This window comes from Aquicella siphonis, from assembly GCF_902459485.1.
GTDB classification, from domain to species: domain Bacteria; phylum Pseudomonadota; class Gammaproteobacteria; order DSM-16500; family DSM-16500; genus Aquicella; species Aquicella siphonis.
In genome coordinates this window covers 804,569-862,239 of the sequence record NZ_LR699119.1, presented here as the reverse complement: position 1 = coordinate 862,239, position 57,671 = coordinate 804,569, and the positions used below count along the sequence as shown (strand labels likewise).

At 47.3% G+C, this 57,671-nt stretch carries 47 protein-coding genes (1 of these 47 cut by a window edge); 29 read left to right on the top strand and 18 right to left on the bottom strand.

The genetic code is table 11. The features are described from left to right. A protein-coding gene (locus AQULUS_RS04050) for a hypothetical protein (RefSeq protein WP_148338824.1) crosses the window boundary here: on the top strand, positions 1-775 show its 3' end. It extends 1,097 nt beyond the left edge of the window; only the last 775 of its 1,872 coding nucleotides appear in the window; its start codon lies off the left edge, out of view; it ends in the stop codon at positions 773-775. Between the two features lie 319 nt (positions 776-1,094). Next, entirely contained in the window at positions 1,095-2,063 is a 969-nt protein-coding gene (locus AQULUS_RS04045) for a hypothetical protein (protein ID WP_148338823.1), read from the top strand. 155 nt (positions 2,064-2,218) lie between these two features. Here the strand turns inward: AQULUS_RS04045 and AQULUS_RS04040 are convergent, their stop codons facing one another. Further along, entirely contained in the window at positions 2,219-3,703 is a 1,485-nt protein-coding gene (locus AQULUS_RS04040) for a serine/threonine-protein kinase (RefSeq protein ID WP_148338822.1), read from the bottom strand. Between the two features lie 200 nt (positions 3,704-3,903). After that, positions 3,904-5,685 (bottom strand): ABC transporter ATP-binding protein, encoded by a 1,782-nt coding sequence (locus AQULUS_RS04035; RefSeq protein ID WP_148338821.1) that lies wholly within the window; start codon positions 5,683-5,685, stop codon positions 3,904-3,906. Between the two features lie 241 nt (positions 5,686-5,926). Here AQULUS_RS04035 and AQULUS_RS04030 point away from each other — a divergent pair, with 241 nt between their 5' ends. Both AQULUS_RS04030 and AQULUS_RS04025 read left to right on the top strand, forming a co-directional pair. After that, positions 5,927-7,081, top strand: a complete 1,155-nt coding sequence (locus AQULUS_RS04030; protein ID WP_148338820.1) for a hypothetical protein — start codon at positions 5,927-5,929, stop codon at positions 7,079-7,081. Between the two features lie 168 nt (positions 7,082-7,249). Further along, positions 7,250-7,822 carry a hypothetical protein gene (locus AQULUS_RS04025; RefSeq protein ID WP_148338819.1) on the top strand — a complete coding sequence of 191 codons (573 nt, stop codon included), beginning with the start codon at positions 7,250-7,252 and terminating at the stop codon, positions 7,820-7,822. 64 nt (positions 7,823-7,886) lie between these two features. Here AQULUS_RS04025 and AQULUS_RS04020 read toward each other — a convergent pair whose 3' ends face one another. After that, on the bottom strand, positions 7,887-8,879 hold the full coding sequence (locus AQULUS_RS04020; RefSeq protein ID WP_148338818.1) for a zinc-dependent alcohol dehydrogenase family protein: 993 nt from the start codon (positions 8,877-8,879) through the stop codon (positions 7,887-7,889). Between the two features lie 130 nt (positions 8,880-9,009). Between AQULUS_RS04020 and AQULUS_RS04015 the strand changes: the two genes are divergently transcribed. The 3 genes from AQULUS_RS04015 to AQULUS_RS04005 all read left to right on the top strand — a co-directional run bounded on the left by AQULUS_RS04015 (position 9,010) and on the right by AQULUS_RS04005 (position 13,014). Beyond that, positions 9,010-9,354 carry a winged helix-turn-helix transcriptional regulator gene (locus AQULUS_RS04015; protein ID WP_148338817.1) on the top strand — a complete coding sequence of 115 codons (345 nt, stop codon included), beginning with the start codon at positions 9,010-9,012 and terminating at the stop codon, positions 9,352-9,354. 137 nt (positions 9,355-9,491) lie between these two features. Then, on the top strand, positions 9,492-11,549 hold the full coding sequence (locus AQULUS_RS04010; RefSeq protein ID WP_148338816.1) for a hypothetical protein: 2,058 nt from the start codon (positions 9,492-9,494) through the stop codon (positions 11,547-11,549). Positions 11,550-11,697: 148 nt separating this feature from the next. Continuing rightward, complete coding sequence (locus AQULUS_RS04005) at positions 11,698-13,014, top strand: endonuclease/exonuclease/phosphatase family protein (RefSeq protein WP_148338815.1); 1,317 nt, start codon at positions 11,698-11,700, stop codon at positions 13,012-13,014. A 34-nt stretch (positions 13,015-13,048) separates the two neighbouring features. Here the strand turns inward: AQULUS_RS04005 and AQULUS_RS04000 are convergent, their stop codons facing one another. From AQULUS_RS04000 to AQULUS_RS03975, 5 genes are all read right to left on the bottom strand, one after another. Continuing rightward, entirely contained in the window at positions 13,049-13,948 is a 900-nt protein-coding gene (locus AQULUS_RS04000) for an ATP-binding cassette domain-containing protein (protein WP_148338814.1), read from the bottom strand. A gap of 263 nt (positions 13,949-14,211) precedes the next feature. Next, positions 14,212-14,793: an outer membrane protein assembly factor BamE domain-containing protein gene (gene bamE, locus AQULUS_RS03995; RefSeq protein ID WP_172622726.1), complete on the bottom strand. Its 582-nt coding sequence runs from the start codon at positions 14,791-14,793 to the stop codon at positions 14,212-14,214. An 85-nt stretch (positions 14,794-14,878) separates the two neighbouring features. After that, positions 14,879-16,525 (bottom strand): M4 family metallopeptidase, encoded by a 1,647-nt coding sequence (locus tag AQULUS_RS03990; RefSeq protein WP_148338812.1) that lies wholly within the window; start codon positions 16,523-16,525, stop codon positions 14,879-14,881. A 153-nt stretch (positions 16,526-16,678) separates the two neighbouring features. After that, the gene (locus AQULUS_RS13210) at positions 16,679-17,026 is read right to left on the bottom strand and encodes a DUF1328 domain-containing protein (protein ID WP_456298082.1); all 348 of its coding nucleotides are present in this window, start codon (positions 17,024-17,026) and stop codon (positions 16,679-16,681) included. Between the two features lie 61 nt (positions 17,027-17,087). Further along, positions 17,088-17,411 (bottom strand): hypothetical protein, encoded by a 324-nt coding sequence (locus tag AQULUS_RS03975; protein WP_148338811.1) that lies wholly within the window; start codon positions 17,409-17,411, stop codon positions 17,088-17,090. A gap of 335 nt (positions 17,412-17,746) precedes the next feature. Here AQULUS_RS03975 and AQULUS_RS03970 point away from each other — a divergent pair, with 335 nt between their 5' ends. The 3 genes from AQULUS_RS03970 (at position 17,747) to AQULUS_RS03960 (ending at position 21,617) form a co-directional block, all read left to right on the top strand. Beyond that, a complete protein-coding gene (locus AQULUS_RS03970; RefSeq protein WP_148338810.1) occupies positions 17,747-18,424 on the top strand; it encodes a hypothetical protein in 678 nt (225 codons plus the stop codon). 111 nt (positions 18,425-18,535) lie between these two features. Beyond that, positions 18,536-18,934 (top strand): nuclear transport factor 2 family protein, encoded by a 399-nt coding sequence (locus tag AQULUS_RS03965; protein WP_197737289.1) that lies wholly within the window; start codon positions 18,536-18,538, stop codon positions 18,932-18,934. A 169-nt stretch (positions 18,935-19,103) separates the two neighbouring features. Beyond that, a complete protein-coding gene (locus tag AQULUS_RS03960; protein WP_148338809.1) occupies positions 19,104-21,617 on the top strand; it encodes a hypothetical protein in 2,514 nt (837 codons plus the stop codon). Positions 21,618-21,682: 65 nt separating this feature from the next. On the opposite strand, the gene AQULUS_RS03955 is transcribed toward AQULUS_RS03960, so the two are convergent. Continuing rightward, complete coding sequence (locus tag AQULUS_RS03955; protein ID WP_197737288.1) at positions 21,683-22,243, bottom strand: DUF2585 family protein; 561 nt, start codon at positions 22,241-22,243, stop codon at positions 21,683-21,685. Between the two features lie 173 nt (positions 22,244-22,416). Between AQULUS_RS03955 and AQULUS_RS03950 the strand changes: the two genes are divergently transcribed. The 4 genes from AQULUS_RS03950 to AQULUS_RS03935 all read left to right on the top strand — a co-directional run bounded on the left by AQULUS_RS03950 (position 22,417) and on the right by AQULUS_RS03935 (position 27,088). Beyond that, on the top strand, positions 22,417-23,214 hold the full coding sequence (locus AQULUS_RS03950) for a hypothetical protein (protein WP_148338807.1): 798 nt from the start codon (positions 22,417-22,419) through the stop codon (positions 23,212-23,214). A gap of 250 nt (positions 23,215-23,464) precedes the next feature. Then, positions 23,465-24,850, top strand: a complete 1,386-nt coding sequence (locus tag AQULUS_RS03945) for a hypothetical protein (protein WP_148338806.1) — start codon at positions 23,465-23,467, stop codon at positions 24,848-24,850. A gap of 74 nt (positions 24,851-24,924) precedes the next feature. Continuing rightward, positions 24,925-25,287, top strand: a complete 363-nt coding sequence (locus AQULUS_RS03940; protein ID WP_148338805.1) for a DUF1428 domain-containing protein — start codon at positions 24,925-24,927, stop codon at positions 25,285-25,287. 265 nt (positions 25,288-25,552) lie between these two features. After that, positions 25,553-27,088: a S8 family serine peptidase gene (locus AQULUS_RS03935; RefSeq protein ID WP_148338804.1), complete on the top strand. Its 1,536-nt coding sequence runs from the start codon at positions 25,553-25,555 to the stop codon at positions 27,086-27,088. A gap of 170 nt (positions 27,089-27,258) precedes the next feature. On the opposite strand, the gene AQULUS_RS03930 is transcribed toward AQULUS_RS03935, so the two are convergent. Together AQULUS_RS03930 and AQULUS_RS03925 are read right to left on the bottom strand one after the other, a co-directional pair. Further along, positions 27,259-28,584 (bottom strand): amino acid permease, encoded by a 1,326-nt coding sequence (locus AQULUS_RS03930; RefSeq protein ID WP_148338803.1) that lies wholly within the window; start codon positions 28,582-28,584, stop codon positions 27,259-27,261. A 145-nt stretch (positions 28,585-28,729) separates the two neighbouring features. Then, positions 28,730-29,404, bottom strand: a complete 675-nt coding sequence (locus AQULUS_RS03925) for an alanyl-tRNA editing protein (RefSeq protein WP_148338802.1) — start codon at positions 29,402-29,404, stop codon at positions 28,730-28,732. Between the two features lie 237 nt (positions 29,405-29,641). Here AQULUS_RS03925 and AQULUS_RS03920 point away from each other — a divergent pair, with 237 nt between their 5' ends. Together AQULUS_RS03920 and AQULUS_RS03915 are read left to right on the top strand one after the other, a co-directional pair. After that, positions 29,642-30,217: a helix-turn-helix domain-containing protein gene (locus AQULUS_RS03920; RefSeq protein WP_148338801.1), complete on the top strand. Its 576-nt coding sequence runs from the start codon at positions 29,642-29,644 to the stop codon at positions 30,215-30,217. A 231-nt stretch (positions 30,218-30,448) separates the two neighbouring features. Further along, a complete protein-coding gene (locus tag AQULUS_RS03915) occupies positions 30,449-31,636 on the top strand; it encodes a serine/threonine protein kinase (protein WP_148338800.1) in 1,188 nt (395 codons plus the stop codon). Between the two features lie 239 nt (positions 31,637-31,875). On the opposite strand, the gene AQULUS_RS03910 is transcribed toward AQULUS_RS03915, so the two are convergent. Beyond that, on the bottom strand, positions 31,876-33,171 hold the full coding sequence (locus tag AQULUS_RS03910; protein WP_148338799.1) for a protein kinase domain-containing protein: 1,296 nt from the start codon (positions 33,169-33,171) through the stop codon (positions 31,876-31,878). Positions 33,172-33,527: 356 nt separating this feature from the next. Between AQULUS_RS03910 and AQULUS_RS03905 the strand changes: the two genes are divergently transcribed. Continuing rightward, entirely contained in the window at positions 33,528-34,799 is a 1,272-nt protein-coding gene (locus tag AQULUS_RS03905; protein WP_148338798.1) for a hypothetical protein, read from the top strand. Between the two features lie 76 nt (positions 34,800-34,875). Here AQULUS_RS03905 and AQULUS_RS03900 read toward each other — a convergent pair whose 3' ends face one another. The 3 genes from AQULUS_RS03900 to AQULUS_RS03890 form a co-directional block, all read right to left on the bottom strand. After that, a complete protein-coding gene (locus AQULUS_RS03900; protein WP_148338797.1) occupies positions 34,876-36,408 on the bottom strand; it encodes a hypothetical protein in 1,533 nt (510 codons plus the stop codon). Positions 36,409-36,609: 201 nt separating this feature from the next. Continuing rightward, entirely contained in the window at positions 36,610-39,030 is a 2,421-nt protein-coding gene (locus tag AQULUS_RS03895) for a multicopper oxidase domain-containing protein (RefSeq protein WP_408608930.1), read from the bottom strand. Continuing rightward, positions 39,027-39,572 carry a DUF2231 domain-containing protein gene (locus AQULUS_RS03890; protein WP_148338795.1) on the bottom strand — a complete coding sequence of 182 codons (546 nt, stop codon included), beginning with the start codon at positions 39,570-39,572 and terminating at the stop codon, positions 39,027-39,029. The genes AQULUS_RS03895 and AQULUS_RS03890 overlap by 4 nt, the downstream gene beginning before the upstream one ends. Before the next feature lie 73 nt (positions 39,573-39,645). Between AQULUS_RS03890 and AQULUS_RS03885 the strand changes: the two genes are divergently transcribed. From AQULUS_RS03885 to AQULUS_RS03875, 3 genes are all read left to right on the top strand, one after another. Beyond that, entirely contained in the window at positions 39,646-39,867 is a 222-nt protein-coding gene (locus AQULUS_RS03885) for a hypothetical protein (protein WP_148338794.1), read from the top strand. A gap of 24 nt (positions 39,868-39,891) precedes the next feature. Further along, positions 39,892-40,857: a DUF2608 domain-containing protein gene (locus AQULUS_RS03880; protein WP_172622725.1), complete on the top strand. Its 966-nt coding sequence runs from the start codon at positions 39,892-39,894 to the stop codon at positions 40,855-40,857. Between the two features lie 258 nt (positions 40,858-41,115). Next, entirely contained in the window at positions 41,116-41,505 is a 390-nt protein-coding gene (locus tag AQULUS_RS03875; RefSeq protein WP_148338792.1) for a RidA family protein, read from the top strand. A gap of 308 nt (positions 41,506-41,813) precedes the next feature. Here the strand turns inward: AQULUS_RS03875 and AQULUS_RS03870 are convergent, their stop codons facing one another. Beyond that, on the bottom strand, positions 41,814-42,431 hold the full coding sequence (locus AQULUS_RS03870) for a hypothetical protein (protein ID WP_148338791.1): 618 nt from the start codon (positions 42,429-42,431) through the stop codon (positions 41,814-41,816). Between the two features lie 154 nt (positions 42,432-42,585). On the opposite strand from AQULUS_RS03870, the gene AQULUS_RS03865 reads away from it, so the two are divergent. Continuing rightward, complete coding sequence (locus tag AQULUS_RS03865; protein ID WP_148338790.1) at positions 42,586-43,110, top strand: hypothetical protein; 525 nt, start codon at positions 42,586-42,588, stop codon at positions 43,108-43,110. On the opposite strand, the gene AQULUS_RS03860 is transcribed toward AQULUS_RS03865, so the two are convergent. After that, positions 43,107-44,399 (bottom strand): MFS transporter, encoded by a 1,293-nt coding sequence (locus tag AQULUS_RS03860; protein ID WP_148338789.1) that lies wholly within the window; start codon positions 44,397-44,399, stop codon positions 43,107-43,109. The genes AQULUS_RS03865 and AQULUS_RS03860 overlap by 4 nt on opposite strands. A 344-nt stretch (positions 44,400-44,743) precedes the next feature. Between AQULUS_RS03860 and AQULUS_RS03855 the strand changes: the two genes are divergently transcribed. From AQULUS_RS03855 to AQULUS_RS03825, 8 genes are all read left to right on the top strand, one after another. Beyond that, positions 44,744-46,147, top strand: coding sequence for a sugar porter family MFS transporter (locus tag AQULUS_RS03855; RefSeq protein WP_148338788.1), 1,404 nt, complete (start codon positions 44,744-44,746; stop codon positions 46,145-46,147). An 11-nt stretch (positions 46,148-46,158) separates the two neighbouring features. Continuing rightward, positions 46,159-47,199: an inositol 2-dehydrogenase gene (gene iolG, locus AQULUS_RS03850; protein WP_148338787.1), complete on the top strand. Its 1,041-nt coding sequence runs from the start codon at positions 46,159-46,161 to the stop codon at positions 47,197-47,199. Then, positions 47,177-48,205 (top strand): 5-dehydro-2-deoxygluconokinase, encoded by a 1,029-nt coding sequence (iolC, locus tag AQULUS_RS13165; protein WP_332066318.1) that lies wholly within the window; start codon positions 47,177-47,179, stop codon positions 48,203-48,205. Before iolG ends, iolC begins: the two co-directional genes overlap by 23 nt. A 3-nt stretch (positions 48,206-48,208) precedes the next feature. Further along, on the top strand, positions 48,209-49,018 hold the full coding sequence (locus tag AQULUS_RS13160) for a 5-deoxy-glucuronate isomerase (RefSeq protein ID WP_332066317.1): 810 nt from the start codon (positions 48,209-48,211) through the stop codon (positions 49,016-49,018). A gap of 12 nt (positions 49,019-49,030) precedes the next feature. Then, positions 49,031-50,899, top strand: coding sequence for a 3D-(3,5/4)-trihydroxycyclohexane-1,2-dione acylhydrolase (decyclizing) (iolD, locus tag AQULUS_RS03840; protein WP_148338786.1), 1,869 nt, complete (start codon positions 49,031-49,033; stop codon positions 50,897-50,899). A 2-nt stretch (positions 50,900-50,901) separates the two neighbouring features. Then, positions 50,902-51,789, top strand: a complete 888-nt coding sequence (iolE, locus tag AQULUS_RS03835; RefSeq protein WP_197737287.1) for a myo-inosose-2 dehydratase — start codon at positions 50,902-50,904, stop codon at positions 51,787-51,789. A gap of 175 nt (positions 51,790-51,964) precedes the next feature. Then, positions 51,965-52,450, top strand: coding sequence for a pentapeptide repeat-containing protein (locus AQULUS_RS03830; RefSeq protein ID WP_148338784.1), 486 nt, complete (start codon positions 51,965-51,967; stop codon positions 52,448-52,450). A gap of 402 nt (positions 52,451-52,852) precedes the next feature. Beyond that, positions 52,853-56,728, top strand: coding sequence for a hypothetical protein (locus AQULUS_RS03825; RefSeq protein ID WP_148338783.1), 3,876 nt, complete (start codon positions 52,853-52,855; stop codon positions 56,726-56,728). A 24-nt stretch (positions 56,729-56,752) separates the two neighbouring features. Here AQULUS_RS03825 and AQULUS_RS03820 read toward each other — a convergent pair whose 3' ends face one another. Then, complete coding sequence (locus tag AQULUS_RS03820) at positions 56,753-57,517, bottom strand: hypothetical protein (protein WP_148338782.1); 765 nt, start codon at positions 57,515-57,517, stop codon at positions 56,753-56,755. Positions 57,518-57,671: the final 154 nt, after the last annotated feature.

Here is a 57,671-nt window from a genome sequence, read left to right as displayed (position 1 = left end):
GAAAGCAGCTCGCCTTCTGGCAGAAAACATGAGCACGCAAATCTTCTCCAGTGTTGGCAGGTTCGGAGTATTTATCCTGCAATTCATCCCTTCGGGATTAAAGATCACAGTACCCCAGCTCGTTGGCTCCATATCGTCAGTGAATGAAGTCTTCTCTTGCATGCGTATCATTGCCGATGAAAACAGGGAACTGCTGCGTCAACATGATGCCTTCAGGGCTACCTCGGAATTATATGGATCAAAAGATCGCGGCGGAAAAATTGCCGGCCAATCTTCCCTGCCCAGCCTATGCCCCGGTATTATGCGATCCGTGTCGCAGCTGCCGCAGGATGACAGGCGTGCCGCTGAAACTGACCGTATTCCGGATTTGTTCACCCTATCAGCCAAACCGCGCGGATTTTCCTCCAGCACGCCGGATGTTCCCTTTGTCAATTCCATTTCCGGAAGCGGATACACGCTTATTTTTATGCTGGGTAAATATATGGAACAAAATCATGGCGACCCGGCCTTGGAATCCGATGTAAATCAAATCCTGTCCGGTTGGTTTGCCTGCTCCTGGTATCATGGGTATCACAGTTTTAATGAAATGATGGCTATCTTTTCTGATCCTGTCGTTTCCGCGCTTTTCAAAAGCCACGATGTCCGGATCAATATCAAAACGATTGCGGATTCTGTTCAGGACAAGGCATTTGATTGCGCCGCCGGGTATGCCGAGACCTTAGGACAAAAACATTGCATGCTCACTGCCGTCAGAACCCATGATAAAACGGTATGATACTCTCTTACGCACCCTCAGAGCCGCACCATGCTGCAGAAGTGTCCGGTAAAGCGGGAATGACGAGAGGGGTGAACAATCCTTCGAGACGGCACTGCCGCACTATGCCGAGAGTGGCGGTAACGGCAGGTTAGAAGAAGATTACGCTCATGGATTTATTAGAAGCATATGAATTTTATATTAATTCAATTACTTAAACTGATTTTTCCCTGTCGGCCCGCGGATGGCGAAAAAAAGCCTCTATTTTTTAATTCTATTTTAATGTAAATACTATACAATCTGTAGAAATCTGATATGACTTCAATGAGATGAATAACTTATGAGAGCTCAAGAAAAAAGCGAACGCGGACTCCCTCTTTCAGCCGCCGACATTCAGGAACTGCTGAAAGATCCAAACAGCTGGGTTTCCAAGCTGTACGCGGAATGCCAGATCAATTCTGCCATGAATGAATATGCGTTCATTCGTTTCGTTGAAAATACCATGCAGGAAGAATATCTCGCTCTTGCCCGGGAAGCGTCAGCTGACCAGGAAAGAAGAGACCGGACAGACCATCTGACAGCCCAACCGTCAGTAACGCCTGCCATCTTTGATACCCATCCTGCGCAAGCATCTGAAATCAAGACATCGCTGCAGATTGAGCTGAATGATTTGCTGGCCATATCTCAATCATCCATGACAGCAACCCAGCTTGCTCGCCACCACCAGAATCTTACGGCTAACTTCAGCAATCAGGTTTCCGCACAATTAGGGCCTGCCGTGACACTCGCCAGCGGCAGACAATTGACTGTGCCGCAATTGGCTTCACCACCGGCGCCGTCCGCAGCGCAAGTTTTACAGCCCAACCCGGGACTGGCCAATCAAGTCACTAGCAATCCTGGCATGCAAGCCGCGTTTGCGACTTTCCACACCCAAGCGGAAACAGGTCCGTTCGCCGTATTCAAGAAATATAGGGAAATCCTGGATGCCAATCACATTTCTGACCTGGGATCCATGGATAAAAGAGAATTGATGCGCCTCATTGATTCCACCGTGAAGCTTTTACAGAACAATAACAAGCCCCTGGCAGAGCAGCTGTTTTATAATAATGACTTGTCTCTCCGGCTATTCAGTAAAAACCTGAATGCGAATCCTCTTGTCATGGATGTGCTGCCTTCGCTGACCAAACCTCCCGCCATGTTCGCCGTGCTGCCAACACAGCAAATACTCGCCGGGCCCAAGTTTGGCAAAAACAGGCCGCAGGATGAAGAACAGGACAACTATACTCCTTCCTTTTCCAGACGCGGTTAGCCAGCCGAATCGACCACCAATACAGACGCAATAAACCCCTTGCGCCGAAAACAGTCATGGCTGTAATGATCTTCCAGACACATGCGCAACGCGGCTTAAGAATTACAAGCCGCGCGCCTCATGATCGAATGAGTTTGCATCAGAACAGGGGCTTTCTATTGGCTTCTCCCGGGCGACGGCGAAGAAGGCTTGGCATCGTCGCTGGTTACACCTTGAGTTTGGCCTTGAGCCTGGGTTAATTTGGCAGACGTCTCCACGGAAGTCTTTTTTTCAGTGGAAACAGTCGCCGCATCAGAGACAGCGGGTTTTCTGACAATGGCCGATCGGCTGGTTGCCCTTCTTAGCATCTTGGCCGCTTCATTTCTGGCTTCAGACCTGGGCCCGGTTGTCGCACTTAAATCGGGTTCCCTGGCAGCCGCCAGAGCCACCATAATATTCGCCGTTCCTGTCGTGGAAGTCTGAGCTGGCGCGTGCAGCGCGGGATCAGAAAAACCGGGAGCATGAAACTTCCTCATCACCGCTTCAAAGGCCTGCTTGTTATCCATAACCGCCATCAGACGCGCGGCGGTATTATAATCCATGCGCTCATCGGGATTTGGCTTGCTTAATTCCTTGATGATGAGCTCCAGTCGCTGGCCTTGTTCCGTTTTAAACATGGGATGCGAAAAATCAAATGTCGTGTCCTTAGCCTCTCCCTTGCTGAAAATTTCCTTGCCGGTCGCCGAGTAATACAAGATGACCGCCATTTGATAACTGTATTCTTTCTCCATTATTTTCAGGACATCTGCAGCGGTAGGATTCACTGCTGATGCCAGCTTATCGAACCCTTGCGTTGACATATAGGACTCTGTCATTAAGCCGGTGCAATTCATGGTCTTTGAACGTATTCCTATCGGCAATTGATCCGCTGGAAGAATAGCTTTTGTATCCGCGACGACTATTTGAAAGCTGCCATCACTGTTTTCACGCGCCAGCAGATTTCCAGGCTTGCAGTCTGTCCATATCATGTTTTTATCTTGCAGGGACAGAAATATTTCTCGCAGTTGCAAGCCCACAGTCTTGGCGAATTCAATTTCCTTGGTGGAATCGAACATGACCTTGGGCTTTTCATCCTGACTTTTCTTTAACTCTTTTGACAGGGACGAGCCCAGCTTTTCAACAAGTGTCATAAACCCTATAGGTTTGGTACTCGCATCCAGGGTCATTTCTTTTAACGTTTCACTTTTTCTGTTTCCAGCGTCATTCGCAAATACATGAACAGCATAACGCTGAGCCACCCACTTGTTCTCTCTTACCTTGCCCAGTTGATCTACTGCGGTCAGACTGGGTTCACGCTGCGTACCGATTTGAATGACAAATTCTTCGCCTTTATACGCCACAAGCAGGTTCAGATTATTCTCACCGCCCAGGTTCTTGATTGAAATGTCGTTTCCAAACATTTGATGGAATATTGGCTGGATCGCATCCATGACCTTGGCCTTGCGTCTTTCGGGATCGCCTTCATCATAGTGAATTTGCATCATATCAATATACTGATAAATGATTTCTTCCACTGCGGCAGGATTCTTTGATAACACATCATTAAATTGATCTTTGGCAGATTTTTTGCTGGATTTGGATTCAGCGCGCTTTCGTTGCATGCAAAAAATCCTCGCTTTTAACTCTCGGGTCTTTATTAAGTATAGTTCAAATTATGGGCAGGCCTTCCTGCCTGAGAATTAATTCAAGCGACTGTATTTAATGAATTAATTGAAATTGCCTTTTCCCGCTCATGCGGGTTGGCAATAACTGAGAATGATGATCACCGGAGAATCACAAACGGGCGCAAAGCCATTGCGCATTAGAGTGAGCTGGATAGAAATCCGTGTTGTCTTTTCCATAATTGATTGTAAATGACTCCGCGCTTTAATAATGCTTCATGAGTGCCCTCCTCCATGACTTTGCCTTTATCAAAAACCAGAATGCGGTCCATGGCCTTGATGGTAGACAAGCGGTGGGCGATGATAATGACGGTCTTGCTTGTCATCGCGTATTTCAAGGATTCTTGTATCAGAGACTCCGTGACAGAATCCAGCGAACTGGTCGCCTCATCCATAATAAGGATGGGAGCATTTTTCAATATGGCGCACGCGATCGCGATGCGCTGGCGCTGCCCGCCCGAGAGTTTTACGCCTCTTTCACCCACTAACGTTTGATATCGCAGGGGAAATTCGGCCGCAAACTCATGAACATGAGCCTTTTTGGCCGCTTCTATCACTTCATCATCGGTCGCGCCGAGGTTACCGTAGCGGATATTATCCATCAGACTGCGATGAAACAGCGCCGGATCCTGGGGTATGAATGCGATATTTTCGCGCAGACTGTTCAAGGTGACGGAATAAATGGATTGACCATCAATAAAAATATCACCTTGTTCAACATCAAAAATCCGAGTGATCAAATTGACAAAACTGCTCTTCCCGCTTCCGGAATACCCTACCAGCCCGACCTTTTCACGCCCATTGATAACCAATGTCTTGTCTTCAAATAAGCGCTGATTTTCATTATAAAAAAATTTGACGTGAGAAAATTCAATTTTTCCCTGTGATATATTAAGCGGCGCTGCGTTATCCTGATCGATAATTTCATGCCTGATAGAAAGAAATTGCAGCGCCTGATTAAAAACTCCGAATTGCTCGGCAACCTTGAATAAGGATTCCGTAAAATGCCACACATGATCAAGAACGCTGAGAGTCAGCATGAAAATGAGCGCGAAATCCCCGATCGTTAAAAAGCCCTCTTTTCCCAAATAGAGTAACAATGCAATAATGACCGCTTGTACTGAAACCGTCAGGGTACTCATGATAAATGCGTAACGCATGAGCCTGCTTTGCAGCAAGACATCTTTGCTTGCCATTTCATCCAGAGACACGCGCAAATAGTTTTTTTCATGGATTCGGCGCGAAAACAGAATGACATTGACCGCGTTTGCGAAGCTGTCCACCACATTGCCGACCGCCTGGCTGCGGCTCTCGGCAAAAGCTCTGGAAAACGGCGTGATGGATTTGCTGAAGTAAAATGCGGCACGGATAAAAAAAAGCGTCCAGATCAGAAAAACCAATGAAAAATACGGGCTGACTACGGATGAGATGACAATAGCCGTCAGAATGGTCAGGAAATCCTGAAACAGGCTGCGGCAATTCAAAATCAATAAATCCGTATTATTAGCGAGATCCACTATCCTGTTGCTGACGGAGCCGCTCAGATGATCTTGAAAAAACCTGAATGAATGGCCGTGCGTATAATCAGAGGTTTCATCAATAATATCGGCTTTCAACGCCGGCAGTGATTTTAGCGTGACATAATTGTTCAGGCGCCATGCCAGGTTATTGAGTATGGTCAAAGAGACCAGCAACACGGCAGGCCACAGCGCGCCCCTGATTAATTTGTCGCTTCCCAGCAGCGGAGTGGCGGCATCCAGTAACGTTTTCAATACATAAGGCTGAACCGAAATGTAAAGCGAGACAAAAAAATTGATCAGCAGCATCACCGTGAAATAATAGCGATAAGGATGGAAAAAATGCCTGACAAAACCAGGGACTGAGTGCGGGAAAGCTGCTTTCCGGCCGGTACCAGTATTCATTTTTGAAAAAATCCGTTTTCCATTACTGCCTGTTTGTGAAGCTCAAGATGATATATGTCAATTATATCCGGCTTTATCCGTGTAGCATAGATAATGGATTCCCGCATATTCAGACAGTAATGATATCAGGAGCAGTCATTCTCGCGAAATTTTTGAACTATACTTAGAAAAACTGACCGGCCAGGCAATATGCCGGCTTCCTCAATAAGGCCATGATATTCAGGCAAAAAGGTAGACGGCCATGTCCAGATCAAGATTTGACAACATTATTTATATCAATTTGACCCAGGATCAGGTGCTGTCACAAGCCAGCGCACTGGTTATTCACAAAAAACCTGTTGAATTGATCAAAATTCCGGAGGGGGCTGATATTGGCAAGACTTCCGATCCCAAGTTACTCCCTCGCCGCGTATCGAATACAAGCAAAGTCTATTTTTCAGCACATGGCAGCGAAGAAATTGACTGGTGCGTGACGGATAGAAGAACAGGTGACGCAAAAATATATGATGTAAAAGATGTCGCAGCCTATCTGGCAAAAATATTAATCGATGCAAAGTTTAAAGATCCGCATTTGTCACCGCGATTAACCCTGGTCATGAGCGTGTGCGAAGGGGTGGGATTCGCAAAAAAACTGCAGAAAAGGCTTTTTAGCAAATATCATATATTCATTGATGTCATCGCAAACAAATTCGTTGTTCATGAACAGTATGAACATAACACAAAAGATCATTCCGTTAACATCACACACCGCATTACCTCGGTCAAAGACTCCGGCAACCGCCAGCATCAACGCCCTCACAGCAAGGTATTACTTGTCATTGATGAACAGGGAAAGCAAACTGAAATTGATGCGTATGAATTAAAATGGATTCATGCGGTAACCAATACTCTCAACAAGAAATTGAACGGTTTTTTGCGTTGGGCTGATTTTGACAAACGCGAAAATATCGATACCGCCAACGGCATCAAGATATTATGCCACGATATCGCCGTGATCATCAGAGAGAATATCAACGTCAGCATTAATAAAACCGCCAATCTTTTGCTTGCATTGTTAATGAGCAGCCAAAAAACCAGCGCCGATCCTGCCTATAAAAACGCCATGAAATATTTATTGCTGAACACATCGATTCAAAATCTGATAAATCAGGGCGAGAAACATATCGCCATGAATAGTGAGCTGCTGGAATATCACAAAAAGCTGGATGCCATTGAACAGAAGAAAGCCGCGCTCAGTGATCTTGAACTGGCCGGCAACGTGATCAAGGCAGCCAAACATAAATATTCTTTGCTTCTCGCGGAAGCCGCGGAACAACACAGGCAGGATTTATTGCCTGATATCGAGGAAGCACGCAAGGAAATCAGTCAATTGAACGACAGGAAAAATAAAACGTAACAATCACACAATCAGCCGCGCATCATTTTATTTTGTCTTGTCTCATTATTCTTTCTTGCCACGTTTCCCATGCGGTAATTTTTCTTTGACTGCCGCCCGGCATTACGAGATGATACCGCCCTGAATATCCCTGAATATAATAATACTTATAAGATGAGTGATTAGAAAATGAAAATATCATCCGGTTTTCCTGTTAAATCAATTATCTCTCTATTGCTTCTCTTGTCTTCACCAGCCATGGCTGATGAAAAACCAGCTAGCAGAGAATCCATAAACAAGCCTTCTGCAGTCTCCAGCCAGGGGTGGCTCAATCTCGGTCTGGGCGCGGGCGGCGATGGCACCAGTCTGGCCGGACCGACAGTGTTAATCAGCGGCAACTACCGCCTGTCTGAACATCAAATATTGAGCGCGCGGTTTTTGCAAACCCATCAATTACTATTTGATGGAAGCCGGTTTACTGATGCGGGCTTGATGTATGGCTTGATTGCTAAAGGCAAATACGCCTACATCTCTGGCTCGGCGGGATTGGGTTTCGCACAATACGATCATCACAAAGGCGGACTTTTTGTCCCGGACCGGCACGTTAAAACCACTAATACGATAGGAATACCACTGGAATTGAAACTATTCCTGATACCAACCCCTTATGTGGGAATCGGCGTTATCGGTTTTGGCAATCTCAATACAGCCAGATCCATTGCCGGTGTGGCGCTGGGACTGCAAGTCGGATACCTGGAATAAGCTGATTCCTGAGAACGTGTATTGAACTGACACAACTCAATACACGCTCTCAATATTTAATCTTTCATGAGAGTTGAATGACAACTTTGCCCAACGCATGACCCGATTCCAGCAGGGCATGTGATTTGGACACTTCCTCCAGTGAAAACCTTCTTGGATCAATAAGCGGTTTAAGCCTGCCAAGATCAGCCAAATCCGCCGCTTGACGTAAAATGGCGCCATGACGTTTGCGCTCATGATGATGAAGCATGGGCAACAGCATGAATACCACATGCAGACTGGCTGATTTCAGCAAGAGTCCGCCAAGATCATGTGTTGAGAGCGTCTGTATGGAAACAATACTGCCATACAACGCAACCGCCGCCATCGATTTATCGATATTCTCACCGCCAACCGTATCCAGCACCACCTCGAATCCCTTGCCGCCGGTCAACCGCTCCACATAATCCTGCACAGACTCATTGCGGTAATTAATCACTTCGGACGCACCCAGCGATCTAGCAACAGCTGCTTTTTCATCAGAAGAAACAGTGGTACAAACCTTGGCGCCAGCCCAGGCTGCCAGCTGGATCGCCACATGTCCCACTCCGCCTGTTCCTGCGTGAATCAATATGGTCTGCCCCGGTTTCAGTCTGATTTTTTCGAATAACGCTTCCCACGCTGTAAGAGTAACCAAAGGCAAAGCCGCAGCTTCAGCCATGTTCAATGATACTGGTTTTTTAGCGATGAGATCCGCATCCACCAGCATGAATTCAGCTAACGCCCCTCCCTCACCCTTGACCCCTCCCGCACAGCCAAAAACCGCGTCGCCGACTTTAAACTCAGTCACGCCCGCACCTACTTCTTCAATGACGCCGGCAAAATCACCGTGCAAAACCGCCGGAAATTCCGGGGCTATCTGCGGCAGCAATCCTGACCGGATTTTGAAATCCACGGGATTGACGCTGGTTGCGTGCACCCTGACCAATACATGACCCGGCCTGATTTCAGGCCTGGCCAGTTCGGCCATGGTAAAAACTGAAGTATCTCCAAAATGACGGATGACTTGAGCTCGCATTCCTTACCTCCACATGATTGTTTTTTATGACAGTTAATATGCATGGTGGATTATAGCGATATATTCAATTAATATAAGTACGCACAGAATTGTTATATAGTTACAAAAAAGTAAGCTAGAGATTTGTCACATGAAAACCCCGCAAAAAGACCGCTTTGATGATTGCCAGCAACGCTGCCCGGTGGAAGCGGCTCTGGATGTGATTGGCAACAAATGGAAAGGCGTGATTCTGTTTCATTTGCTTGGCGGCGTGAAACGTTTCAATGAATTAAAACGGCTGATCCCGGATGTTTCGCAGCGTGTACTGACCCTGCAATTACGCGAACTGGAAAACGACTGTGTAATTATTCGAAAGGTTTATCCCCAGGTGCCGCCTAAAGTCGAATATTCACTTTCTGAACTGGGCTTGAGTCTGGAACCCATCCTGATCGCCTTGCGCGAATGGGGTGAAAAAGCCATCCAAAATATCAAATAGCTCAATCCTTCCCGAATCCTGCTCTCTTGCATGAAAAGCCCTGCGCCGGTTATCCTGATGTGTGGGCACTGAAAGCCTTATATTGGTCATACAACATCTGTGGTCATCAGGCATGCCAGACGATAAAGGTAAATAACATGTTGTCAGACAGGAAAAATGAAGATCCCGTTCGCACAGGATCCGTGCTGCCTCTTCTCTATGCCATGAAATCGGTATTTATAGATTTTACACACAGGGAAATCATCCTCGTCAACCAGTTAATCAAAGAGGCTTGCCCCAGGGACTTTAATGGGTTCCTGAAAAGCATGAAGACACAGCTGTATAGCGGCTGCCTGGGAGGCCTGAGGTTTCATCACATCCCTGACATCATCAAATATGTCAAATTGATGAGTCAACTGGATTATCTGCTGAAATACCACATTACTTCCGCCTGGAATGCGGCTCAAACCGAAATCCAGAGCAGGACGCGAGGCAGTGTCAAAATCAAACCTGTCACTGCGGATGATGCGTTACCCATTCTGATTACTGTCATTTTAAAATGCACGGAGAAAATCCGGGAGTCGGGCACGAATATAGATCCCGCCGCGCTGACTGAAAAAATTGGAAAACTCTGCGACTTGAATAACTTTATTTATGGCAGCAATGGCTGCGCGGAAAATTACGCACTGATCATGCTGGGATCAGCCATCACTTATTGCACTCAATTGAGCAGACAGCAGGATAACAATGAAGAGGAAGCCAGCACCACCCTGACTGCGGACAAACTCATGTTCCTGTCCGGCTCTGATTTGATTAAGACAGCGGAAACGATTGGCCAAGCCTTGTCTGACAGCCAATCCGCCAGGGAAATTTGTGCGGCTTTTGTCAGCCTGTACGATTCTGTTCCCTGTGAAGATGAGCGAGAATTGAATTTCCTGGCTGCCCACCCGTCCCTGCTCATTCGCGAAATAATACACCGCGCTTGTGTGCGTTACCTGATCTCACTGCACGATGAAATAAAAAAATGTCTTCTGAATGATTCGCAGCTCTTTAAGACATATTATGGCTCTGACACGGACTCACTGTCTGGCGAATCAGGTTTATTTGATATATACGAAAGAATACAATCAGGCTTGCGCGATACAGCGTCAAAACTCGCCTCTTTCTCGCGTCAGTTTCCGCAGCTGGAGATTCACCTCAAAAAGGCAGCCGCGCTGAATGTCTTGATGCAAGCCATCGATGATCATGCTCTCCCTCCGGAGTCAGCCATTCTTTCATTCGCGGATAAATTCCATGAGTGTGAAGTCATTCTCAAACAGCCGGCGGACGCCGCTTACAATCTTTTTTATCAGGCGCTTGTGTCAGTGGATATCGCCGCCAAAAGCCGGTTTGAAATCGCCGTGAATCTGGAATATATCCCCGAAATGCTGCTGTCAGCCGAGAATACGGATTTGAAAACACTTCACGCCGCGCGTTCTGACTGCGGCCCGGACGGGCCGCGCCCGGCAAGCAAACCCGTTTACTTGATGCTATGCATGCTGGATATCATCATGCATGAGTTTCATCGCGGAAAAGGCATATCCGGCCTGATCACCTTCACAGTCAGCAAAATGGATGAAGCCGACCAGAAAAAAATCCATCATGTCTTGAACGACAGCGAAGTAATCGACGTGGATACATTGCTCAAAGCGCTCGTTAACAGTAATCTGCACGACCTTGAATTATGCGAAAAGCTGAATGCATTTGCAGTACTCAACCAGATTCCGCCTCCCTTTAATCTTGGCATTTTGATCAAAATCCTGCAAAGAATCGAAATATATAATCAACGGGCGATTGAACATCTGATGAATTCAGACGATGAAACATTGAACGAGCGGGACACATTCAGGATGAAAACCGGCACGGATAAGCAGTCATATCTGACGGAATTATACGCCATCATAGAATGCGCATTGAGCGGTGACAGAAGGGCACTGGAAAAATCAGTGGAAGAAATCAAGCTGTTGCAGCTTAAAGCCAGCAATCGAGAGCAATATCCCGACGCATTAACCACTTACTCCAGGCTGTCACGCAGCCATATCACCCAACTGTCTTATGAAGCATTGCGCTTTCTAGGCACGATGATCGAACATCCCGAGACCTACGACACAACCGTGTCTCAATATCAGCTGTATCGCTACCGGGACAAGCCGTCAAAAAGACCCAACTCGCTATGACCCTGCCGTTCTCTGGCCGGGCGATTTTCAAGTCAAACCGCTGACATCTCAAGCATTCAATTCGTTGAAATAATGGAATATAATGCGATTGATTGTTTATTTGTCATTTTATCTTATAATTGATCAATAATACCGTGAAGATGACCTTATGCGAAGTTCAAATCGCGGATCCGACTCAAGACGGCATCCTTTGTTTCCCACTCTTGCTGAAGCAGGCAAAAACCCTATGGCGGTTTATTCCGATCATCTGCTTATTCTTGCCTATGCTGATTTCGGCCCTGACAAATTACCGCTCAATCTCTTATCGCTGAATATTCTGGGCCCTGGCACACCCATGAGCGGATTCCATAAACAGGGAGGATGGGAAAATGAAAGCGACGCCATGTCCCGATATGGAAGAATTGTCAAAGGACTGGCGGAAGCCCGGGCAAAGCATCACGCCGATGTGATTGTCCTGCAGGAAGCCACAGCCAAACTCATTGTTCCATTTTTAAAGTCAAGACTGCCCGCCGCCTGGAGAATTGTCGCTGACGAAAGATCGGGGCTGATTACCTGCTTTAATGGCGAAAGACTCAAAGTGGAAAATCCGGATGACGCGAAACTGGATGAAAAAAGAAGAATCCGTTCGCTGCGTTTCAAGGATGTTAACGACGATAAATATGTTGCCGTACACAATGTGTGGGGCATCTATGATCCTTTCCCGCATGAAATGGAAGCGGATTTTCGAAGATTGCTGGAACAGGATGAACATGCTGTCATCATTGGCGATACCAATTCACGCATTGCGCCTCTCGATAGCGAACCAAGAAATATCGCCACGAATATCATACCCATTCTGATTAATCGCAGCGACAGGATACCCGATGACGTGCAAAGACCGGATTTTCCAGACGGGGGCTTTTGCCGCGGTCCGGATGGTGTGATTCATCAGCTTGCCACGCGAATTCTCGATTACGAAAACAGTGAAATTGTGGAAGATAAACGCAGCGCTGATGAACTGCAGCCCTGGCCTGAATACAGAATGGTCTTGTGCCTGGATGATCATTACCGCAGCCAAAAGCTCATAGACGGAAAAAGCATCTTTGAATACCAGGACTATTTAAATGAAATGTTTAATGAGGATGTCATGGTCAGAATGGCATCGGACAGTTTCAACCGCAAGGCGGTCGGCATCCGCTTCCCGCAAAATTCGAGTTTTTATAAATTCATAGTCAACCACCTGCAGCAATCGCCAGGATTCCAGCATAGACAGATTGCCGAAGCAAACGACAGCGGCAGGGCGTTTCCAGTGATTTTCATGCCCGTGGAACAGGTCGAGTTGCTGCACAAGACCCTCCATCTCTACCGCAAAACACCTTTGGCAGCGCAGCATAAACAACAATTATTCAAACCATCGTCAGAGGATGGCGCGGAAAAAAGCGCGGCTAAAAATCACGACACCAGCGGCAACCCCAAGCTTGTGTAATCTTGTGTAGTGTGCAATCAATTCATGCCTGAGGTCAGGTGCGATAACCCTTTGGCGGTTCATGTTCCTGTTCACGCTCCTTCAGCTTTTTTTCAGCCTCCTTCAGTCTCTCCAGCCGCCGTTGCTGCCGCTGCTCGGGCGTCATGGATGATGTCGGCGCTCGGGTCGCAGTCGGACGGTCTGAAATTCGCGGCGGCGCAGAAGGCATAGTCCTCGCTTGATGCGCGAAAAGAGTTTGTGAAGTCACGGAGACTTTGGGTTCCATATTATGCGCCTTTTTCACGCCCAGCCGCGGCAATATCTTGGCTACAGTCCCGTCCACCAACTGCGGATCACTTGCTTTGACCGGATCTGCAAAAATCGCCAGCATGGTATTGACGGCCGCCTTGAAAGACGGGTTCAATTGTTGTGACGAACTTAACTGAGCCTGCAGCACATCTGCGTTATTCTTGATTAAATCCCTAAAAGCGATGAGATCCTTGATTCTGTGTTCCGGCCGCAGATAAATTGACAAGAGAGTTTCCATCAGCGAAGTCACTTGCACATTATTTTTGGTCGCCAGCGAGGCTGAATTGAATCCAAAATCCTCTGCGTGAGTGAATTCAAACTCATAGGATTTCCCATTCTTGAATGTTATATGGAATTTACTCACAGCCAATGAACTTTTAGGATCTTCCTTGACACTGATCTCGCCCGATTCTTGCAAAGCCATAATAGCATTGCGTGTGGCCCTGGGACTCGTTGTGGTAATGTCAATATCCGCAGGGTTGTCATTAGGATCTTCAAATTTGACACCATGCAATACATATGCACCGCTGCCAATCACCGCATAGTCATAGCCTTTGTTTTTGGTATCCTCCTTGACGCTTTTCAATGCTTCGGCAATGACTTGCACTGCTTCCTGCCACTCCTCAAGCGCTTTTTCATTACTCATAAACAATCCTCCCGCTCCCCGTTTTATAATGGTCTTAATTAAAGTATAGCCGCTGATACGGAAGGCTAACGGAAGAAATAGTTCGAATGATATCATCTGTTTGCGTGAAAACGCCGGCCGCCCTGGCGGGCGGCGCGGGTATCGCCTGACTTAGCAGGAACGCTGGCCGGGGGCCGGTTTGGTTATTGCTGGCATGCGATGCGGCGGGCTGAAATGCAGGCATAAGTGTGGAAATGACATCCACCTCATCTGACCTGACAGGATTATACTCTGTCTATCAATATGCCGTTTTCAAAAAGCAGGGTGGCAGGTGTAGTGCCGCCATATTTTAATTCGGTAATAATGGTGGCATCAGCTGGCGCGCCTGGCGGTTGGTTTTGCCTGACAGCCGCGGGTTTTCCGCAAGCGCTCTCAACCTGTTGCACGCTGTCGCCTATACTGATCAATGATCCGCAGACCCTGGTGGAAGCGACGTTTTGGGGTGTCTGACCATCATTAATAATGACGCCCACCACTGGTGCATGCTTTCCATTGGGTGCGGCAATGAGTCCTTGTTCAAGCGCACGCGGCACAACGACATTGATATTGATGACTTTATCGCTGGAAAACACCACCGTCATTTTGGAAGTAGTCTTGTCATTCGCATCAGATTTGACATAGTAACTCCATTCTTCAGACAGACTGGCTGTTTTATTATAACTGTTTTGTGAATCGGGTTTGCCGCACAACTCCAACACTTGATCGATAGTATCGCCTGGGCGAACCTGGCTGAAATTGGATGGACAAAATATGGCAAAAGCATTCATGGAAACAATGAACAAGACTGTCGCGAAACATAGTCTCATGGGTTTTCTCCTTATTCCGAACGGAAACCGTTTCTTAATGCCGGAACCACATCCCGCCGTGTCTGCGGCGGGATGTTTCATTGTTTCAAGCGCAACGGCTGGTATCAACACCCACTTCCTTCATGGCGTACAAAATTGTATCTTTGTCATAGCCATAATCTTTTGCAGCGCTGATCACACCACAAGCGGCATCGGCAAAACTGGTGTTACTGGTCCAATAATGCATGTTCGCCTGTGTCATTACTTCAAAAGCCTTTTTTGTGTTCCACTTCGACGCGATAAGTGTGAACGCCCGATTAAATATGCCGCTGCTGAAGTGTACATTGAGGTTACGGTTATAATCTCTCATATTGCCAATTGAACAATTGTTTCCAGGCTTTTTCCCGTAACAATCCTGCGTTGGATCATCCATCCAGCGCAGCAGGCGGCCGCCGTCTTTCAGCAGCTCTGGATCTATCTGCCAATTGTTTTGGCCATAAACAAAATACTCAACCGCCTTGTCTGCCATATCGGAGAAAGATTCATTTAATCCGCCGGACTGGCCCGAATATACCAGCCTGGAATGCTGCTCGGTGAAACCGTGGCTTAGCTCATGCGCCACGACGCTGGGAGCAACGACGGGATAGGATTCGGAATCGCCTTCGCCAAACACCATCTTGCCGTCTTCCCAATAGGCATTCTGTCCCTGATATGGGTCGTGCACAAACATTTGCACTTGCATGGGCTTGCCATCTTTGACAAGAATGGGCACCCCAAACCAGCTTTGATACATCTCATCGACAATTTTCCGGCTGTATACAGCATCATTATTTGGCGAATATCCCCCATTGGCTTCATCATTCAGGGTATTCCAGTATAGATTGCCATGCTGCGCATCGGGCTTGTCACAGGCGAATTGGGGAGTTTTATCATTGCGTGAATCAACGACCTTAACCTCGGCATTTTGCAAATAGCAGATTTTTGTATTGCTGTCACGCTGAAAATCCAGCGTCGGATAATGACCAGCCAGTCCGTCATAACTGATTTTACCTATACGCCCGTTGCCTCCCACACCGCCGCCCTTCACATCGTCCAGTCTTGCTTCCGTCTGTGTTTTCAGATCATTCCATTGCTGATAAATTTCCATAGACGCCGCATCGACGACAAATGTCGGTTTGGCCGGTGTCCCGGACCGGGGCTGCGCGAAAAAACTCACTTGATACGCCCAATGCGCCTTGTTTTTCTCATCCAGATACACCATCAATTCTGCTTTCTGATTGCTTATTACTCTCTCGGCGTGGTCTTGCGCCAGATAAGTCCCGATAATATGGCTCAAAACCTTTTGCGCCTGCGTGTCATTGAAAACATAAGCAGGAGTATTGGCCAGATCTTCCTTCAATCCCTGATAAATCACGCCATTCATGCTGGTTTCAGCCGCTCTGCGTGAGCGCGCCAAAGTCATCAAGGTTTCGCTTCCGCCATGAGGGACATGAATAACAGCATCGCCATTCCAGACGGGGTATCCCTGATATGTCTGTTGCACGCGAATATGGTTTGTGCCGTTAAAATCCGCGCCGCTGGACAGCTGCTTAAGCTGAGACGGGTCAGTGTCAGCGCAAAGAGCAGCCGGTGATTTGACCATGGACTGGATTACAGATAGGGATTGGTTTCTGAGATCGACAGGGTTAGCGGCATAAACTGAAGCAGTGCAGCACAATAACACTATCGCCGCGGAGGCAGCGTGTTTATTCATTGGACTTCCTTCTATCAATTAATAAGGTGGCATTTTTATAGTACAAGCACCACAGCCTGCTTGAATCAGGTATATGAGCTTGTTTAGGAAACTACGAAAATTTGATTAAAAACGCAAGTATTCTCTTGGTCTGATGATATTGAACATCCCCGACTAAGGCAGTCTTTGTCCGAACAAGCGCATGACCAGGGAAAATATGAACAATGCGCCAAATACGAAGAAAAGAACTTTGGCAATCATGGTCGCCGCTGCCGCGACACCTGTAAAACCTAATACGCCCGCGATGATCGCGAGTATCAGGAATGTCAGAACCCAGGACAGCATGGATAAACTGGCGAGGCTGGCGCCGGTGATAAACAAGATAAAGGACACGAAGAAAAAAATGAGAAACACGATGAAAATGATTTTTGCCAATTCTATGGAAACAGCCGCTATCCCGCCAAATCCCAGCAGCCCCGCTATCAGCGCCACGATCAGAAACATGATGGCCCAGCCTAGCATAACGCCTCCTTCTCTGACATGGCATTGCATAACCACATCGTTTGCCGTTCGGAATCAGTCATCAATAACTCACAGCAGGTTGTGATACTGGTTTAACCGCTGGCGTCGCCTGCTGGGTCACCGGCTGCGTGGTTGAAGACTGAGTCTTTACCTTGGCAGTCGTTGTCACGCCCTGTGTGCCTGTCGCTTTGGATTTGGCACCCTGGCGCGTCGTCGTGTGACTAGAGGAAGCTTTGTGACTTCCCTCATCCGGCCCCATTAATACCGCCACGTCTTTTCCCGCACCCTGGAATGCGCCCTTCACGGTATAACAAGATGTCAGCAGAAACGCACCCAAAGCACAGATCGCCGCGGCTGCCAGAAGCTGTTTGAGATTTTTATTCACGGCCCTCCCCCCCTCACCTTGCGTTATCTTTATCATGATAACTGATTATACCATTTTCAGACTTCATACGCCTCTCGCTGATTTAAATCGCTTTTATTTCAATGGCTTCACAAACAGCGGCCAGAAACACAAGCTCCCCTGGAAACTGCAGATCAAGCTCTTACCGCCCGTATGATGCTGCCGCCATGCCGATAACATCCCTCTATAATCAAACATTTGCAGCACACAACTCGTGACGACTCCAGATAAGCATCATAATGAAATCTTAATGAAGAACCAGTACAATACAGCGCGAACACACATACAATTTTTATCATAGATAAAATATAAATAAAATGAAGACTATCATTGTTTCCTTCGGCACAAACGCTGCATTGAAAATATCTTATCCAGACCAGGACGACGCCAAGATAGAGTCTATCATTGCGCTCATTTCAAAAAACACCCTGGCGGTGCACTTGTTCGTATCACTGCTTGCCAAAATGCATGCCTTGACTGTCATCTTTACTGACAAATCCATGACATCAAAAGGCACCTGGTTTCCAGAAACTCGTAAAATCAGAATCAGAAACGGTTTGTCTGTTGAAGAATCCTTGCAAACCCTGATTTTTGAATGCTGCAACGCCTATAATCCCAGGTTTGCCGATCTGAAGAGTAATGCGTTTCAAACCGCTGATGATTACGCGAAATATATTGAAGAAGGAGAGCATTGGTCTTACACCATGGCTTATAAAATCTATTTACACGGCATCCTGCACGCCGCCTGGCCCAAACCCGCCGACGTTTCAAAATTTGAAGCAGCCCTGTCCAAAAAAACCTGGATGGAAAAAGCCAAAACCAAATGCTCGTTTTATAATGGCGCGTCTTCTCATTTCGAGATTTACACAACTTACTTCAACAATAAACACCCAACCGCACCCAAAGCAAACGATCACCTCATGGCGCGTGATCCATCCAATGATCATGATCAATCTGACGGATTGGCAAATATTAAAATCGCCGGTCAGAAATAACCCATCCAGCCGCGTCAGTTCATACCAGTTGATTTAAATATCCTCCATGACTTAAAGTATGAATTCAGCGGACAAACTCGTCACGCATGATAAAAACAGGACAGCGCATCATTGAATTCCAACTTTTTGAATGAATTTTGCCGAGACTGGCTGGCCGCCTGGACCGGAAACAATCCTGAGAAATTAATCAGCTTTTATGCTCCGGATATTTTTTATAAAGATCCCGCTGTTGCCAAAGGCATACGCGGCTGTGAAGCACTTTTGGCCTATCTCAAAAAACTGCTCGCCAAAAATCCGGACTGGGTATGGCAGCCTCTCGAAATCCTCCCCACAGAACCAGGCTTTGTTTTAAAATGGCAAGCAGAGATTCCGGCAAACGGGCATGTCATTACAGTCGAAGGTTTGGATATCGTCGAACTCAGGGAACAGAAAATCAGCCGTAATGAAGTGTATTTCGATAGAAGCCTGTTATTACACCCGACGCAGGTAAATCCTTCTTCCGCAAAATGAGAGAATGTTTACGGCCTTTCGGCAAGCCTGCGCGACAATTCCTACAGTTAAATTCCAGTCTTACAGCCCTTAGATTTACATTTTTGGAGGCAGGTCACTCCTTCTATAGCTTTAATGGCGCCATTGTTTATACTTAATCTTATATTAAGCAAATGAACGAGAGAGAATCATGTTTAGAGAATACTTCAAGAATGTGCATGGCATCTCATTGATATCAGAAGGGAAAATAGAATCCATGATGATCTTACCCGCGACGGGTGATCAAGTAACTCTAAATCCGATTCTTCACTATTATGGCGCTTATGAAGTAAACACACCCGCCAAGGGTATAGCTTTGACTGCCACAGGGTATAGATCTCTTATTAACTACCTCAACCAGGAATTTATAGAAGATCAAACAATAACAGATACAAGCGATGAAAGTTTTTCCGAATATAAAAAAAAATATTTTTCCGAACTTGGAGTTAATGCCGGCACTGAATTTAGTCAAAAAAAACTCCCCACTACACATTTCATGTTTGTTGATGCCCAATCGAAACAAGCATTTATGCAAAAATTCACACAATATAATCCCAGGGAAAGTTATGATCCAATAAACAGGTGTGAATCTGTCGAAATGCCCCCGGGGTTTTTAGATCAACTCATGCATGAGTATTACAATGAAAATACAAAACTCAAAAAAAAGACAAGCCAAGAATCGCAAGCTCAATTAACCAATTTGATAAAATTAAGATCCAAGATAGTCAACGGCCTTAAGGCAATTGAAGATATCGATAGAGCCCATAAACTATCCTTAGATTATGAAAACAAGATCGATATCAATCTGCAGACGTATGAAGCCAGCGGCGCTTACGCACTGTCATTGGAAATTTTTGCCGAAATTAATCGCGATATTTTGTCAGACTTTCAATACGACCGTTTAAAACATGCGGCGAAGATGTTGATTTCGTTCGACGAGAAAGGCCAGCTGCAACAAAGCTTACAAATGGATGCAAATTTTACTTTTAATATCGTATATCAATATCAGAAATCAGCTCATGAAATGTCTTCGCAAAAATTTAAAGGTTGCCCTCTTATATCGGAATTATCAAATGCAGATATTAAAAATGAAATAACCAACATGATTGCTCAAAATACTGCCGCCAGTTTATACGGCGGGATGATTTATTCCACCAGCATGAAACGTTTTCTTCCGGATTCTCAAATGCAATCCGATACAGATGAAATCGTGTTTCAAGGCGGGGGAATGATGGGTCATTCCTCTATGTTTAGAATTATAAAGGTCGGAGTTTTAGCGAACGGAGAGAAAATTCCCTTTACTGTTAATCCATTACAAAAACCCCACCACTATGAATATTACAAGGTTGAAAGTAATTTAGGAGCAGGATGTCATCACCCCAATTATCCAGTCTGCATGGGAACTTATATCACTAAATTGGAGCCATTCAATTTTGATAGCCAAACCAGGCAATATACCGCAACCAAAACGGACCCCTTTGCCAACCCCGATTTGTATCAACAGGAAATGGAAGTAACATTGCAGGGATTAATTTCCACTGAACGCTATTTATTATTTTATCGACCGCCAAAAATGGGCCAGAATGGAGAAAGATCATCCACACCGGGCACGCCGGAAGCAATAGAATGGGAACGCCTTAATTTGATCAAGCAGCAATTAAGCGGAACTCAATGTCCTTTTGTTGGCTATTTGGCAAAAGAATTTTCTGGTTCCATAAAAATTTTTTTAGTCAATGAACAATTAGGCTATATGCAAGAAGAAGGCAGCTGTCCTATCTTTTCAATAAAACAGTTTGTTACGGGTATTATAGGCGGCGACCTGAACACGATACATAGCGGATTTTTACAGGCAAATGACACAGAAGGCCATCTTCATCATCTGCAAAGTAAAATAGAAATATTACAGCCAACACAGATTCGAGTAAGCTCTGCCATTTCGCAGTGGTGGATGGATACATTCAAACGATATGCGAACATGGATGGCCAACCACAAGGTTTGACTATTGAGCATGGCGTTGATCAATCGTCGTCAACAAGTGCGAATCCTTTTGTTATGGATATCATTGTTATTAGCGATCCTGTTCTTAAACAGAAGTGGGACACCCTGCTTGAACAACAAACTTGTCAATTCGTTGTCAATCCTAAAATGTTTCACTCTCTGCAAAAGGAAATTACAAGAAAATATTTCCCTCACGATATTCCAGGCATGCAAATATTACATCAATCTCCCTCGGAAATAACGCTTAATTTTTCAGATCCACTGCTGGCATATTTTTGGGAACACCATTATAAACAAGCTTTGTCAGCATCAGATTACCAAGATAAGTTTTTCAAAAAACAACAGTCAGGATTGCAAGTCCTAAAATCTTTAAAATTAGCAGGAGCACATCTTATTACGTCAGCGGTCATTGGAGAGGATAAAAACAAACCAGATAGTTATATGGTTAAATTTACATGCACTGACGGCGATGGCGCGCGATTGTTAGCCAAGTCTATAGAATGTTACACAACAAATAAGCCCGGCATCCTTGTTGATAAAAACGAAGTCATTGTGGATGAAGCTCGCATTAATATTCTTTTCCAAAAATTAGGCGTTGATGGTAAAAAAATCCTGCCTAATTTGCCTGAAGATATAATCGCGCCGCCTAAAAGTAATAGATTTTGAGACATGGTTCAAATCAGGGTACCTGTGCCACGACAGATAAGCGGCTGGGCTTCAGTATGAAATCCTTATAAACCCGCTCCCGCCTGCCAGGATTGGATAGCGGGAAATGCATAGATCAGATTGATGACATTCAATGTCAGGTCATCCCGAATTTCATAACCCACCCATACTTCCAATACCAGCGCGATAACAATAACGACTTTTGCCGGAAACTGCCAGGCAGACCAAAATCCCAGCATCATGGCAATTGAATCACTCAGGGAATTAATGACGCTGTCCCCTGTATATCCTTGCGCAAGCGCTTGCTGTCGGTAATGCTGGATCACCATTGGAGTGTTTTCAATGATTTCCCAGGACACTTCCACCCCCAGCGCCATAAGAAACCGGAATGCGGCCGGATAGCGGGGAAACGCAATCCAGGCGAAAAAATAAAAAAGAAACCCGTGAATAATATGGGAAAATGTGTACCAATCTGTCAGGTGCTGGGAATTGCCGCTGCTTCTGACCACCCCCTCCCATAGCTTCACATAACCGCAAGTACAGATAAGAGGATGGCCAAACATGAACAAAATAAACGCCTGCAATGACAACAGGAAAAAAGCCAAAATGACCGTGCGTCGTATCAAATTCACCCCATTCAGGAAATACTAAATAAGCCTCTGGTTTTTAAATATTTTTCTGACAGCCAATCCGCTTCATAAAACCTTAATCTTCATGCAAATGCCTATGGTAGAATAACTCAAATTCATTCACGGAACATCCATGCTGAAGAAAAACACCCCTAAACAGGTACTCCAATATGCCCAACGACCATCGTGCTAAAAAAGACTTGCTGACACTGGCCATAGAAAAGAATCCGTGCTCAATATGCAGGGCAAACCGTATCCCTCCCCCATGTAAAGGGCATGGCGGCGGTGGCGGTGGCAGCAGCGGCGGAAGCTCGGAATCAGATTCTGCTCTGACCCGGTCTGGCGAGGTAACAATGAAACCGCAGTCGCCGGACGAAACAGCCGTCACACGCTCGGGTATGCCGGACATTTACGCCAGCGATCAATCCATTATCGAGCGATTAACACCGTATTCCTTCGATTCTGAAATGATATCAGATCTGCTTTCCAGGCAATTATTATCCATTGACCATGATGCGGACAAAGGCATTTTGAGAATTCAGTCGCTCTCTCATCTGTTATCCGAAAGTCAAAAGAACGGACTCAGACAATACATTAACACCATACTGAAAGAACTGCAGAAATTCAGGCATGAAAATGGCATCCAGTCTGAGTGTCATGAAATCAGGAATGACAGAGACGGGCATTTCATTTCCCTGACTATCGCGCTGCCATCTCCCGCCCTCCACCAGGCGTTTATTCAAAAACTGGCTGAAAAAAATCTTCTGCCTAAACAAAATATTCATCAAGAGCCCGGAAAGAAAATCCGATATCCCGCGGGCATGGATTTATTCAGGCCTGAAGGCCCGTTGAACACTCGTCCCTCTCCGGGTCAGGCCAAACGCACGGAACCAGAAGAGGAAAATGAGCAACAACAAAAATGGACGCCTTTTAAAACCAGGCCCCTGCCCAAGGGCATGATTGAATAACCATTGCCGTACGGCGTGCGCGAGTCAAGCGGCTCTTTCAACTCATCTTTTGCTCCAAGCCGGGCACACGAGCGCGTCCATTGAGCTGATACAGTTTAACGGACGCACTTTAAAGAATCATGCAAGCTGATGATCATATAAATTATTCTTTGCACACAGCCGTGTTGATTCCGCAAGAAAACACCCATGCGGATACTTTTCGAGTTATAATTTGATATAGGCGATATCTCTTCCTATCAAGGAGGTAGATATGCGCCGCAATAACACAAAAGACACGAAAAAAAAGCAACACGTAGAGAACACGAGGATTACACCCATCAGCGTTGACGACTTTCGGCCTACCGAAGGATCGCTGCATCGTGTTACAACGTATAAAAAGGAAGGCAAACCTTCAGGTTCAAGTCATGCCTGGGTGGTCAAGCATCTCAAGCCCACTTCAGAATCACCTACACTATTTCAAATTGAAGGTACCGCGGGTGATTTCTATCGGCTGCTTATAGGTCCGCGCGAGCCCAAGGGAAGACCTATCATGAGCGAATCCAAACCCGTCGGTTTAATGTCACGCTTAGTCGAAGGATATACGCCTGTCTCAGAAAATAATATTAATTTGAGTAATAAAAAACATGTGAGACAACTGGCTGAAATTTCCGTTGTTGCCGCATTTCTGGAAGAAGGCGATTTACACGAGGATAACCTGGGTTTTAACTCCAAAGGCGAGCTGATTAAAATCGACCACGGCCAAAGCCTCTGGTCTATCGCCAAGGAATACCATAAAGGCGGCCAGGGAACAGTCACTGATTTCAGCCTGACAGCGGAAGATATACGCAATCTACCCTTTGTCAGAAAAGGGCACTCGGCAAAAATATGCCCGCTGGATGAAGAAGAAATGAAAGAGATAGCCCTCGACCCTGTTTTCATTGAAACCAAATTCAAGACGCTGCTTAAAATCGCATTGATGCCGGATGAAGTGTGTCACAGTATTTGCGATGCATTTATAGACGATAACAGCCTTAAGAATGAAATCGCGACCCATCTTATCTCGCGCAGAGATGAACTCTGCGACACCTTGATGACAATGCCGGAATTCAAACTATATCTCATTGAACACCCGCGCGTGATTGATGAAATCAAGCATGAATACGGCCAGTTCAATGTGGAGTTCCGCAAAGGCAAACATTCTCACAGGAGGGTGGACATTGACGCTGTGGAAGCCCGTTTTCAGGTGATGGTAGAAAATGTAAAAACAGAATCCTTGTACAGCACTCTGATGACAAAAGTGCAGGAACGTCTGGATGCCTTATCATCCGAAACGTCAACCCTGGCCGGAATAAAAAGAGAGTTGTTTACCGACTTGAAGTCGCGCCTTCTCGATGCTCACTCCGATGAACAAGTGATTGACGTGTTTGACAACTGGATTGCGCAATCCTATCACGCGCAGGGAAAAAAGGATGTGAAATATGACGGCATGACATGCGAAGATATCATGTCAACCCGAAGAAAATGGGACCCGCGCGTCACCAAAAGCTCGATTTTCATTACAGAAACCAAAACCCTGCTGGAAAATAAAAGAACGAATTTGCTGGATCTGATTTCATACGATGACGAATACAATAGCAGCAATCGGAAAACGTTCTGATTACCCAGCGCATTTTGCATAATGAGAAGAGACAGTCAAATACACTATATACAACACAATAAAGGAGAGCAGCCATGGCAAAATATGTAGACGGATTTGTTGTTCCCGTACCCAAGAAAAATTTGAACCAATACCGCAAAATGGCCAGATTGTTTGGAAAAATCTGCCGCGAATACGGAGCGCTGGAATATACTGAGTGCATCGCCGACGATGTCAAACGGGGAAAAATTACCTCTTTTCCCAGAAGTGTCAAACTCAAGGCTGGAGAAACCGTTATTTTCTCGTGGGTTGTTTACAAATCACGCGCGCACCGCGACTCGGTGAATAAAAAAATCATGAAAGACCCGCGACTGGCGAAAATGATGGATCCCAAGTCACTGCCGTTTGACGGCATGCGCATGTTCTGGGGCGGTTTCAAGCCATTCATTTCGCTTTAAACTGGCTGATGAAATAACCGCTTCTTATATAATTTTGAAAAGAAACTCGGCTGGAATTTTAACTTCCAATCTTGAGCTTGCGCGCTGAAGCTGCCGCCAGGCTGCATGCCGCGCCGCGACTGCGCGGACTCCGCATCATGAACCAGAGCAAAAAATGCGCCGCAAGAACATCCGTTCCCCATCAATAAACAGATTGTTTTTTGCTGGAAAATCGGTAATGTAATACGTCGCATATACACTTGTTAATTTTAATGGAAGAAAAATAATGAACATCAAACAAATTTTGTTGTCTTTAGGTATCATCTCTGTCATGGGCAGCCAAGGGATTCAGGCATCCACCCTTACTCTCAATCCAAAGATTGATAAGTATGTACAGAAACAATTAACATCCCGCCAGCAGGTCAAAAACAGTGTCTTTGTGATACTGACGGAACAAGCCGATTTGAGCGCGGCGGATTCTCTTGCCTCCCGCGAGGAAAAAGGCCGATACGTTTACGATACTCTGCGAAACAAGGCGCTCGCGACCCAAGGTCCGCTAGTCGACTTTCTGCAGTCCAGGAAAGTGAGCTTCCGGCAATATTATATTGAAAATATGATTGCCGTTGAAAATCCATCTGCCGAATTGATCAATGAACTTGCCGCACGCGCGGATGTGGCAAGAATCATGGGTAATCCGCTGGTGAAACTGAAACTCCCAAAAACAAAAAACACCTTCTCTCTGGCTTCCACCCCGTCTTCAACAGGGCCTGAGCAAAACCTGGTCCGCATCGGCGCAACCAAAGTATGGGAAAATTATAAAGTGCGCGGCGAAGGCATCGTTGTTGCCGGACAAGATACCGGTGTTCAATGGGATCACCCTGCGTTGAAACGCCAGTATCGCGGCACGTCTGCAACCGGAACGGTTGATCATAATTATAATTGGCATGACGCCATTCACAGCCAGATTGACACTTCGGCAAAAGCCAGTGTTTGCGGCTATGATTCCAAAGTTCCCTGTGACGATGTCGGCCACGGCACGCATACCATGGGCACGATTGTAGGTGACGATGGGAAAGGCAACCAGATCGGTGTCGCACCCAAAGCACAATGGATGGCATGCAAAAACATGGATAATGGTGTAGGCACCCCTGCCAGTTACATCGAATGTTTCGAATTTTTCCTGGCCCCTTACCCGCTTAATGGCAATCCATTGAAAGACGGAGACCCGGCGAAAGCACCTCATATTATCAATAATTCATGGGGTTGCACGGCGGACGAAGGCTGCAAGGGCGATGAAATTTTGCCTTCGCTCAAGTCCATGAAAAAAGCCGGCATTCTGGTAGTTGCCTCAGCGGGCAATGAAGGTCCCGGCTGCGCCACTATCGATGCTCCGCCCGCCTGGCATTCCGGGCTGACACTGGCTGTAGGCGCATTTGATCACCGCTCGGACAATATCGCCTATTTTTCCAGCCGCGGCCCTTCCGCATTTGATGGCGGCACCGGTCCAAACATAGCAGCACCAGGCGTTTCCATTCGTTCTTCTGTTCCTGGCAGCCGTTATGAATCCGCCATGTGGAGCGGCACCTCCATGGCAGGCCCTCATGCGGTTGGCGCAGCGGCGCTGCTCTGGTCGTTTAATAAAAACCTGATCGGCAATATTGATCAAACCATTTCTCTGCTTGAAAAAAGCGCCGAGCCCAAAACAACGCGTGAAAATTGTGGTGGATTGCCTGGTTCACACATCCCCAACAACACTTACGGTTCCGGGCTGTTAAATGTAGCGCAAGCGGTTTGTTCTATGTCTGACCATTGCGCAGCATAGAATGATTGAGGCATAACCTCGTCGCTAAAAAAAAGCCGTGCCAATGCACGGCTTTTTTATACCTGAAATAACAAACGGTTTACCAACCTGATACCTGAAGAGACGGCTTCCGCTCGCTTTGCCAGTCATCCCCAAGGGCAAACAAGCCACTCTGAGCATTTACTCCCCTCTCATGCCCGGCCAGAACGGATGGCGAAATACAAAACAGTGACCATACCTATCCATAGCGGCATCAGATAAACCGCCATTTTCATGTCTTGCATAAACAGCATGATAATCACGACCGCCGCCAATAAGCCAAAAGCCATCCAGTTTGCATATGGGAAAAATGGCAGTTTGTATTTGATGGCGTCCCCGGCTGTTTCACGCCGGAAACCCGCATGGCATATCAAGATGGTAGTCCAGGTGATAATGATGGAAGTGGTGGTCACGGCGATCAGATAAGCAATCGCCTTTTCCGGCACCAGGTAATTGAGCAATACGGTCAGCGCGATGACAATGGAAGTGGCAATCACCGCATTCCTGGGCACATTATGTTTGTCCGTGCGGGCCAGGCTGGCCGGCGCGCTTTGATGTCTTGCCAGATTAGCAAGCATGCGCGCAGCGGCATAGAGACAGCTATTGAAAGCTGACAGAGCCGCCGTGATAACCACAATACTCATGATTTGTGCCGCAAAATGAAATCCGACCTTGTCAAACACATCGACAAACGGACTGACGTCTGTATGCAATTTTTGCCAGGGATACAGACAGAGAATGGCCAGCAGCGTTCCAACATAAAAGACCAGTATCCTGATTATCACGCCGTTGACCGCCCTGGGAACCGTACGATCAGGATCTTCAGCATCCGCCGCGGCAATTCCCAAAAACTGAACCCCGCCAAAAGAAAAGACGACTAAAACCATCGAAAATAAAAAGCCTTCCATACCGTTTGCGAACAAGTTATGGCTGACTGTACTTCTTATGTTTTCCAGTGCCTGCGTGTGTGTATCCGCATGAAAAAAAATAAGATAAGAGGAAAAAGCCATCATCAGGACAATAGTGGCAACCTTGATGCCTGCAAACCAGAATTCAAATTCGCCAAAAAGCCTGACCTGCATCATATTAATAAGAAAAAACAATCCCAGTATGGATGCGATACTAACCCAATGCGGCACACCCGGGATCCAGTAATCCAGAAACGACGCTACCACGGTGACTTCCAGCATGCACACAATCGTATATTCAAACCATGCAAACCACCCGGACAGAAAACCCAGGTAATCACCGACATACTGATAAGCATAATGGCTGAACGCGCCGGAATTCGGCGAGTGCACTGTCATTTCACCCAGTGCGCGCATGATGACATACATCATGACTCCGCCAATGAGATAAGACAGGAGAATGGAAGGACCTGTTAACTGAATGGATTTCGCAGCGCCGTAAAATAATCCCGTACCGATTGCACCGCCAATTGCAATCATCTGGATATGGCGGTTTTTTAGTTTCATCATTGCTGCACCTTTATCGGGCTCGCCTAAAGTTTCTGTCAAAACTGCGGATTATAATCAACCTTGAAATATGAATAAACCACCAGGTGTCTATCATAGCAATAGATAAAACATATACCAGACATGGCGGCGCTTGAATGGATTCCACTCAGGTTGCGCGATGATTTCTATCCGCGGGAGCCGGCGTGTCATCGAGCAGTTTGATTTCAATGCGTTCCTTGCCGCTGCCTATATTGACCCTTTTCAGGGTGACATATCCCACTTCCGCCGTCGATTTCACGTGCGTACCGCCGCAAGACACTCTGGAAAATCCATCAATTTCCCAAAATCGCCTCTGGTTGTCCACATCGGAAAACCCGGTTTTAATTTCCCTGTCTGCCGCAATGATATCATTATATTCCATGATAATGCCGTCCAGCTCGGACGAAAGATTGGCATGACAGGCAAAATCAATTCTGGCTTTTGTCTCGGCGATATGCGCACCGATTTTCAGAATGCCCAGTTTTCGCGTTACCAGTTCAAGTATCAATTCTGCGGCAAAATGCAAGCGCATCAGCCGGTATCGGCGCGGCCAGTCGATGAGCATTTTCACGCGCTCGCCTGAAACCAGCCCATGCCCTTCGGGAAGAATATAATAAATCAGCTGGCCATCCATTTCTGAGCGGGCAACCTCAATCCCGTTAATGGAAGCCGCGTCACTTTCCTGGCCGCCGGAGAATGAAAACGCGATGGTTTCTTCCAGCAAGATCCGATTGCCATTGACTGAAACAATGTGGGTAATCAATTCACATTGATAGGGATCATCCCAAAATATTTTTCGCATTAAAGACCTGCCTAACGCCAAAGTGAAAATTTCCTGGTTAATGCCGTGACTTTCTCCCATTCACTAAACAAGGCAATCCCGTAATAAAAAACGAGAGCGTTCACTGAACTGTGCCAGTCCCTGCCTATGACAGATGAGCGAATGGATTTCAGAGTCTGCCTTATAACATCCGATTGACGATAATATCACTGTGCGTTATAACGTACAATACAAAATAAACCATTGCGAGACAGATGCATGACGAAAGCCATCTATCAACATATCTCCTTGACCTTGCGGTCGCTGCGCCGCGCAAGAGGCTGGAGTCTGGACAAGACCGCCGCAGAAACCGGGGTAAGCAAAGCCATGTTAGGTCAGATAGAACGGGAGGAATCAAGTCCCACCATTGCCACGCTCTGGAAAATCGCTAGCGGCTTCCAGACTTCCTTTTCTTCTTTTCTTGAAGAAATCGAGGGTTATCCGGACCAGCGTGTACAGCGATCCGGCAGGCCGAAAATCCTGCATCCTGCTGATAATAAAATCCGCGTCAAAACCTTGTTCCCGTACGACGCCCGATTAAATTGCGAAATTTTTCTCATCGAGTTGCTGCCTTCCTGCGAACACTTGTCTCCGCCGCATAAGCATGGCGTGACTGAACATGTTATTGTCGTCAGGGGAAAGATGGAAATACTGGTAAACGGCCGCTGGCAATCTGTATCCCAAGACGAAGGTTTACGCTTTGATGCCAGCCAGCCGCATGGCTACCGAAATCTCACTACAAAAACTGTCAGCTTTCATAATATGATCCATTATGAACCGGCTGAAAATGACTAGGTGATTAGCCTTGCAGGGGCATCACGCGAAAAGCGCGCAAGACACCCGCATCTTGTTATTTGGACCGGGTATTTTTCAATAAAACCGGCCGCAATGTCAGGCAGATTTTTTCTTATACAAAACTATCATCCATAGCGTTTTTAACTGACAAGAGGCACAATAGTTGAACGGAATAACACATCAGACTATCCCTGGATAAAGATAGTCTTTAGCGCTTATCAAGGAGGAATCATGCGCGTCAGAAGAATCAACCCAACTCTGTTGACAGAAGACGATTCGCCGCTGCTGCGAGAATTATTTGCCAGCAACAAAGGCAAGTGCGCGGTGTTTGAACGCGACAAACGTCACATTTATCTCAAACGCCTTGGCAATACGTCTATTATGCAGCCGTTTGGAATTATCCTGTCTCACGATATCATCTGTCGTCCCAGCAATCGGAATCCTGCCGAAGACCGCTATGAAGTGATAGACCACAATCATCTGATAGGCAGCGGCGGATTCAGCCACATTTACGCTGTCGCCTGTACACTGGCACCTCTGTACAATGACGCCTTGATCACTAAAAACAACAAGCAGCGCGTGGTCAAAATCCAGGAGTTTGACCCGGATGACTTGAAATATCTCCTGGATGAAGCACAGCTAACCAGACTGGCCGGGAATTTGCACGCCAAATCTCCCGTGTTAACGAAATTATTGAATCAACGATACAAGAGTTATATCGTGATGAAGCGACTGAACGGATATGACTTGCAAACCATACTGGATAAAATGTTTTGCAACGAATTGACATTATCAACCTATAAACGCCTGACCATCACTGCCCTGCTCCTGGAAAGGCTAAGTGAACTGCATCAACGAGGCGTGATTCATCGAGACCTCAAACCGGAAAACGTGATGATGGATATCAGCACAAATGAATTGCAGCTTTTTGATTTCGGCTTGAGCAAACGCATAGACACGGATGATAAAGACGAATTTCAGGGCACACCCGGCTTTATCCCTGTGGAGGTATATCATCAGGAAGGAACAGATGAAAAATCAGATGTCTTTTCCATGGCCATTATCATTGGCCAACTTTGGTATGCCGATGAGCCAGGGCTTAATCTTGAAGATATGGAAGATTACAATTTCCCCAATATTTTCAAGGATGGCACGCATGATTTAAACAGCCTCGAAATATCCGCCATGATGCTCGCTCTTTTAAAAATGATACGTCTCGCAAGAGAACACCGGTCTTCCGTCAATGAGGCACTGGCTGTTTTTACCAGTGTCAGAGAAGATTATGTCAACCGCAAGATTGATGAATACGCACAGGAATACAAAATTAAACCCTTGCATCACATCGGCATGTTCAACAGGCGCAGCCAGGGAAGCACAACCACCCGGCATGATCCCGTCCAGCAGTTGAAGATGCCGTGAGTCAGGCGCATTAAACACGCTCGGCGCGCACTCTTATGATGCGTGCCGGACGCCATTTTTCCCTAATCTAATACTGTCTTTTTCTGGGTTAGAGCCATAAATGTAGAGTCATTAAAATAATTTCCTGCCCAGGTACTGCGCCTGATAAATGCAATAGCGTCGGAGAAGGTTGCTTCGGAATTTTTGTCATACCACGCAGTTGATAAAACAGGTAGCCTCAGGACAAATTGATCAAAATATTAGTTCATAAAAGACTTTCTTGGCTCTAAGGCGGGTGCCAATGCTTGAAGCTGACGCAATACGCCCTCAAATGTCGGACGCTCATCAGGGTCATCGCTTACCATTGCTTTAATTAAAGGCAGAACCAGTGATTGCTGCGAAGACAGCTCAGGCCGGAAAAGCGTTTGCTCACTTAATCCGGAAGCACTTGATAGAAACGCTTCCACTCCAAACCATTTTGCCAATGTCATTCCAAATGCATACACTTCTGTTTTCTCATTAAAGACGTACTTGTTTTCACTTCTTAACAGTTCGGGAGCAAGATAACCAAAGGTGCCGCGCAATTTATCGCTCACCGCCATTGCGCTGCCTTCCATGCTTAACGACACATCGAAGTCAATCAGGGTTGCTATGCCACTCTTTCGATCATACACTACGTTATCGAGTTTAATATCACAGTGAAGCAATTGACAATGATGGTGAAGCCTTAGCATAGCTTCTGTCATTTTAATAGAAGCAAACAATTTTTCTTCAAAACTTATCTCTTCGCGAAGCAGCCTGGTTAAATCATACCCTGGCGCATAATGTTTAATCACATACAAGGTTTGGTTATAAGCAAGACTATCAACGCTTGAAACAAACTGACCTGCTTGAATTAGCAGGTTTATCTCTGAACGAATATTATCAATCAGGCTCCCGTCATTTACCTGATAGCTTTTCAGAATATGCCATTCACCGGACTGGATATCCTGCACCAGTTTAATGTGAAGATATGATTTTTCTTGCGAAGATGATTCTATAGATTTGGCATAAATAACTTGAGGAAATACGGCATAATATTTACCGTCAGCCGTTAAGATATCGTATCCTGTTCCCGTTAATGAACTCACAAAATAAGACAATGCGGTTCCCATTTGCCGGTTAAGTTCACCAACCAGATCTATCATGGCAGTCACCTCGCTAACGCGAGCGAGAGGCACCAGACGACCGTCAACTATCGCGGTTTTATCTCTTATCAATTCGGGAATATGCGCACTCGCATCTGATGACGTGGCTGAACTTGTATCCAGAGTGATAACAGGTGGTATCGTATCAGGTTTCTCAACTACGGTCTGACCATGCAAACCGGCTTGAGAAAACTCACCTTTTACCTTTATTTTTTTATTCTTTTTTGTTGCATACACTAATTTTTGTTTTGATTTCGATTTGCGGGAAGTTAACTTTTCTCTTCTTTTTTTACTTCTTTCAAAAGCAGGAAATGAATGAAAAAAGAAAAATTGATTAAAATTATTCTCATCAAATCTATTAAAAGACATAACCAGCTCCCCGTTTTGTGTGTAGTGTGTTTGTGTGATTTGTGTATTTATAGTTGATCAAAAAGATATCATACGTCACTTAAATTAATATTAAGCGCTATACCTATTAGCAAAATTCGAGATCAGGGAATAACTCAATGGGAAAATGGCCAAAATTCTGTGATCAGCATACTATAAACTTTAAGTTTATTATGGAAAATAAATATTATTCATTATTACTATTTCTGCATAACCAGATTACAAGCTGATTTTCCTTGCCTGCCTGCCGGAAAATGGTTATCACTATGTATTCTTTGAGCTGGAAATGGCGGCACAGGGCTCGCCAAAGGTTGACAGAACGACAAGGGAAACATGAGATGGAAAGCAAATTGACTGAGCAACAAGATTTGTTTCGGCAATTCCAGGAAGGTTTTGGCTGTAAGACATACCCATTCAGACAAGTCAAAAACAAGGCCGGCCGTTTTGACACGTCAGATTGGATCAAAATCAAAATAAAACATGATCAGACACATCCGAATTTATTGGCCTTTATTATTGCCGTCAATGAAATATTCCGCTTTGAAATCGGCCATACCCAGCCTGAAATCTGCATGTCAGAAACCCATCTCTATTCAAGAAGAGTCCCGCAGGATGATAGCGTAGGCGAATATCAGATCAGAACACTCTATCATGACTGGAACAAAATGATCAGCGAGAACAACCTGTTCTGGGAAGGAATGGGAAGAGTCGTGTTCAACAAGTATTTATATCAAGATAATGATTTTAACATCTATAACGTGGTAATAGATAAAAATCAGTATTTTGTCGGACTGGATCCGGAAACCTGTTTTTGGCCAATTGTGGAAAAATATCATCGCGGGAAGAAAAACAAACCCAGTGATGTTAAAGTCATTGTATACAATAATACGCCTTTCCCCGCCAGAATGAGCATGACTTCCTCCGGCCGGCCTGTTTATGTCATTCAAGACAAGCGACGGGCGTTTATCGGCCAGCTTCACGAAGAAGACTATCACGCGCTTCCCGAATTAAAGCATCATTATCCTACGCATTGGTTTTTTCATACACCCGAGTTACGTTCTTACACCCGGGCATTAGCCAGTGACTTGCGATTTAACAATGAAAAGCATTTTTCAGCATTAAAAGCGATCATCACCGCTTGCATAAAACGCTGGCTCCTTGGCTTGCACATCAGAAACTCCCAAGACCGGCAGGACGCCATTAAATATGTAAGCTCACAAATCAGGATATTGACCGATATCTGTGTCAAATCAAATGCGTTCACGCAGTATATCAAAGACCATCGATTAACCGCAGTACAAACCATAGTGTATGAAATCAGCCGGTTCATCAAACAGGATGATATCTACGTCCTGGACGACGCCGGATTCCAGGCAGACTTCCAGAATAGTCTCTATCAAATGGTTGTTTTCAGCTATGCACAGCTTCTTGAACGGTTAAATGATCCTCTTACCCCCTGTGAAACGGACAAGCTGCATGACATCTGCGCTGGCATGGATAGGAACCGCAAGGAAATGATGACTGGCATACAACACTTCTATCAGTCGCAATTAATGACTTATCACGCCCTGCGGATAAAAAATGAAACAGAACAAGACTCGCCGTCATGATTTTGATGCCGGTCTGCATGAACTGACCACTTCGGTGGTCAGGATGCAAGCATCACTTTTTTATTACAGGGGAATATCAGGAAGGCTTTTTTCGTGACGGACCTGGTTTGTCTGATCCGGGAACAGGCAGCGGTTGTCTCAAGTCCAGCCGGGTTGCCGCCAGATAGCGGTAATAATCTTCCGCCTTCATTTTACGAACATTGACGAGCGGGTGTGAAATGTCGACATCCAGACCGGCTGCTGCAATATAGCCCGCATTGCCTGCTTTAAATTTCAGCCACCGTGTTTCGGGGCTTTCGGACTTATACAGCCACAGGCTGCGCGATTTACTGGACATTATAATATCCAGATGTTCAAAAACATGTTTCAATACCGCCTTCTGCTGCTCGGCAGAGAAACTGACGAAATGCCCACCCACGTCTTTTACCGCATTTAATAAGGCAATCAGTCCGGTCTTGACGGGGCCGTTTTTCTGCTGGGCTGCCTCCGTATGAATGAATGCCTGCAAATTTCCCAGTAAGATAGTATGATATCCGGCTGCCTTATGAGCCGCGCGTCCCATACCGATAATCTCATCGGTATGGCGGGAAAATTCCTGAAGAAGAACTGCTTCCGATTCCTCCTTCTTTTTTGAAAACGCGGACTTGCCTTCAAATCTGAAGTCCAGCATATAATCGCGAATCTCCTCCGTAGCCCGCTTCATTTCCTCTTCGTCCTGAATGAACAGCTGAAAAGAAGGCAACGCAAGCGCCGCCGCGCGAACTTCGGAAAGCCGGGTAAAAAAATACCGGCTCAACTCATCATGGTATTGACTGACATCGTCTCCCAATAACTCACTCACTTTATCATATTGAATAATGTCATCAAAAAACTTCCTGAAAAACTCATCCGGCGTCAGCAGGATCAATAAAAGAGTCTTGTTACGTTCGTCGTTAAAATGTTCGTCCCGGCTTGCCTCCGCTTCAAGTCCGGCCAAATGGCTATTGCCTGGAACCTCATGATTCATGATTAGCCATCGTGCTCCGCGGTCTGACGGATGCGGAAAGCCGTCAAGATTTTCACTGGTAACAGGTTCCCGATTCAGGAACTTTCTGTCCGAATCAATATTTCCCACCACTCCATGCGCATTAATATAAAGATTATGAAGATTGGCATCACTTTCGCCCAACAGAATCAGCGAGATTAATGTGGAAGCAAGTCCCCGGAAATGATTCCCCCTCATCAGATCTACAATGTCCAGGTTTGCAAAATTATAATATCCTTCCACCCCTTCACTTCTTGCTCCGGATGAATAAGCTGATTTGCCGTATATCATCCTGACTTTGGGAGTATTGTTACGGGTGAGATAACGCAATAACTCGCCCGCTATGGTTTCCTTGATGGCAAGATCCAGGCTGATCAATTTTGCGAACCAGTCTTTCTGATATTTTTTCCTATCCGTATTCTGCTCATCTTCACCTGGAATTTTTTGAAAAATACTGACACCGTGGCTTTGCCAATCTGTTTTAACTTCCCGTTTGTAGCGCATGCCAGTGGAAAATTCGCGTTTCTTTTTTGGTTTTTTGGAAGTTTCGGCATCTTCAGACTCATCACCTTCGCGGCCTTTCATATGCATATCCCCGTCTTGTTGTCTGTCATATCTTTACGCGTATAAAAAAATTATAGCATACGGCCTGTTCACTTGAATCAACAGAGGAATTGGTTAATACCGGACAGCGTGTCTCAAGTTGCTATTTTTTATGAATAATTTTATCTGTGATCATTCATGGCATGGCCCGGAGCAATGGTCACTCTAATCCAGGCTCAAAATTTAAAACAGGAAGGACAATCCAAGTGTAAGTGTATTTTCGCCAACCGGCTCCCCATCTTGCGTTCGGAACCGCTTAAACGCGCCGTATTCCTGATCGTGCTCATACTCCGCGAACAAGTTTAATCCCGGCATGAGACGATAATATGGCCGTAACAAATACCGCATTTGGTTCAACCCGCTGCCGATTTGCGCCCGCACAACAGTTTTTGTTGCCAGAATACTGCGAATACCAAGACGGATAAAAAAATTATTGGTAATTTGTGTATCACGAGACAACTCAATATCCATCTTGGCGCTGCCAGCGTAGTAATATCCTCTTGCATTTGTATCAATGAAATAAGGCATCAAACCTTCGACTCCAATACCAGGCTGCCAATAAGGAACACGCGCAGGCCGGTAAAAATAATTCGCCCCGCCTTTCAGCGCCCAGAACTGGCTAAGCAAACGCCAATAAAATATATCGATATCCGCGTTTTCTATTTTTCCTTTATTGATTTCCGCGTCTTCGGTCAATAATTGCAATTTATGATAATCACCGCCATACAACCCTTTGAAAGTTACTTCCTGCACATTGTGAAACGGATCCATGCCCACATCAAAAAAGTCCGCAAACCACCAGCCGGAAGGATGCGCCATCGGATGTCTGACCAACGAAACATCAATAGGCCTGGTTTCATCCACTCTGACAATCGGCCGGTTATGATAAGCGGTCTGTCTGACAAGATCCTGTGGCTTAGCTTCCTTCTTCGTCAACTCAAGCAAAGTCGAGTATTGAAATACCCGCGACATTCCAGCCACCATGTGATAAAGCAGGTGGCAATGGAAAAACCATTGACCGCTGGCATCCGTGTCAATATCTGCGACCATGGTGGCACCGGGTGCGACATCAATCGTATGCAGCAAGGGATCATAACTGCCCGCGCCTTTGCGCAAAATAAACCAGTGACCATGAATATGCATGGGATGATGCATCATTGAAGAATTGGTAAAAACAATCCGATAGCGCCTGGCCGGATCAAGCACAATCGGCTTGGCTTTATATTCAGGCACGCCATTGATGAACCAGATAAAACGGTCCATATAGCCAAATAATTCCATTCGAATAACTCCCGTGACGGGCTTATTTATATCATTGGTTTTTGTCAATGCTCTCAAGGGTTGGTATTTTGTGCTGGCTGCCGTGCCTGATTTCTGCGGCATATCCGGCGAGATAATTGAATCTCCCGGAATTGACGGTTCGGTCGGCATGGAATGATTCATCGCCATAGGCTTGTTTGGCATGCTCGGCATGGAATGATTCATCTGCATACTTGTGGATGACGCCATGCCATGGTTTATGTCTGACGGCATCATATTTGCCATCATTTCTCTTGTTACCGGCGGAGGTTCGGGAAAGGGTGCCACAGCATTAAAATCAGCGCTTTGGCCAGGAGCTGTAATCAAGGCGCCATAAGCCGCGCCCAAAGTATCCACTGACTCGGCATAAATAATATAAGCACGGCTCTGTTTAATCGGCACCAATACATCATATGTCTCCCCCGGCGCTATTGTAAAATCACTGACAGAATAAGGTTCTACGTCATTTCCCTGCACATGTACCATTTGCATGGTCGTGCCCGGTATTTTGACACGAAACAGTGTACTCCCGCCGGCCCCGATAAAACGAAGACGCACAATATCACCCTGTTTGACAGACGCCATCCAGGGATTGTGATTGGATTGTCCATTTAGGAGAAAAGCATCATATGCGACATCACTGATATCATAAATACTCATGCGCATGTCTTGCATCATCTTGTAATCGTTAATCAACAATTGGCGCTCGCCGGGATTGGCCTTGCGGTAATCATGAATGAATTTCGCCAATGATGGCTGCAACGGAAAACGAGGAGAATAATAGTCGCCTTCCTTTTTGAGATTGGCAAGAATCTGTTCCGGATTGGTGTTGCTCCAGTCAGATAAAACAATGACATACTCGCGAGTATATGCATAGCCAGGAGGCCGGCGTGGATCGATTAAAAAAGCCCCATATAAACCCTGTTGTTCCTGCAAGCCCGCGTGAGCATGGTACCAATAAGTGCCGGATTGATTAAGCGTGAAGTGATAGCGAAATGACTGGCCAGGCTGAATACCTTTTTGAGATATTCCCAAAACACCATCCATTTGCCATGGCACCAGTATACCATGCCAGTGAATGGCGGTTTCCTCGTTTAACCGGTTATATACGTTGATTGTCACTTCATCGCCTTCCCTGAAATGCAAAATGGGTGCGGGAATCTGATGATTGACGGCAATCGCTGTTCTGTATTTTCCAGTAAAATCAACTGCCTTATAATCCACGACCAAATTAATTTCCCGGCTGGCAGCAAAAAGACTGGAAGTTAACGAGATCAAGAAAACAATGAATAAAATCCGCTTCACTGTTGTTCTCCTGATTTGTTGTCATGCGCGTGATCACTCTCGCTCTCATCATGCTGATGACTTTCTTCCCGGTGCTGAGGCAGCGACATGACACCAATTCCATAACGATACACCAGCTCTCCGCCCCGCCACGCCGTGCCTAATAACATGGCTTCAATAATAATCAATGATGCCAAAAAGAGAGGAGCCAATATCTTTTTATGATTTAAATAACGCCATCCTGACCAGACAGCGGTCGTCAAAAGTGCAGCGGCAGTAGGCAGCGCCCAATTGCGGTGATTAACCATTGCCATATGCGAAACAGCATCATGTCTCACCGTGTAAAAAGCATAAATACCGGCAAGCACAGTAAACACTGTAATAAACGCTGCACTCCAAAGACACCATCTGGCCGCGGTTTCAAATTCACTTGATATTGATTTTTTGTCAAGGACATCAGGATTAAACACAAAAGCCAACACAAAAAAGAAGACGCTGATTGTGTACAAGGCAATGGTAAAATGAACAAAGACCGGATGCCAATTGGGAATCATTTCTATCATGCGCTATCCCTAGCCCTGATGATTGTTCGGATATTTAGATAAACAAGAATACGTTAAAGTCATTTGAGCTTCAATGAGTAAAACACTTTCCACCAGAGATGCGGAAAACTTTTTACCCTATTTCCGGGTTCAGGGTACGAGGTTAAAAACACTGCCATATTGCAAACGCACGATTTTTGAGCATGCCGATGTGGATCATTTCATCTCATGCCTGGATAAAAACTTTCTATCGTATAAATTCAGCAGTTGCCGCGCCAGAATGAGTATGTTATGTAATGAAGAAGCCCGGTCATGATTAACGACAATGGAGGGAATAGCGATGGTATCCAGACACGCCCAATCTGATATTCACGACATCCATCAAATACATGAACTGCTGCGCGAATGCCACATTAACAGCCTGATTGGATGGGACATCGACAACACGATTTATGAACCCGATCCGCTTTTTAGTGATCTGGGCAGCGATCAATGGTTTGCCTCCCTGCTCGAATGCGCCCGGCAATTACTTGACAGTAAGAATGACGCCTGCCAAGTCAGTATCACTCTTTTCAGGGAAGTACATTATCTCATTTCCGTCAAACCCGTAGAACCAAAAACGGTCAAAATGATACATCTGCTGCAAGATGTGAACCTTCCGACTTTAGCGATAACCGCGCGCGGAACAGACATTCTTGATCTTACCATGGATCAGCTAAATCAAATCGATATCCATTTTAGCAAACAATGGGGCGATATCAGCTTCGAGCTGGATATCGGCGAAAAAAACGACCCGCCGTATTTTCATCACGGTGTCATTTTCTGCAACGGGCATGATAAAGGCACTTGTCTGCAAGCGTTCGCCAAGCAAGCCGCCCGGCATTATGAGCGATCCAATCTCGATCCAGAGATCAAGCAATATGCCATACTGACCTTGCGGCAATTATCACGACAGAAACTGGATGTGATCCTAGTGGATGACAAGGAAAAAAACCTGCATGTCGTCAAGGCGTTGGCAAAAAGAAATGGATGGTCTTACACCGGGTTGCGCTATGCCCATCTGGATGAAAAAGTCAGAAACTTTGATATGACAAAAGCGACACACCAACTGATACAAATGCAGGAGCGGCTTTCTTTTTCCGGAAGAGCGGCTGCGAAAAAATTGGAAATCGATACCTTGCATCAAAACACGCGCAGCATGACACTCTTGCAGCGACACTCGTTTCTTGCGCATCACCGTATTGGCCGCCCTGTCAAAGGTGAAACCCAGGAAATGACTGAGAGACTCATGAATAGCTTTGGTTAACATGGCAAACGAGAGAAAAATCCTTGCCAAACGGCTTGCTCGGGCAATGCCGGAATGACGCTTTATGCTTCATGGCAAACCTTTCTCATCTTTCCGCTCTACCCATACGCGGCTATCCATTGATTAAATAAATATAATTATTTATCATTCGCATAATATTCACACACACGGCAAGCCAGATATCGTGAAATACAATCTTGATGAGAGCACTTCCACGCTGATTAAAAAAAGCAGCCAGCTGCTCCAGGCAGTGACACCATGAAAAAAATAATAAATGTACCCGAATTACTTTCTTATGATAAATATGGATTTACACACTGCGTGACTCATGGTGATTTTATTTTTATCACCGGCCAGGCCGGACAGGATAAGACGGGAAAAATTGTCGGACCGGATATTGCATCACAGACCAAACAAACCCTTACAAATATCAGACACGCCCTGGCCGCCGCCGGCTCAGAATTGACCGACATATTGGCAATGACTTCATATATTGTGGATATCCATCAAAACGGCCCTGAATACTTTAGAGTCCGCAAGGAATGCATGCCCGACTCTTCCTACACCAGCACTTCCGTAGGCGTTGCAGCTCTTGCGATTCCGGGGTTGCTGATAGAAGTAACCTGCATAGCTGCCGTGAAAAAATAAATACCCGGACAATCCGGACAGCGCTTGGCGGCAGTGTATTTCAGTACGCTTTCATCAACACGGACGCTTCGCATCTTCTTCAGAATAGACAGCCCCTCGAGACGGCACTACGTGCCTCCTCAGGCCTGTCCTGAGCTTGTCGAAGGAGCGAACGGGTATGTTGTCATGCCAGCATGTTTTTAGCTGGCATCCAGAAATATTCAAAAAGCCTGGATTCCCGCATACGCGGGAATGACAAGTGCGCGGGGATGACAAGTACGCAGCGATGGCGAAGCCGCGCAGCGGATAAGACGGCCTGATAAAACACACTAATCTCTGGATTTAAAGAAAAGATTAAAAAGTTTTTCCCCGCCCATGATACGCCCGATCTCCAGAAACGAAAAGAAAAATATGAAAACAAAAAACATGACCAGGATCTGGGCAATCATTTCATTTAACTTGCTGACCGCAAGCCGGTTCATGATCTCAGGCATAGACATGCCTGAAAACAAGGCGGTAATGACATAACCAGTAAAGTGAACCAAAAACATCAGCAGACAGAATACCACCGTTTTATATAGCACAGGGATGAGCAGCGGCTTATGAGCATATCTTTCCCCTAGTTTCATTTTTCTGCCAATCAAAATGATTTTTGCCAAGACCAAGGCTTCAATCAAACTATAGCCGTATCGGATATTCTGACTGCCAAAATCATTCAGCAAGATTCTTCTGTAAAGAGTAAACGCAAATAAAAGCAGAGACAGGAACACGGTGTAAAAAATAAATGCGCGCATTTCATGCCGTATGACATGTCTAAATGGTTTCCGATCATGATGATCTGCTGTCACTCGTGCCGCCTTATCACACATGCCATCATTCAATTCAGCCGACAATCCGGCCGCGCTTCCAATAGCATCCTGTATCAGGATATAAAATATCCCTGCCACAGGCAATCATGACCGGCGCTCTTTATCTCCGCACACGATTTCCTTGTTATTTAACAAGGACATGATCATCGTAAAAGGGTTCCGCCGCAAACAGTGATATAATTGATGACAGAGCTCATGATTGAAGAGATAACCGATAATGAGGAATCCTGTCATGACAGTCAAATCGAGGATAAGCGGACTTTTGGCTATATTATTTATTCCCATGTGCGTGCATGCTCAGCCAGCATCACAACCCGCAGGCCCTTCCATGATATCTCAGCCGGATCAAACCCTGCTTCCTGACGATTTTTCAGTTTACACGAATGGCTCCGTCGTGATTAATCATCCCATGCAAGGCTTTGAGCAAAAAACATTGCCCACCAATAACGATTACAAAACAAACCCCGGATGCTATATCGCGTGTTATTCACATGACAAGACGGACGGCATTTATTCGGTTGGCAATAATATATACGTTAATGGACAAGTCCGCGTTGCCGGGACTTATAAGGGAACCATGTGTGTGCCAACCGGCTACGAAAACAAGGATATCAGCAAGGAAGACAGCTTTAACGTTCAGTGCGCGAAAATCAGCACTTGCACCAGCAACCAATGCTGGGCCGGCGGTGATACAGGCGGGTGGTTTGGAATTCAGCCGCAAACCGTTACGCCAGATAACAACACAATGACAAATTAACACTCTAACACCTGGGAAGACGATTGATCAGCCTGCAACCTTGAGATGGATGACGTGCGCCGGCTTATCCAAATGGAAGCCATAAGCGCCAAAAAAGCAACGCTGAAGACATAAAGAGCTGGAGAAATCACTGAACCTGTGTAGTAAACCAGGGATAATGAGAAAAAAGGCGTCAAACCGCCGAAAATGGCAAACCCCAGGTTATAACTCATGGCAATCCCGCTGTAACGAATCCTGGTAGGAAATAATTCACTGATCACGACCGGGACAATTCCCGCGGAAAAGCCGGTCAAGACGGCACTGGCGATGAACGCTGCGGAAAACCAGGCGGGAAAATGAGCATAGATATAATAAATCGGAAACGCCATCAGACAAGTGGCAAGATTTAGCGTTAACAGCAATTTCTTCAAATTGACTTTGTCAGACAGCCAACCGAAAGGGATACATAACACAGATCCGAATGCGATCGCCGCTGTGCGCTGCCAGATATAGGCAGTCGCGGGCAGATCCAAAACTTTTGAAAAATAAGCAGGAATAAACAAGAACAGTGAAGTCACAATCGCCGCACAGCTGGCAATGATAAAAATCCCTGCAACGACAACCGCAAGCTGCTCTCTGCATACCGCGCCCAGCGGAAAGGCTTCCACTTCCTTCTCTATCTGAAGAAACTGGCTTGATTCACGCAGCTCACGGCGCATGAAATAGCTGATCAACCCGAAAACACCGCCGGCTACAAAAGGAATACGCCATCCGTAAGATTGCATTTGCACGTCATTGAATACATTAATGACGCAAGCCTGTACCAGCGAACCCAGGACAATACCCATGGTCAGCGCGCAGAATATTACTCCGCAGGCATAACCCTTTTTTTCTGGCAGAGATTCAGAAACATAGGCAATCGCTCCCGGTATTTCACCCCCTATGGAAAACCCCTGCAGAAGCCGCAACAGGATAACTAGAATGGGCGCGGCAATGCCTATCGCCGCATAATCAGGAATCAATCCTATGCCCAAGGTCGCCAGCGCCATCATAAAAATTGAAAAGGTAAAAGTGGTCTTGCGTCCAATGCGGTCGCCATAATGACCAAAGATCACGCCGCCCAGCGGCCTGACCAGATAACCAATGGCAAAAGTGGCGAAAGTGACAATCAAACCCATAAGCGCGTTCGCGGCAGGAAAAAAAGCATTGGCAATATAACCGGCGAACAAGGCGTAAATAATGAAATCGTAAAATTCCAGGACCCCGCCCAGGCTGGAGAGAAATATCAATTTGCGTTGGTCTGGCCGCATGAATTCACGCCTCTTTAGAAAAGGGCTGCTGTCTGAACATGCATGGATAATAACCCAACACTTTCCCGGCTTCAACGCTGTCAAGATCTCATTACATTTTTTATCCGCCGCCCTTGATAAAAATTTTTTACATGTTAACCGTTCACCCCGGCCCGCAGTCAATCAGACTCATGATGTAAAACCTGATATATATTCATTGACGAGTTTCACAAACCTGTAGATGATTAGAACTCATTTCATCACAAAGAATTGCATGCCGCTGCAAACCGCGATAATTTAACCCGGCCTTTGGGCGGTAACGGATAAATAACCACACGGGGTTATCACATTAACGGAATAATAATATGTACAAATCAGACTCCCATTCATCACCTCAACTCAATTTCTTTCTCATCCTGATCACAACCATCGCCGCCATAGGCGGGTTTCTTTTCGGGTATGATACAGGCATCATTTCCGGCGCCCTTCTTTTTATTCAGTCAAGTTTTTCCGTGAGTGTCATGACCCAGGAAATCATTGTCAGTTCCGTCATCCTGGGAGCCCTGGCTGGCGCACTGTCCAGCGGCCGCCTTGCGGATTCGTTTGGGAGCCAGCGCATGCTGCTGGCCATGTCTGTCACGTTTATCGCTGGCACTCTGATATCCGCCTGCGCGCCCACTATTACCCTGCTGATTCTTGGGCGCTTTATTATTGGTGTCGCCATCGGCATTACTTCTTATGTGTCGCCTTTGTTTATTTCAGAGATGGCTCCCGCCAGGCACCGCGGCAGCCTGGTATTATTAAACGGAATCATGATTACCAGCGGTGAAGCTATTGCGTTTTTAGTTGATTATCTATTGGTGCCGACCCAATCCTGGCGTTTGATGTTCGCCACAGGATTAATCCCCGCAGCCGTGTTATTCACGGGCATGTTATTGCTGCCGGCCACGCCAAGATGGACCGCGTTGAAAGGCCAGATGGAAAAAAGCAAAAAAATTCTCGCCAGGATTCGTCATTCCGCCTGTGTAGAGCAGGAATGGAATGAAATCCTGCGTCTCGCAGACCGTCAGCGGAGCAACTGGTCCGATTTGTTTTCAAAATCCCTGAGACCCGTTCTGATGATCGGCCTGGGCTTAGGGGTTTTTCAGCAATTTATCGGCATCAATACCGTCATGTATTACGGCCCCAGCATTTTCAAGGCTGCCGGCTTTCAAAGTCAAAGCTCACAAATCCTCGCGACTTTCTGCATGGGGATGGTGAATACACTGATGAGCATAGTCTCGGTCATTCTGATTGACAGGGTCGGACGCAGGCGCATGCTGCTGATCGGTCTCACTGTCTCGGGCGCAAGCCTTTATCTGATTGGGTATGTTTTCTCACGCCACACCCATCAATCCCTGGATATCTGGATATCATTCATCTTCATGATTATCTATATCGCGGGTTATTCAATGAGTCTAGGGTCCCTGTTCTGGCTGGTCATTTCTGAAATTTATCCGCTTAATATTCGCGGTCTCGCGATGAGTTTTGCCACAGCCGCGCAATGGGCCGCCAACTTCATCGTCGCGGCAACCTTTCTCTCCACTTTAAACGCTTTCGGCCCGGCATACACGTTCTGGGGGTACGCCTGCATGTGTATTATCAGTCTTGTTTTCTGTTATTACCTTGTTCCGGAAACGCGCGGCGTTTCCCTGGAACAAATTGAACATAATCTCAGGCTGGGCAAGCGGTCACGCGACCTCGGTCAACCTATCAGTGCATTAACATAAGGATCCGACAAATGAATCAGATCACCATTGGTGTTATTGGCTGCGGCCGCATCGGTAAACTGCATGCCGCCAACGTCATCCGGCATCTCCCGCAATTTCGCATCAAAACCATCGCAGACCCCCGTATTGATGAAGTATGGGCCCGTTCCAGTCACATTCCCAATATTTCGGCTGACGCCAATGAAATCTTTCACGATGATGAAATCCTGGCAGTCCTGGTTTGCTCTCCTTCCCCCTTTCATGCCGAACACATCATTGCCGCCGCACGCGCGGGCAAACATATTTTCTGCGAAAAACCGATCGCGACCGATGTCCGGCAAATTACCGCCGCATTGCATGAAGTCAAGAAAGCCGGGGTCAAGCTGCAGGTAGGATTTAACCGCCGCTTTGATCCCAATTTCGCCAGAATCAGGCAACTGGTGAAGCAAGACCAGATTGGCGTCCCGCAATTATTACGCATTACTTCACGCGACCCTAAAATTCCGCCAGCGGATTTCCTCAAAAGTTCGGGCGGCATGTTCATTGACATGACTATTCATGATTTTGACATGGCGCGTTTTTTGATCGGCAGTGAAATCGAAGAAATTTATGCCAGCGCCGGCGCGCTCATAGATCCTGTCTTCAAGGAATGCGACGATATAGACACCGCTGTCATCACTTTGAAATTCGCCAATGGATGTCTGGGTGTAATTGATAACAGCCGCCAAGCCGTTTACGGGTACGACCAGCGCATAGAAGTATTCGGCAGCCGCGGCGCCGCTCAAGCAGATAACAACAGGCCCACCAACACCATACTCAGTACCGATGCCGGCGTCATGACAGACAAACCCTTGTATTATTTCCTGGAGCGATATGAAGAATCGTTTGTCGGCGAACTGCGTGCTTTTTATCAATGCATCGTCAGTCAGGATGAACCCGCCGTGAGCGGTGAAGACGGTCTGAAATCTGTCATTATCAGTCTCGCAGCTGAACAATCACGCCGTGAAAACCGGCCGGTCAGGATTGATTATGACTTAGGGAGTCTGCGGCATGAAACCAGCATGGCAAGTTGATTCCAGCCGGGAATTCGATGTGATCTGCATGGGCCGCGTGGCAGTCGATTTGTACGCGGAACAAATCGGAAGTCCTCTCGAGGACGCACAAACATTTCGTAAATACCTGGGCGGCTGTGCCGGCAACATCGCAGTAGGCTCCGCGCGCGCGGGGCTGCGCACAGCCATGTTTTCCTGTGTTGGAACAGACGCGATGGGACAGTTTTTAAAACAGGAATTACAACGCGAGGGCGTGGACATCACACTTCTGACTGAAACCCATGAACACTTGACCGGACTGGTACTATTGGGCGTGAGCCCGCCTGACCGCTTCCCTCTGATTTTTTATCGGGAAAACTGCGCCGACATGCAGTTGAAAAAGAATGACGTGAAAAATGCCTTTATCGCACAGGCGCGGGCTTTACTCATTACCGGCACGGGCTTATCCACGGACAGCATGCGCGCGACTACCCATCATGCGGTGGATACCGCCCGCTCGGTTCAAACCCGCGTTATTCTGGACCTGGATTATCGTCCTGTACTCTGGGGACTGACTCCCCAGGGCGATGGCGAAACGCGTTATAAAATTTCGCAATCCGTGAGCCGCGAATATCAGGCATTACTGCCCAAATGCGATTTGATCGTCGGGACGGAAGAAGAAATTTTCATTGCCGGCGGCGTGACTTCCCTCATTCCCGCTCTGCGGGCCGTACGGTCATTGTCTGATGCTCCCATTGTTCTAAAACAGGGCGCGCAAGGCTGCTCCGTTTATCTGGACAACCTGGACCATCCCGTTCGCGCGCGCGCCTTCCCTGTCAGCATTTTGAACGTGCTTGGCGCAGGCGATGGTTTTATCAGCGGATTTATGCGCGGTCTGCTGCGGGGAGCCTCATGGGAAACCTGTGCGCTTTATGGCAATGCCTGCGGCGCCATTGTGGTCACACGCCACGGCTGCGCGCCCGCGATGCCCGCCTTCAGGGAAATGCAGTCTTTTATTCATGATCACACGGAACAGGAGGCAGGTTAAGTCATGCAGGATTATCTGATTCGGCACCCGCAGGGATTTCCTTTCGGCTACACAGCGATTACGCGCATAGGCGAACAGACTCAGGATACCGGCATCAATTTCGGAATCTTGAAATTGAAAAGCGGAGAAACCACGACGGTCAAAAGTATTTATGAATCCGCCTACCTCCTGATACAAGGACATTGTATTTTTTCCTGCGCGGGCGTGGACCAGCACGCAGAACGCCATTCCTGTTTCAATGAAGATCCTTATGCCCTGCATGTCGCACCGGAACAAGACGCAGCCATCACGGCCGTGACAGCATGCGAATTCGCGGTTTCGCAGGTTGAAAACACCAAATCCTTTCAGCCCCGGATTTTCAGCCCCGCCAACCTGCTTGAATCGGAACACCGGGGCAAGGGTTTGTTGAATGACACCGCTTATCGCCTGGTGCGCACGATTTTTGATTTGCGCAACAGTCCCGACGCCAACCTGGTGCTGGGTGAGGTCATTACCGCTCCCGGCCGCTGGTCCAGCTATCCTCCGCACCACCACGACCAGCCTGAAATCTACCACTACCGCTTTACCGAACCGCAAGGATATGGGCATGCTGAGTGCGGCGAGCAGCTCTTTAAGGTCAGGGAATATGATACGTACAAGATTCTGGATGCAAATGATCACTCGCAGGCGGCCGCTCCGGGATACGGCATGTATTATATCTGGGTCATCCGCCATCTGGAGGGGAAACCGTACACTGCGCCGGAATTCACCCGGGAACACAGCTGGACCCGTTCCCCGGAAGCCGACTCGCGGGTATGGAAAGGTACTTTTTAACTGGAGATATTCATGAAAACCATACGTCTTACCATGGCCCAGGCGCTTGTCAGGTTTCTGGATAACCAATATGTGGAACTGGACGGAAGAGAACACAAGTTTGTGAAAGGCATGTTTGGCATTTTCGGTCACGGTAATGTCACCGGCATAGGCGAAGCGCTGGAAAACCAGGATACCGCCCTGACATACCTGCAAGGCCATAATGAGCAAGGCATGGTGCATGCAGCCATCGCCTATGCCAAACAAAAAAACCGTCTGGAAATCTTTGCCTGCACTTCGTCCATCGGACCAGGCGCACTCAATATGATCACCGCCGCCGCCACCGCCACGATTAATCGCATCCCGGTATTATTATTGCCCGGTGATATCTTTGCCTGCAGACAGCCTGATCCCGTGCTGCAGCAACTGGAAGTCTCTGGCGATTACACCATCAGCGTCAACGACTGCTTCAAACCCGTCAGCAAATACTGGGACCGGATCACGCGGCCGGAACAATTGATGACCGCACTGCTGAACGCATTCCGTGTCTTGACAGATCCCGTGGACACCGGCGCGGTCACGCTTTCCCTGCCGCAGGATGTACAGTCTGAAGCCTATGATTATCCCACTGCTTTCTTCGCCAAACGTGTACATGTGATCGACAGGCAGCCGCTGGCGGCGAGAGCCTTGCGCCAGGCGGTCCTGCATATGAAAAACGCGAAACGCCCGCTTATCATTGCCGGCGGCGGCGTTCATTATTCGCAGGCTTGCGAAGAACTGGCCGATTTTGCCGGCACCTTCGGCATTCCGGTCGCTGAAACCCAGGCTGGAAAAAGTGCCATGCACTGGAAGCACGCCATGAGCGTAGGCGGCATTGGCGTCACCGGCACACTGGCCGCAAACCGGCTGGCAAAGGAAGCTGATCTGATTCTGGTAATCGGCAGCCGTCTGTCTGATTTCACCACTACATCAAAGGATGCATTTCAGTCACACGATACGCCTATGCTGCATATTAATGTGAGTGCGTTTGACGGATATAAAATGGGAGGGATTTTGCTGCAGGCGGATGCCAAGGCGGCATTGGGCGCATTAAGGGAAGCCCTGCTGGATGAAGGCTACCGCACCGATGAAATCTATCGGCATACCGTCAAAACGTACCGCGCGGAATGGCATGCCGAATCCGAACGCCTGTACCAGCTTTCCCCCGCTGAAGGGAACTCCCAGATTCGGATTCTTGGCATGCTGAATGAAACCCTGCGTGAAAATGACATCATCGTTTGCGCAGCCGGCAGTCTGCCGGGTGATTTGCACCGGTTGTGGCGTTGCAGCAAACCCAAATCCTATCATCTTGAATATGGGTTTTCCTGCATGGGCTACGAAGTGGCCGGCGGATTGGGCGTGAAAATGGCCGATCCCACAGCGGAAGTCTATGTACTGGTTGGAGACGGCAGTTATCTCATGATGCATTCTGAATTACTCACCAGCATACAGGAAGGATATAAAATCAATATCATCATATTCAATAATTCAGGATATCAATGCATACACCACTTGCAGCGCGCGCATGGCAGCAAAGGATTTGGCAATGAATTCCGCTATCGCTCAAGCGAAACAAACCGACTGAACGGTCCCTTGATTGCCATTGACTTTACCCGCTACGCCGAAGCATTGGGGGCGCGCGCTTATCACACTGCAAATATGGAATCCCTGAAATCCCTGCTTGAAAGCACGCGGGATTCCACTGTTTCAACCGTGATTAACATTGATGTGCATCCCGATACGATGAGCAAGAGTTATGAATCCTGGTGGCGCGTGGGTGTCGCGGCAGTCTCTTCCTCGCAGGATGTGCTTGCCGCCCACCACAAGATGAATGAAATGATTCGGAAATCAAAGGTATATTAATCATGAATGCAATCAGGTTAGCCATTGCACCCATAGGCTGGAGCAATGATGACATGCCGGAACTGGGCAGTCATATTTCATTTGAACAATGCATATCGGAAATGGCAGCCGCCGGTTATGAAGGCTGCGAAGTGGGTCATAAATTTCCCAGAGATCCGGAATTATTGCGCACCGCCTTGTCGCCTTACCACTTGTCTGTCGCCAGCGCATGGTACAGCCTGTATTTTACCGAAGAGGGGCGTCGGGATGAAACCATCCAGGGTTTCCTTGCCCATATGAATTTTCTCAAGGCCATGGGCGCGGAAGTGATTGTGGTGTGCGAATGCGGACACAGCATACAGGGGAAACCGCTGCCTGTATTAGAAAACAAGCCGGTTTTTTCCGCTGCGCAATGGCAATCCCTGATCGACGGATTACACCATATAGGAAAATACGCCCGGGACAACGGCATGACTATCGTTTATCACCATCACATGGGTACCGGCGTGCAGACAGAGGAAGAAATTGACCGTCTGATGCTGGCGACAGACCCCGCGCTCGTGTCACTGTTGTTTGATACGGGACATTTATTTTTTTCAGGACACGCGCCGGCGACAACCTTGCAAAGACACGGCCGCCGCATCAGACATGTGCATCTGAAAGATGTACGCAAGACCATCCTGATCCGTACCAGAGATGAAAAACTCAGCTTCCTGGACGCGGTCCGTGCCGGGGTGTTCACCGTCCCTGGTGACGGATGTATTGATTATGTTCCTCTCTTCGATCTGCTGGACAAGCAGCAATACCAAGGCTGGTGGGTAGTGGAAGCGGAACAGGATCCGGAACAGGCCGTGCCGCTTGTCTACGCCAAAATGGCCAGGGAATTTTTGCGAAAATCAGTCGGGTTGTAGTGATCACGATGTAGATGCAAAAATAGGCCGCACCAGTCAGGGCATTTTTCAATATCCATGACCACGCACGGCCTGACCGCTTTCACTGCCTCATGCGCCGCGGCTGTAAAATCCTGATATACCGTGATAAGCTGGATTGCCGTTTCAATTTAATCATTTTGTTAAGGAGAATATCATGGTTAAGCGTTCTGCTTTATGCATGCTGGCTTTTATCAGTCTCTGCGGATCGGTGCAGGCTGCGGGTTTTTACAATCCCGACCAACTTGCGGCGTTTAATTCGACGAATACCTGCACGAATTGCAATTTGAGTGGTGCCGTGCTTTCAGGTAATCATTCCAATGCCAACCTGACTTACAGCAATTTGACAGGCGCCATAGGAAGCGGAACATTCTCTGAAAGCTCATTTAATGGCAGCAATTTATCATCTTCGAAATGGACTGGCGCCAATTTAAGTTATTCCCAACTCAGTTATATTCCACTGATCAAAACCGATTTCACTGAGGCCAATTTAAGCTTTGCCAATTTTGAGGGCTCAAACACCAACGACGCCATCTTTGACGGTGCCAACCTTTACGGTTCCAATATTTCTTCCGACCAGCTGGCACGCGCACGCAGTTATTGCTGGGCAACCCTGCCGGATGGTACCAAAAAGAATTGCTAAGTTCGGAAAGACACAAATCATGGCAGGCGCAGCAAACAAGTTCGTATATGACTGTTTGCTGCTTAATGCCGTCGCTTGTTAAAACACTCCTTCCCATCGGCAGCCGACTAAACTGGTAAGCAGTTTATAAATAATTCGATTAATCACAGCCTTGTTTACCCGGCTTCACGCTGTTTCGCCGTATTGAATGCGCGATCACTCTGGTGAGATCAAATTTTAATCATATTATTAAATATGAATAGTATTAAATCATTTGCTTTTTTGATTAACGCACGAACATTGCACAAAAAAGTGCTTAGTATTTGAAGATTCATAAAAATATATTGCGATGCAAACAGTGATAATATGTCTATGAATAGAACATAAGTACAGCCTGTGTACAAGTTTACATGGAGGTGTGCTATGGGATACCGCGATGGTTTAAAGTCAGCCTATGTCAGGCTTGACGCGCTGACCGCGCTAAGAACACCTGTTTCCGCTTTGCTTGGCGTATCCAATGAAGCAGAGCTCACCTTAAACGAGTTGGGCATATTCACAGTTTATGATCTCGCCTCTTCTTCCCTCTTTAACAATGCCGCGGAAGTCGCCGCCGCAGCTGATGGTAAAGGCAGTTCGGCCATTGCCCGGCTGGGTCGTGTGCCCGGAAGTTTTATCGACAGAGACAGCCCGGCGACCCCGGATGCGCTGGTGCAGGCAGACATCGCCATGCTCAGGGAAATCGGCCAGCAACTGGCCGCGGCAATCAAAAGCCAAATGCATATTGACACCGTCGGCGATCTGGGCCGCTGGCCGCCATTTCGCGCCGCGAAAGTGATCCTGGACGCATCCATGCCTTCTGTCACGGCAGACGGCATCGCTGAGGAACTGGTACCCAAACTGGGCGAGTATCCTACTGAACGTCATTATTACCGCTCGGTTGTGATTGACCATGTGATCCCCGGCGAAACAACTGACTTGTCAACGGCCGGCCCGATTGACATTTCCCCTACGGTTGCATCCAATTTTGGCTTTAGCGCACCGGCGGTAGGTGCGATTTTGACGTTTGCGCAATCCTGGTTTGCGCAAGGGATGACTCTGGGCAACATGCTGCATAGTATTGCGCTTGCGCCGGGTGAGAGCACGCGCATTGCGGTTCTGGATTGGGCGCGGCGGACCGCCGCGAGCGGCACGGAAACCATTTCCGAATCTGAACAGCTCAGCAACACAGCGACCCATAACCGCGCAATCAGCGAAGTCCAGGAAGCCGTCGCACATGAAGTACAAAGCGGGTTTTCACGAACCAGCGGTTCCTCCACCACGGACGCGGGCGGAGGCGGTTTCGGATTAAGCCTGGGACCGTTGACACTGGGCGGCAGCGGCTCAACCGCTACCTCGACGAGCAATGCTGAAAGTTTTTCTTCATCATCCGGGACCCGCGACCTGGCTGCCACAATGAACCAGCGCATTTCTGATTCAACCCAGCAAGCCGCCTCTTCCGTCAGGGACAGACGCGCCTCCATTGTGAAAGAAGTATCCGAAGAAGAACATCAGAGCGTTTCAACACGCATCATTGCAAACTACAATCACATGCATGCGCTGACTGTCCAGTATTTTGAAGTCATAGAAATCTATCGCGTCAATGTACAACTTCATCAGGTAGAACGCTGCCTGTTTGTACCAATGAAACTGGTAGATTTCACGGATACGTTGATTGAGCGCTACCAGGGTGTGCTCGCCAGTGCAGCCATGACTCGCCGCGCCAGGGAATTATTGAGCGTGGAATTTGGCACGGTCAGCATCCAGCCCGCCGTCAAAATGAAACTCACGGACAATATATTTGACCGCGTCACCGGCATGGATCGTATGGCCATGAATATCGCGCGAACTGCGAGGATGCCGTCGTCAGGCAGCGATGCCGCGCCGGGCATTGAAGGAGCGTCGCCATCACCAGCCGTATCACAGCCAGCGGCATCAGCCGTTCTCACCGCGCCCGCACCCTTGGCCTGGATGAAAGATGAAATATCCCGCGCAGCGCGTATTACCCTGGTCAGCGTGACCAAACCGGGAAAAAACGCCGCTTATTTGCCAGGCACCACTGAACTGGTGGGAATTACGTTTGCGCTCAGCGCACAAAATGACGGCGCCGCCGTGTTAAACACTGTGGAATTGATCATGCAAAACGGCGCGATGCTCGCGCTCACGGCACTGAGCCCGGTTGACTGGTCAGTGCCGGACGGTATCCCGCTGCAGGAAATCGATCAGATTAGAGTGACGTCAGCAAATGCCAGTTATCTGGCAGGCAGGATGACACTGCAACTAATCTATGGCAGCACCCGTTTCCCCATTACCATTCCCGTAGAAATAAACCCTCATGCCACTGCGCAGCCGCTCTGCCGCATCGCAGCGAGCGAATCCAGAGCCGAGTTGCGAGTGCATCTGGAACAGAATCGGTTATATTACAGTCAGGCGATCTGGCGCGCGCTTGACCCATCGAATATTGCGCTGTTATTGTCCTCATACACCTTTGAAGGCAGACCGGTTGCAGATCAGATTGACCCCAACCCCGTGATGACCGCAAGCAACTATCTGGTCTTTCGCATGCCTGGATTTCTGGAAGCTGCAGGAATAAACCCTGCGCGCGCCAGAGCTGAAGACGAAAACACGGCTGAAGCCGCCGCCTATAAAAACTGGCAGAAATGGCTCAGCGAGCGCGGGTTAATTCTGGGAGCAGATGCCGCGAATGAACAGCTTATTCCTGTGCCGACTAGCGGCGTGTTTGCCGAAGCGGTCTTAGGACGGTCGAACTCAGCAGAACCACTGGATGCGACACGCTTCTGGAACTGGCAGGACTCTCCCATTCCGCTGCAGCCGCCCGAAATTGCCGCGATTCAAATGGAGTCTCGCGCACAGCCTGTTGATGTGACACCCGGGCAATTGAGCCCGCCGGTCGTCAACATCATGAATCCCGCCTCTCTGCCGGATCCGTCAGGCATCAATTCCATCATAGGCGCAATGCAAAATGGCAATATGTTCCGCGATATGGCGGGACTCGCGACCACCGCGGGCATGGCGCAGGCGCTGGCATCCAATGCGACAACAGCCGGCACGGAAGCAGGAAAACAGGCCGCGGCAAACCTTGCGGTCGCGGCTCAAAAAGACATAGAGGAAAAGCGAATTGCAGCGCAACTCGCCATGGCAGCGATGGGACTGCCTGCCGCGAGCTCCGGCACGCCTAAAAACATTTCGGAAAGCGGAGCTTTATTAAATACCGCCACAAAAATGGATAAACAGTCACAGCCGGCCCGCATGCCCGCGACCGCGACTGAAAGTGCAGGCGGCATGTCGGGTGTAGGCGCAGGCAGCGGAAGCAGCACAGGCGGAGGAGTGGATGAAGACACTGGATCGTTTGATGATTCATTCATGCCAGGCGTCCCGGGCTTCATGAATGGCAATGCTGACAGCCGCGCTGATAACGTGCTTTCCAAAATGACCTGGGGAAACCTGGGAATCTCGGGTAATGACGTCATGCTCGCCGCGGCGGGGCGCACCAAGACCGGAGTACGCACCGGCACTTCCGTGATCATCTATGAGCTGGCCTGTTACGCAAATTTCCCCCGCCCCTGGGCAGATGAAGCGGCTGAAATCCAGGCGATTCAGAATGGCAACTGGCTGCCTGCATCAGAGGATTTCGATGCCATCTCAAAAGCGGCGACCAGCGCCACTAGCGCAACGAAACCCTACGGCCAGGTCATGAGCACCTTACAGGACATTATTCAAACCGTCACTTATTTTGCGCCGCAGGCCAAGGGTTTTAATACCACACGTCCGTCGCGTGTCAAAAGAGTGAACCTGTTCTTTTACTCGGGCGCGCAAAATCTTGAGTTCAACGGTACATTGTTGACGACAGGATTATGGACGTCGGTATTTGGCCCGACACTGGATTTGAATTCATCCGTGGTTGATGTAAACGTGTTGACAAACGTACAAACCAACGCAGCAAACAGCGCAATCCTGTCAACGCTGCGCACCGCCTGGAGTTCGGGAGCCGAGATCTGGTTGTACGCCTGTGGCGGCGTGCCCAATGATGCACTGGCGCAAATGTTCGCAACCGTCATGGGAGCAAAAGTGCGCGCATTTACAGAACCATTCTGGGTATTACCACGGTTCGATCCGCTGCAAAAAACCATTCTTGCCCGTGACGAATTTGGCATAGGCGCGGATTTCGCAGCGGCATCCGCAAGAAGAACCAAAACACTGCACACACTGGATCCTCTGGCGACGAGAAGCTTTACACCTTAGAACAGCTTTCATTTTCCGGCGTGGTCAGAGTTTTATTTTTTGTGCAGGGGTTCTGGATTGAAGTCTTGTCTCGGCTATTTGATCCGTATATGAAAGCAGCGGAGAACGGTCTATGCTCCTATTGCCGTTAAGTGCGGAATGCAAAGATTCCACTAGCGCTTTGGCATATTTCAACTTGCCATCAGATGCCGCCTGGATAAACTTGTCAGCCGATTTGCCGCCTAACAGAAAGAGGGATGATTTTGTAAACTGCCGCTTTTCCATTTCAATAGCGTTTTCAATCAATCTGACAGCATAAGGAATTTTTAATTCCGGAGGTGTGGGGACGACACCTATCTTACGCCCTCTTGAATCAAATACCGGACTTTGATCCGCAGTTTTGAGCGCTTCCAGCACATCCAGCAGGGCCGTGAATTTCTGAGTATCCCTTTTGTTTGTGACAGACTCGAAATTCGTTTTAAGGTTATCAATGATTTCATCAAGCCCCTTGGCATACATGTCATTGATTGTGGCTTGATCCACAGGGTTTTGGTAGGTTTTCGATTCAATGACCGCCAGCAGATGGGTTTGCAAATCAGATCCCAGCTGCTCATCCCGAATAGACAGGGACGGTCTCATGATCTGGTCGAACATAAACATATTTGTATCGGTTGTAAATTCGCGGCGCTCAAGCTTGTCCAAAAATTCCATCAAATTACTGCGCAAGGCCTGATGACCATCCAACCGGCCTGAATTGACCATTTCCTGCAATTCTTTCACAGATTGTTCGTAATCGCGGTCCAGGGACATGTCACTGCCTCCGCTGTGTATTCATGCTATTAAGTATAGCCGCTGCGGCATGAAATATACGTGTTCGGCACAATCAATGATTAGCTAATATATTGATATATTGACATTTTAAGACTGCGAACAGCCGCATTCGCTCTCCGCGGAACTTCTAATT

Coding starts and splice junctions, on each gene's coding strand:
- AQULUS_RS04045 (WP_148338823.1), top strand. CDS start 1,095: ATGAGAGCTCAAGAAAAAAGCGAACGCGGACTCCCTCTTTCAGCCGCC.
- AQULUS_RS04040 (WP_148338822.1), bottom strand. CDS start 3,703: ATGCAACGAAAGCGCGCTGAATCCAAATCCAGCAAAAAATCTGCCAAA.
- AQULUS_RS04035 (WP_148338821.1), bottom strand. CDS start 5,685: ATGAATACTGGTACCGGCCGGAAAGCAGCTTTCCCGCACTCAGTCCCT.
- AQULUS_RS04030 (WP_148338820.1), top strand. CDS start 5,927: ATGTCCAGATCAAGATTTGACAACATTATTTATATCAATTTGACCCAG.
- AQULUS_RS04025 (WP_148338819.1), top strand. CDS start 7,250: ATGAAAATATCATCCGGTTTTCCTGTTAAATCAATTATCTCTCTATTG.
- AQULUS_RS04020 (WP_148338818.1), bottom strand. CDS start 8,879: ATGCGAGCTCAAGTCATCCGTCATTTTGGAGATACTTCAGTTTTTACC.
- AQULUS_RS04015 (WP_148338817.1), top strand. CDS start 9,010: ATGAAAACCCCGCAAAAAGACCGCTTTGATGATTGCCAGCAACGCTGC.
- AQULUS_RS04010 (WP_148338816.1), top strand. CDS start 9,492: ATGTTGTCAGACAGGAAAAATGAAGATCCCGTTCGCACAGGATCCGTG.
- AQULUS_RS04005 (WP_148338815.1), top strand. CDS start 11,698: ATGCGAAGTTCAAATCGCGGATCCGACTCAAGACGGCATCCTTTGTTT.
- AQULUS_RS04000 (WP_148338814.1), bottom strand. CDS start 13,948: ATGAGTAATGAAAAAGCGCTTGAGGAGTGGCAGGAAGCAGTGCAAGTC.
- bamE (WP_172622726.1), bottom strand. CDS start 14,793: ATGAGACTATGTTTCGCGACAGTCTTGTTCATTGTTTCCATGAATGCT.
- AQULUS_RS03990 (WP_148338812.1), bottom strand. CDS start 16,525: ATGAATAAACACGCTGCCTCCGCGGCGATAGTGTTATTGTGCTGCACT.
- AQULUS_RS13210 (WP_456298082.1), bottom strand. CDS start 17,026: ATGCTAGGCTGGGCCATCATGTTTCTGATCGTGGCGCTGATAGCGGGG.
- AQULUS_RS03970 (WP_148338810.1), top strand. CDS start 17,747: ATGAAGACTATCATTGTTTCCTTCGGCACAAACGCTGCATTGAAAATA.
- AQULUS_RS03960 (WP_148338809.1), top strand. CDS start 19,104: ATGTTTAGAGAATACTTCAAGAATGTGCATGGCATCTCATTGATATCA.
- AQULUS_RS03950 (WP_148338807.1), top strand. CDS start 22,417: ATGCCCAACGACCATCGTGCTAAAAAAGACTTGCTGACACTGGCCATA.
- AQULUS_RS03945 (WP_148338806.1), top strand. CDS start 23,465: ATGCGCCGCAATAACACAAAAGACACGAAAAAAAAGCAACACGTAGAG.
- AQULUS_RS03940 (WP_148338805.1), top strand. CDS start 24,925: ATGGCAAAATATGTAGACGGATTTGTTGTTCCCGTACCCAAGAAAAAT.
- AQULUS_RS03935 (WP_148338804.1), top strand. CDS start 25,553: ATGAACATCAAACAAATTTTGTTGTCTTTAGGTATCATCTCTGTCATG.
- AQULUS_RS03930 (WP_148338803.1), bottom strand. CDS start 28,584: ATGATGAAACTAAAAAACCGCCATATCCAGATGATTGCAATTGGCGGT.
- AQULUS_RS03925 (WP_148338802.1), bottom strand. CDS start 29,404: ATGCGAAAAATATTTTGGGATGATCCCTATCAATGTGAATTGATTACC.
- AQULUS_RS03920 (WP_148338801.1), top strand. CDS start 29,642: ATGACGAAAGCCATCTATCAACATATCTCCTTGACCTTGCGGTCGCTG.
- AQULUS_RS03915 (WP_148338800.1), top strand. CDS start 30,449: ATGCGCGTCAGAAGAATCAACCCAACTCTGTTGACAGAAGACGATTCG.
- AQULUS_RS03910 (WP_148338799.1), bottom strand. CDS start 33,171: ATGTCTTTTAATAGATTTGATGAGAATAATTTTAATCAATTTTTCTTT.
- AQULUS_RS03905 (WP_148338798.1), top strand. CDS start 33,528: ATGGAAAGCAAATTGACTGAGCAACAAGATTTGTTTCGGCAATTCCAG.
- AQULUS_RS03900 (WP_148338797.1), bottom strand. CDS start 36,408: ATGAAAGGCCGCGAAGGTGATGAGTCTGAAGATGCCGAAACTTCCAAA.
- AQULUS_RS03890 (WP_148338795.1), bottom strand. CDS start 39,572: ATGATAGAAATGATTCCCAATTGGCATCCGGTCTTTGTTCATTTTACC.
- AQULUS_RS03885 (WP_148338794.1), top strand. CDS start 39,646: ATGAGTAAAACACTTTCCACCAGAGATGCGGAAAACTTTTTACCCTAT.
- AQULUS_RS03880 (WP_172622725.1), top strand. CDS start 39,892: ATGGTATCCAGACACGCCCAATCTGATATTCACGACATCCATCAAATA.
- AQULUS_RS03875 (WP_148338792.1), top strand. CDS start 41,116: ATGAAAAAAATAATAAATGTACCCGAATTACTTTCTTATGATAAATAT.
- AQULUS_RS03865 (WP_148338790.1), top strand. CDS start 42,586: ATGACAGTCAAATCGAGGATAAGCGGACTTTTGGCTATATTATTTATT.
- AQULUS_RS03860 (WP_148338789.1), bottom strand. CDS start 44,399: ATGCGGCCAGACCAACGCAAATTGATATTTCTCTCCAGCCTGGGCGGG.
- AQULUS_RS03855 (WP_148338788.1), top strand. CDS start 44,744: ATGTACAAATCAGACTCCCATTCATCACCTCAACTCAATTTCTTTCTC.
- iolG (WP_148338787.1), top strand. CDS start 46,159: ATGAATCAGATCACCATTGGTGTTATTGGCTGCGGCCGCATCGGTAAA.
- iolC (WP_332066318.1), top strand. CDS start 47,177: ATGAAACCAGCATGGCAAGTTGATTCCAGCCGGGAATTCGATGTGATC.
- AQULUS_RS13160 (WP_332066317.1), top strand. CDS start 48,209: ATGCAGGATTATCTGATTCGGCACCCGCAGGGATTTCCTTTCGGCTAC.
- iolD (WP_148338786.1), top strand. CDS start 49,031: ATGAAAACCATACGTCTTACCATGGCCCAGGCGCTTGTCAGGTTTCTG.
- iolE (WP_197737287.1), top strand. CDS start 50,902: ATGAATGCAATCAGGTTAGCCATTGCACCCATAGGCTGGAGCAATGAT.
- AQULUS_RS03830 (WP_148338784.1), top strand. CDS start 51,965: ATGGTTAAGCGTTCTGCTTTATGCATGCTGGCTTTTATCAGTCTCTGC.
- AQULUS_RS03825 (WP_148338783.1), top strand. CDS start 52,853: ATGGGATACCGCGATGGTTTAAAGTCAGCCTATGTCAGGCTTGACGCG.
- AQULUS_RS03820 (WP_148338782.1), bottom strand. CDS start 57,517: ATGTCCCTGGACCGCGATTACGAACAATCTGTGAAAGAATTGCAGGAA.